Here is a 56,866-nt window from a genome sequence, read left to right on the forward strand (position 1 = left end):
CGGGCGGGGTGACGGTGCCGGTCGGGTCGTCCGCGACGGACAGCACGAGGAGCCGGGGATCGCCGCCCTCGGCGCGCACCCGTCGGACGGTCTCCAGCAGGGCGTACGAATCCGGTACACCCCCGCTCTCGGGCGGCACCGGCACAGGGAAGACGCGTCTGCCGAGCAGCCGGGCGCACGGCTCCCACCAGGCGGCGTGCGGGCGCGGTACGAGCACGTCGCCGCCGTCGGCCGCGAGCGCCGCGGTGATCGCGAGCAGCAGCGCGGGGGCGCCGGGGGCGGCGGCCACCCGGTCGGGAACGGTGGGCAGCGCGCGACGGGTCCAGTAGCCGCAGGCGGCCTCCAGCAGACCGGGGGCGCCCCCGACGGGCTGGGCCGGGGCGCGGTCGGCGGCGGCCAGGCGCGCGGCGAGCTCGGGCAGCACCGGCAGGCCGTCGCCGGGCAGGGACGGGCCGTAGCGGACGGGGCCGTGGCCCTCGGTCTCCGTCGGTCGCATCGTCGCCTCCGCGCGCTGGGTGTGCCGCTGCCGCTCACTCGCCTGGTGCCGTGTGACCCATGTGCCGGTAGTGCCCTCGGTTTGGTGTGTACCCGGTGATCGGCCCGGCATGGCTGCCGGCCCGGGTTGCTCTGGTCACAGCACCGGGCGTCAGACGTCGGACGCGCGCCGTCGCCTGCGGTGCGGATACGGCACGCCGATCCGGTGCAGGGCGGCGGCGCACGCGGCGGCGATGAGGGCGGCGCCCGCTGTCAGCAGGGGGACGGAGCCGGTGAGCGATCCGCCGGTGCCGGCGTCGACGCCGTGCTGGACGGTGGGCGGGCGGTCGCCGGTGTCGTGGCCGGTGCCGGGGTGGTCGCCCGTGCCGCTACCGGTGCCGGTGCCGGGCCGGTCCCCCGTGCCACTTCCGGTGCCGGTGCCGTCGCCGGAGTCGGGACGGTCGCCGGTGTCGCCACCGCTGTCCCGTCCCGGAGTCTGGCCGGTACCGGGAGCCGCCTTGCCGGGCGCCGGGGAGCGACCCACGCCGGTTCCGGGCACCTGGGAGCGGCCCGCACCGGCACCGCTGCCGGTCCCCGAGTCCGCCCCCGGCGTGTCCCGGGCCCGGTCAGGCACTCCGGGCGCGACCTGCTGGTCCACCGCGTCGGGCACGCCGGAAGCGTCGGGCACGTCGGAAGCGCCCTCACAGTCCCCGCCCCCGGCGCCATCCTCGGGGGCGCCCCCGAGAGCGTCGTCCGGGATGTCCCCGGGAACGTCCTCGGGGATCTCCGCACGAGGCACGGCAGGGGCGTCACAGGCGGCGGCCACCGCCACCGCCCGTGCGGCAGGCGCGTCCGCCCGTGCGGCAGGCGCGTCCGCGCCCCAGCCCGAGGCGAAAGCCGCGGTCGGGCCGGTTATGACGAGCGCGGTGGCGGCCGTGAGGGCGCGGGCTGTGCGGTGCATGGGGAGGGCTCCTCGGCAGGGCGGCGATGACGGCCGACGCCTGTCGGCAACCGGTACCGCGCCGGTCGTCGGCCCGTCTGCGGGACACGGCTCTCGTGCCCTCGCCTGCCATCACAGCCCGCCGCGCGCCGCACCGCGCGCGGCCGGACCCCATTCGCGGGACGCGGACGCCCACGCGGGTGATCCCGGCCGCCCGAAAGGGGCTCCCTCAGGTCCCGGACGCCCCCGGCGCGGCCGCATCGCCACAGCCCCGCTCGCGGGCCCCCTCGCGGGTGCGCCCCGCGCTGACCAGGCGGCGCGGGTTGCGGCGCAGGTACTCGCCCTCCAGCTGCGCCATGCGTTCGTTGTGGGCGCGCAGCGCGTCGTTCGAGCCGTACAGGAGCGTGTCGTGGCGTGTGCGGTGGATGGTCTCCAGCTCCTTCATGAGCTGCTGATCATCCAGCCGGTTGGGGTCGACTCCGGTCATGGTGGTACCCCGCTCGTCGTGTCCGGGTTCCCGAGGTGTGTCCGCTGTGCCGGGATTGTTCGCGTTCCCTGAGCTCCACTGTACGAACATCGGGGTCGACGGGCCTGCGGCGCGGGCTCAGCGGGCGCGCTCCACCCGCCGCTCGTCCCACACCGGCTCCGCGGTCTCCCGCACCCGGCCGTCCTCGCCGAAGACCAGGTAGCGGTCGAAGGAGCGGGCGAACCAGCGGTCGTGCGTGACCGCGAGGACCGTGCCCTCGAACGCCTCCAGGCCCTCCTGGAGTGCCTCGGCGGACTCCAGGTCGAGGTTGTCGGTGGGCTCGTCGAGGAGCAGGGCGGTGACTCCGGCGAGTTCGAGGAGCAGGATCTGGAAGCGCGCCTGCTGGCCGCCGGAGAGCCGGTCGAAGGGCTGCTCGGCCTGGGCGGTCAGCTCGTAGCGCCGCAGCCGGGACATCGCCGCGCCCCGGTCCTGGGCGTGCTCCTTCCAGAGGATGTCGAGGAGGGGGCGGCCCTGCAGCTCGGGGTGGGCGTGGGTCTGCGCGAAGTGGCCGGGTACGACGCGGGCGCCGAGCTTGAAGGCACCGGTGTGCGCCACGTCCTCGCCCGCGAGCAGGCGCAGGAAGTGGGACTTGCCGGAGCCGTTGGAGCCGAGCACCGCGACGCGTTCGCCGTAGAACACCTCCAGGTCGAACGGCCGCATCAGACCGGTGAGTTCGAGCCCCTCGCAGGTCACGGCGCGGACGCCGGTACGGCCACCGCGCAGCCGCATGGTGATGTTCTGCTCGCGCGGCGGCTCCGGGGGCGGTCCGGCCTCCTCGAACTTGCGCAGCCGGGTCTGCGCGGCCGCGTACCGCGACGCCATCTCATGGCTGACGGCGGCGGCTTGGCGGAGGTTGAGGACCAACTTCTTGAGCTGGGCGTGCTTCTCGTCCCAGCGGCGGCGCAACTCCTCGAAGCGGGCGAAGCGTTCACGCCGGGCCTCGTGGTAGGTGGCGAAGCCGGCGCCGTGCACCCAGGCGTCGGCCCCGGCGGGACCGGGCTCCACGGAGACGATCTTCTCGGCGGCGCGGGCGAGGAGTTCGCGGTCGTGGGAGACGAACAGGACGGTCTTGCGGGTCTCCCCCAGCTGCTGCTCCAGCCAGCGCTTGCCCGGCACGTCGAGATAGTTGTCCGGCTCGTCGAGCAGGAGCACCTCGTCGGGGCCGCGCAGCAGCGCCTCCAGGACGAGCCGCTTCTGCTCACCGCCGGAGAGGGTGCGCACCAGGCGCCACTGGGCCTGGTCGTACGGCACCCCGAGCGCGGCCATGGTGCACATGTCCCACATGGTCTCGGACTCGTACCCGCGCACCTCGGCCCAGTCGGCGAGCGCCTGCGCGTAGGCGAGCTGCGCGGCTTCGTCGTCGACCGTCATGATCGCGTGCTCGGCCTCGTCCACCGTCTTCGCGGCCGTGCGGATGCCGGGCGGGGCGACGGAGACCAGCAGGTCGCGCACGGTGGTCTCGTCCCGTACGGAGCCGACGAACTGGCGCATCACGCCGAGGCCGCCGCCGACGGTGACCGTGCCGCCGTGCGGCTTCAGCTCGCCGGAGATCAGCCGCAGCAGCGTGGTCTTGCCCGCGCCGTTCGGCCCGACCAGGGCCACCACGGCGCCCTCTCCGACCCGGAAGGAGACGTCGCCGAGCAGCGTCCTCCCGTCGGGGAGGTGGTACTCGAGATGCGCGGCTTCCAGGTGTCCCATGCGGCGCATTCTCCGGTGGCACGACAGGCGCGTGCAAACCCGTTTCCCGTGGCCGCCGACGGGGCCCGCGACCCCGACGGCCCACATCGCGCACAAGGAACCGCCGCTTCGGGGTAGTCGGACGCCATGAGCCCTGATGTCGACCTGACCGCCGTCCCCCTCCCCGGCCGCTCGGTGCTGCGGCGGCTGCTCGCCGCCGACGCCCGGCTGTTCGAGGTGGCCGCCGAGCGGAACTGGCCCGGCGCCGAGCGCGTCCTGCCGAGGCTGAGCCGGAGCGCGAACCACGGAGTCCTGTGGTTCGCCGCGGCCGCCGCCATCGCCGCGACGCGCACCCCGCGTGCCCGCCGGGCGGCGGTGCGCGGCATGGCCTCGCTCGGGCTGGCCTCGCTGACCATCAACACCCTCGGCAAGCGCTCGGTGCGCAGGCCGCGCCCGGTGCTCGCGCCGGTCCCGGCGGTCCGGCGGCTGAAGCGGCAGCCGATCACCACGTCGTTCCCCTCCGGCCACGCCGCCTCGGCCGCCGCCTTCGCGGCCGGTGTCGCGCTGGAGTCCCCGGCCTGGGGCGCGGCGGTGGCGCCGATCGCGTTCTCGGTGGCGATGTCCCGGGTGTACACGGGCGTCCACTTCCCGAGTGATGTGCTGGCCGGTGCGGCGCTCGGCGCGGGTGCCGCCTTCGCCGTACGGGCCCTGGTGCAGACCCGTGCCCAGGCGCGGCCCACCGCCCGGCCGTCCGCCGACGCCCCGGCGCTGCCGGAGGGCGAGGGCCTGGTGATGGTGGCCAACCAGGCGTCCGGTACCGCCGACCGGGTGAGCGTGCTGCGTACGGCGCTCCCGGCCGCCGAGATCGTCGAGTGCGCGCCGGAGGACGTGGTCGCGGAGCTGGAGAAGGCGGCGACCCGGGCCCGGGTGCTCGGGGTGTGCGGCGGCGACGGCACGGTGAACGCGGCGGCGGAGATCGCGCTGCGGCGCGGGCTGCCGCTCGCGGTGCTGCCCGGCGGCACCCTCAACCACTTCGCGTACGACCTCGGCGTGGAGGACGAGCGCGATCTCGCCGACGCCCTGCGTGGGGGCGAGGCGGTCCGGGTGGACGTGGGCCGCTTCACCACCGACACCGGCTCGGGCGTCTTCCTCAACACCCTCAGCCTCGGTGTCTACCCCGAGCTGGTGCGCGAGCGGGAGCACTGGTCGCCCCGGATCGGCGGCTGGGCCGCCGGGGTGCTGGCGGCGCTGCGGGTGCTGCGCGCCGACTTCCATCCGCTGGAGGTGGAGGCGGCCGGGAAGCGCCGCGCGCTGTGGATGCTGTTCGTCGGCAACGGCCTCTACCACCGCCGGGGCCTCGGGGCGGGCCGCCGTACGGACCTGTCGGACGGGCGCCTGGACGTGCGGGTGGTGAACGGCAGCGGTCACCCGGCGCTGCGGCTGCTCTCGGCGGCCGTCGCGGGCCCGCTCACCCGCTCCCCCGCCCACGCGGCCGTCCAGCTCGGCCGACTGCGCCTCTCCGGCATCGCGCCCGACACACCGCTGGCCTACGACGGCGAGGTGACCCCGGTCGGCGGCCGGATGACGCTGGAGGTGCTGCCCCGCGCCCTCACGGTCTACAGCCCGCGCGCCACTGTGAGTTGACGTATCGTCGGTCCACATAACGAAACGCTGGTCTCACGATGCGGCGCCCGGGCGTAGCGTTCGGTCCAGCACGGCCACGGTGTCCGCAGCGGCCCCGTGGCCGGACCGTCGAGCGGTGAGGGAGATCCGGCCATGCCGAAACCGCGGGAGACCGCCGTCTACACGCACGGACACCACGAGTCGGTGCTGCGCTCGCACACCTGGCGCACGGCCGCCAACTCGGCTGGATATCTGCTGAGTTCGCTCAAGCCGCACATGAAGGTCCTGGACATCGGCTGCGGTCCGGGCACCATCACCGCCGACCTGGCCGCACTGGTCCCGGACGGCCGGGTGACCGGCATCGACCGCGCACCCGGAATCCTGGACCAGGCCCGTACGACGGCGGCCGAACGCGGCCTCGGCAACACGGACTTCGCCGTGGGCGACGTCCACGCCCTGGACTTCCCGGACGACACCTTCTGCGTGGTCCACGCCCACCAGGTGCTCCAGCACGTGGGCGATCCGGTGCGGGCACTGCGCGAGATGGTCCGGGTGACCCGGCCGGGCGGGATCGTCGCGGTGCGCGACGCGGACTACGCGGCCATGACCTGGTACCCGGCGGTGGACGGCCTGGACGACTGGCTGGACCTGTACGAGCGGGTCGCCCGCGCCAACGGCGGCGAGCCGGACGCCGGGCGACGGCTGAAGAGCTGGGCGCTGAAGGCCGGGCTGCGGGACGTCACGGCGACCTCCAGCACCTGGACGTTCGCGACAGAAGAGGAACGTGCCTGGTGGAGCGGCCTGTGGGCGGACCGCACGCTGGCCTCGGCGTACGCGGACCGCGCCGTCGGGGGCGGGCACGCGAGCGCCGGGGAGCTGCGGGCGGTCTCGGAGGCGTGGCGGGAGTGGGGGCGGCGGGAGGACGGCTGGTTCGCGGTGCTGCACGGGGAGATCCTGTGCCGAAAGGACGACAGCCGGGACTGAAACCGGCCGTCCCCCGCGCTCGACGCCCTCCCCAGCCCTCAACGCCCTCAGCTCACCATCGCCTCCTCCACCAGCAGCTTCGCCGTGGCCATGATGTTCGCGGCGTCGATCCCGGCCGCGTGCAGTTGTTCGGCGGGCGTGGCGGAGCCCGGCATCGTGCGCACCGCGAGCCGTACCAGGCGGGGCACCGGGCGGCCGTCGGTGAACGCCTCCACGACGGCGTCCCCGATGCCGCCCTCCTCGTGGTGGTCCTCCACGGTCACCAGGCAGCCGGTGTCCTCGGCGGCCCGGCGCAGGGTCTCCACGTCGACCGGCTTGACCGAGTAGAGGTCGATGACGCGGACGCGGATGCCGTCCTGGGCGAGCCGGTCGGCGGCGGTGAGCGCCTCGGGGACGGTGACCCCGGCGGCGACGACGGTCAGCCGGTCCTCGGCGCCGGAGCGCAGGACCTTGCTGCCGCCGACGGGGAACTCCTCGTCGGGGCCGTAGATCACCGGGGTCTTGCCGCGCGAGGTGCGCAGATAGCGGATGTCCTTCAGGTCGGCCATGGCGGCGGTGAGCCTGGCGGTCTGGTTGGCGTCGCACGGGTACAGCACCGTGGAGCCGTGGACCGACCGGAACATCGCCAGGTCCTCCAGGCCCATCTGGGAGGGGCCGTCCTCGCCGATGGCGACGCCCGCGTGCGAGCCGACCAGGTTGATCCCGGAGCCGCTGATCGCGGCCATGCGGACGAAATCGTGGGCGCGGGTGAGGAAGGCCGCGAAGGTGGCCGCGTACGGCAGCCAGCCGCGTGAGGCGATGCCGACGGCGGAGGCGACCAGCTGCTGTTCCGCGATGTACGTCTCGAAGAAGCGGTCGGGGTGTTCCTTGCCGAACTGCTCGGTGCGGGTGGAGTCGCCCACCTCGCCGTCCAGGACGACCACGTCGCTCCGGGCCGTGCCGAGCGCGGCGAGGGCGCCGCCGAAGGCATCCCGGGTGGCGACCTCGTCGCCCACGTCCCAGCGCGGGAGGCTCAGCGGCTCGGTGGTGGTGCGGCGCGGGGTTCCGGTGGGCGGCTCGGCAACGTGGACGCGCGCGTCGCGGCGGCCGCCCAGCTCCTCGACGGCCTCGTCGGCGGCGGCCAGCGGCTTGCCGTGCTGGCCCTCGCGGTCCTCGACGGCGGCGACACCCTTGCCCTTGAGGGTGCGGGCGAGGATCGCGGTGGGCTGTCCGGTGGTCGACAGGGCCTCGCCGTAGGCGCGGTCGACGGCGTCCACGTCGTGGCCGTCGACCTCGATCGTGTGCCAGCCGAAGCCCTGGAAGCGGCGGGCGTAAGCGTCCAGGTCGTGGCCGTGCCGGGTCGGGCCGCGCTGGCCGAGCCGGTTCACGTCCACGATGACGGTGAGGTTGTCCAGGTTCTCGTACGCGGCGGTCTCGGCGGCCTCCCACACGGAGCCCTCGGCCATCTCGCTGTCCCCGCACAGCACCCACACGCGGCTGTCGGAGTGGTCCAGCCGCTTGGCCGCCAGCGCGATACCGACGCCGACGGGCAGCCCTTGGCCGAGCGATCCGGTGGCGGTCTCCACCCAGGGCAGCCGGCGCGGGGTCGGGTGCCCCTCCAGGCGGCTGCCGAGCCTGCGGAAGGTGAGCAGCTCGCCGTCGTCGACGACCCCGGCGGCCTTGTACGCGGAGTACAGCAGCGGCGAGGCGTGGCCCTTGGAGAGGACGAAGCGGTCGTTGGCGGGGTTGTCCGGGCGCTCGAAGTCGTAACGGAGGTGGTTCGCGAGCAGGACGGCCATCAGGTCCGCGGCCGACATGGAGGAGGTCGGGTGACCGGAGTTCGCGGCCTGCGCGGCCCGTACGCTGTCCACCCGCAACTGCTGTCCGAGTTCGGCGAGTTCGGCGGTGTTCATGAGTCTCCTTCCGTGGGGTCCGAGACGGCCGGACGGCGTCCGGGGCCAAGGCCGCCGCCCACGGTCACCGTGCGTGAGCGCAGGGTGCAGCGGCCCGTCCGACCTCCTCCGCGTATCCGGAGGGGCGCCGGGCAAACGCCCCGTGGGTCATCGGGGCGACGACCACTCCCCCGGCGTCGCCGGAGGAGACGGCCTGCGCGGGCCGGGTGGACGGCCTGTGCGGGCCCGGTCGCCCCAACTAGGCTCGCCCGTATGGAGATTCTGGGCGCCACACTGCGTATCTGCGTCGACGACCTCGAGACCGCGATCCCGTTCTACGAGCGGCTGACGGGCACCCCGGCGCACCGGTTCGGGCGGGGCGGGGTGCAGGCCGCGGCGATCGGCTCGTTCCTGCTGATGAGCGGGCCGGAGGCCGAGCTGGAGGTGCTGCGCAAGGTGACGGCGACGATCGCGGTGAAGGACGTGGACGAGGCCCACCGGCAGCTCACGGAGCTGGGCGCGCGCGTGGTGGCGGGTCCGCTGGCGACCCCGGCGGGCCGGAACCTGCTCGCGGTGCACCCGGACGGCACGGTCTTCGAGTACGTGGACCAGCCGGGCTGAACGGGATTCCCGGCCGAGGCGCGGGCGCCGGTGCCGGCCTCGGCCCGCATCCCGGCCGTCAGCCCCCGGCGCGCATCTCGGTCGTCAGCGCCCAGCGTTCGTGATCGCGCCACTCGCCGCCGACCTGGATCATCTTCGGCGAGAAGCCCTCCAGACGGAAGCCCGCGCCCCGCGCGAGCGCGATCGACGCGGTGTTCCCGGGCTGCACGTTGATCTCCAGCCGGTGCAGACCGAGCGGCCCGAAGGCGTACCCGATCACCACCTCCAGCGCCTCCCGCATCAGCCCGCGCCCGGCGGCGTGCGCGAAGGCGCCGTAGCCGAGGGCGCCGCACTGGAAGCCGCCCCGGACAATGTTGTTGATGTTGATGAACCCGGCGATGTCTCCGGAGTCCTTCTCGCAGACCAAGAATCCGGCCCGCGCCGGATTGCCGATCAGCCGGGCGGCGTACTCCGCGTAGGCCGCCTCGCTGTCGGGCATCGCCAGCCACGGCGCGTGCAGGTCCTTGCTCTCCCGCACCCGCCGGACGAACTCGTCGCCGTCCTCCATCCGGAACCGCCGGACGGCGACGCGGGGGCCTTCGGCTGCGTAGTGAATCGAAGTGTGCGGCATCGGCCCAGCCTAAGCCTCAACCGCCTTGCCCTTTGACCGGGTCGGCCGCGCGATCACGGGTGAGGGCGACGACCAGCGCGCGCGGGTCGTCCGCGTGGAACCTGAGGGTGCGCACCAGGCCCCGCGCGCCCAACGGGCGTACGTACGGCACCGGTTCGGCCAGTCCACCGTCACCGTGGTCTGGCCGCCCACCGAGAGGTCCAGCTCGCCGTCCGGACCGGCATGGCGGTCTCCGCGACCGACCCGAAGAGCAGCCCGTACATCATGGCCGCCTGGGGCTCGGCGTAGGGAACGACAGGGGCGCGCCGCGTCAAGGTCAACTCACCGCAGCGCCGGTTCCTCCAAGGTCAGAGTGCCCTGGTCCGCGTCGAGTTCGGCCGCCACCCCGAACGGGACCGTGAGCGCGTCCGCGCAGTGTCCGAAGCCGAACTCCTCGGCGACGGGCACCCCGAGGGTGCCGAGACGGTCGGCGAGCATGGGGCGGACCCGGTCGTAGGGGTCGCACTTCTCCCAGGAGCCGAGGAGCACTCCGCGTACCCCCTCCAGCCAGCCGGAGCGCAGGAGTTGGGTGAGATAGCGGTCGAGACGGTACGTCTCCTCGCCCACGTCCTCCAGGCAGAGCAGTCCGCCGTGTGCCGAGGGGCGGGCGTGCGGGGTGCCCAGTTCGGCGGCGAGCAGGGAGAGACAGCCGCCCAGGGTGACACCCCGGGCCCGGCCGGGCACCAGGGCGCCACCGCCCGAGGCGATGACCTGAACCTTCTCCGGGGCGAGCAGGGTGAGCCGCAGCTGCTCGCGGGCCCGCTCGCTGCCGATGAAGTCGATCCCGGCCGCCATCGGGCCGTGCAGGGTGACCAGGCCGAGCCGGGTGGCGATGGCCTCGTGCAGCACGGTGATGTCGCTGAAGCCGACGAACACCTTCGGCCCGGCCGCCCGCATCGCCTCCCAGTCGAGCAGGTCGACCATGCGCTGCACGCCGTATCCACCGCGCGCGCAGAACACCGCGTCCACGGACGGGTCGCACCAGGCCCGCTGGAAGTCGGCGGCGCGGTCGGCGTCGGTACCCGCGAGGTAGGCGAACTCGCCATGCCGGTCCAGGACATGGGGTGCGACGACCGGTTCCAGTCCCCAGTCGCGCAGTACGTCGAGGCCCGCGCGCAGCCGTTCGCCGGGCACCGGTCCGCTGGGCGCGACCACGGCGACCCGGGCTCCGGGGGCGAGCCGGGCGGGGCGTACCAGTTCTCTCATGCGTCCAGTTCTCTCATGCGTCCAGCTCCAGTGTCGGTACGTCCATCACGTCCAGCCCGAACACCTGGGCGTACAGGGAGAGTTCGGCCTCCAGCGCGCGGACGAGGGTGTCGGCACGTCGGAAGCCGTGCCCCTCGCCCTCGAAGGTGAGGTAGGCGTGCGGGACGCCCCGGCCCGCGAGTTCGGCAAGGAGGCGATCGCACTGGACGGGCGGGCAGATCACGTCGTCCAGGCCCTGGAGCAGCAGGAACGGCACGGTGAGCCGGTCGGCACGGGTGACCGGCGAGCGCTCGGCGTACCGCTCGGGCACCTCCTGGAGCGGTCCGACCAGCGACTCCAGGTAGCGCGACTCGAAGTCGTGGGTGTCGCCGGGGCCCCAGGTGGCGAGGTCGAGGATGGGGTAGCTGATCGTGCCGCACGCGTAGACGTCGGTGCCGGTCAGGGAGGCGGCCGCGGTCCAGCCGCCCGCGCTGCCGCCCCGGATCGCGAGCCGGTCCCGGTCGGCGGTGCCCTCGTCCGCGAGGCCGAGGGCGACGGCCGCGCAGTCCTCGACGTCGACCACGCCCCACTGCTCGCGCAGCCGCTCGCGGTAGGCGCGGCCGTAGCCGGTGGAGCCGCCGTAGTTGACCTCGGCGACACCGATGCCGCGCGAGGTGAAGTAGGCGATGTCGAGGTCGAGCACGAGCGGCACCCGGCTGGTGGGACCACCGTGCGCCCAGATCACATACGGCGGCAACTCGCCCTCGGGGGCGTCGCGTTCGGGGTGCTGCGGCGGATAGACGTGGGCGTGCACCTCGCGGCCGCCGGGTCCGGTGAAGAGGCGGACCTGCGGTTCGGGGTAGTAGGCGGGGTCCACGGCGTCCCGGTGACGGGCGCCCACGGCACGGGCCCGCCCGGTGACGGTGTCCAGTTCGACGACTTCGTACCCGCTGCGCGGACTCGCGCCGACGGCGACGACGCGAGCTCCGTGCGCGGTCAGCGTCGGGGCGTACTCGGTCCAGGGTCCGGCCGCGTCGGCCACCTCGCCGGACTCGGGATCGAGTATCCCGAGCACGGCGGCACCGCGCCCGTGCAGGACGGCGACCAGCCCGTTGTCCAGCGGCGCGAACCAGCGCAGGCCCAGCTTCCACAGCGGGCCGCCGAACTCCTCCGCGCGCGGGCACAGCGGGGTTCCGTCCCGGTAGAGATTCCACCAGCCGTCGCGGTCGCTGACGTACAACAGCCGTCCGTCGACGGACCATTCGACCTGGGTCACGGACTCCTCGGGCCCGCCCGCGACGACCGCGGACTCGCCGAGACGGCCGTCCTCCCCGACCTCGGCGACGAGGAGTTCGGTGCCCTCCCACGGCATCCGGGGATGGTCCCAGCCGAGCCACGCGGCCCGCCGCCCGTCCGGCGACAGACGCGGCCCGGTGACGAACCGGTACCGCTCCGGGGCGAGTTCGCGTACGGCCGTACGGTCCTCGGCGGCCGAGCCGTCCAGCGGTACGGCGGCCAGGACGCGGCGCAGATCGCCCGGCCCCTCACCGGTGAACTCCTCAAGGACGCACCAGACTTCACCCCGGGCGAGGTCGATGCGCGGCTCGGCCCAGCGCAGTCCGCCGCCGACCGGAGAGAGGGGGGTCAACGGGCGTGGCTCGGCGCCGGGTTCACGGACGTAGAGCCGCTGGTCCGCGAAGTGGGTGAAGACCAGCAGGGGTTGACCGTCCTGGGGCACGGCGTCCCAGGGGCGGCCGCCGTACTCGATGACGCGGTTGCGCACGTTCCACGGCGCGGGCAGCACCGTCTCCTCGGTGCCGTCGGCCGTGCGCCTGACGAGTGCGCGGCGACCCCCCTCGGCGGGCCGGGGCTCGGTCCACCACACCTCGTCGCCGACGAACCCGGCCCACTCCGGGTGCCCGTCGTGCGCGGCGGCCAGGGCCGCGTCGACGGGCGAGGGCCAACTGCCGTACGCCTGCTCGATCATGTCCTCCCCCATCCGTTCAGGCCGTTCGCAGGAAGTGGTCCAGGACGCGGACGCCGAAGTGCAGCGCGTCCACGGGCACCCGCTCGTCCACGCCGTGGAAGAGCGCCTGGTAGTCGAAGTCCTCGGGCAGCCGCAGCGGGGCGAAGCCGTAGCCCTTGATGCCGAGCCGGGAGAACTGCTTGGCGTCGGTGCCGCCGGACATGCAGTACGGCACGACGTGCGCGCCGGGCGCGAACTCCTCCACGGCGGCCCGCATCCGCGCGTAGATCGGCGCGTCCACCGGTGCCTGGAGGGCGACTTCGCGGTGGACGAAGTCCCAGTCCACGTCGGGGCCGGTGAGTTGGTCGAGGGTGGCGCGGAACTCGTCCTCGGTGCCGGGAAGGAAGCGGCCGTCGACGTGGGCGGACGCGTCGCCGGGGATGACGTTGACCTTGTAACCGGCGCCCAGCATGGTCGGGTTGGCGCTGTTGCGGACGGTCGCCTCGACCAGCTTGGCGGCCGGGCCGAGCTTGGTCAGGAGCAGATCGGCGTCGTCCGGGTCGTCCTCCAGGCCGTAGAGCGCGGCGAGTTCGGTGAGCGCGGCGCGGACCGTGGGGGTGATGCGGAGCGGCCACTCGTACTCGCCGATGCGGGTGACGGCGGCGGCCAGCCGGGTCACCGCGTTCTCCCGGTTCACCTTCGAGCCGTGCCCGGCGCGGCCGCGCGCGGTGAGCCGCAGCCAGCCGGTGCCGCGCTCCCCCGCCGCGACGGGGTAGATCTCGCGCCCGGTGCCGTCGTGGAAGGTGAAGGCACCGGACTCCCCGATGGCCTCCGTACAGCCCTCGAACAGCTCCGGGTGCGTGTCCGCGAGGAACCCGGCGCCGTCGACGGCACTGTCCTCCTCGTCGGCGGTGAACGCGATCACGATGTCCCGGCGCGGCCGTACGCCCTCCCGGGCCCAGGCGCGCGCGACCGCCAGGATCATCGCGTCCATGTTCTTCATGTCGACGGCGCCGCGCCCCCACACCACGCCGTCGCGGACCTCGCCCGAGAACGGGTCCACACTCCAGTCGGCGGCCTCGGCCGGCACCACGTCGAGGTGTCCGTGGACGAGGAGCGCGTCGGCGGACGGGTCGGTGCCCGCGATGCGGGCGACGACGTTGCCCCGCCCGGGCGTCCGCTCCAGCAGCACCGGTTCGAGCCCCGCCCCGGCCAGCCGCTCGGCCGCGTACTCCGCGGCGGGCCGCTCCCGGCAGTCCCCGCCGCCCCGGTTGGTGGTGTCGATCCGGATCAGCTCCGAGGTGAACGCGACCACCTCGTCCAGCGCCTGCTGGTCAGCCATACTGCTCCTCCACGGCGGACGAGGCGATCGTGGTGACCGCCTTGAACGTGCGAATGCCCTCGTACATGGTGTCGGCGGTGTACGCCACCTTGCGCTCCCCGATGCGGGTGACCCCGGGGACGACGGTGACGGCCAGCGCGAGATGCTCGGCGTCGAACTCGACGGCGACGGTGAACGGGCCCGCGTTCTGCGGCTCTTGACGCACCGCCAGCTCTGTCGCCTCCCTGGCGGCGGCCCGGATGTCGGCGGCGGTGCGGGCCGGGGTCCGGCAGACGGCCGCGTACCGCGACACGTGGTCCTTGACCGCCACCTTCAGCGCCTCGGGCGCATAGCCGAGCGCGTCCTCGCAGGCCAGGTCGTCTCCGGTGACGAGCACGACGGGGACGCCGTACTCGGCGGCGACGTGCGCGTTCAGCAGCCCCTCGCTCGCGCGGACGTCGTTCAGCCAGACGCCGGTGATCTGGTTGGCGAGGTAGGTGTGGGCGAGGACGCCCTCCATCCCCGCCCCCGTGTGGTACCCGACGAACGCGATCCCGTCCACGTCCCCGTGCTGCACGCCCTCCACCATGGACAGCGACTTGTGCCGCCCGGTGAGCATCTCCACCCGCTCGTCCAGGTCCTCGAGCAGCAGGTTCCGCATGGACCAATGGGCCTCGTTCACGAGCACCTCATCGGCACCCCCCTCGAAGAACCCCACCGCCGCCGCGTTCACGTCCGACGTGAACAACCCCCTGCACCGCTCCCACTGCGGCGTCCCCGGCAACACATCCCCCGGCCAGGTGACACCCGTCGCACCCTCCATGTCCGCACTGATGAGGATCTTCACCCGCAGTTCCGTCCTCTCCCACTCGCCACACCCGTCACAGCCCGTCTGCCCCCATTGTCGACAACGATCACGCCGCCGGGCGGCAGCACACGGGCGTGGCGGGTGTGCCGGAGGGCAGCGTGAGTGTATGCGGAGGTGGGGGGATTGATCACGGGGGTGGGCGGGGCGGATACGGAGAGCCCGCCAGGCGTGACGCCTGTGGTTGGTCTCCCCGTGCGGTGGGGCTTGAAAGGGGTGCCCCACCACATGGGGGACTGCTACGCCCCGGGTCGGCCCAACTGGTGGACGGTCCAGCCGGCCCTGCGCCAGGGGCCGGGATCCAGGACGGTGCGGCAGTCGACGAGGAGGGCGCCGGCCGGGAGGCCCACGAGAGCCTCGGGGCCGGCCTGCTGGTATTCGGGATCCTGGCCTCGATGTTGGTGCCGCTGTTCCTTGAGGCGCGTCCCGAACTGTCTGAACGCTCATGAGCCTCACGTTTCGAGGAGCCGAAGGCCGTTGAGCCAGACGGTGTACGGGTTGACTCGGCCGGGATAGCGGCGAAGCGTCTCGTCGAAGAAGGCTTGTCGGGTCGGCGCGGTCTGGAGCAGAGCCGTGATGTCGTCGAGGTACCGGCGGGTCTCGTCCATGTCCGAGGGTCGGTCGGGGCGGGTGTGGTCCTTGTGTCCGGCGACGACGGCGCCGGGCTTGAGGCCTGCCACGATGTCGAGAGCCTGGTGCCATGCCTCCGAGCCGCCGTTCGGGGTCTCGGCCAGGTACTGGTGGACGTTGTTGTAGACCACGTCACCGGCGACCACGAGGCCGAGCGAGGGGACGTGGAGAACCGTGGTGTCGTCCGTGTCGCTGTGGCCTGCCTCGACGGGGATCAGCTCGTGGCCCTCAAGGTCGAACCCGTCGGAGGGAGCGGCCTCGATCTGGATCTGGGCTGCGTTGTCGGCCAGCTCGTCGCCGAACAGTGCCGACCAGAGCGGATGGACTGATCCGTCGGCGACGGCGGCCCGAATCCGTTCGACCGTGGCGGGCGAGGAGAAGACCCGAGCCTCGGGGAACCGCTGGACCAGCTGGGTGGCGCCCAGCCAGTGATCGGCGTGCCAGTGGGTGATGCAGATGTGCGTGAGGGCGCGCCCGTGCGTCTCGATCCAGTCGCCGAGGGCGTCCGTCTGGGCGCGGGTGATGGGCGGATCGACGAGCGCCGCGGTCTGCCGGCCGTGGATGAGGGTGTGCGAGAGCGGCGACCAGTGGGGCGGATCGCCGTTCGGCAGGGCGTCGCCGCGAACCGGTGCGAGCCCGGAGACCAGGACGTCGTAGGAGAGTCCGCTGACGCTCATGCCTGGATCCCCAGGCTCGCGAGCGCCTCGATGGCGCCGGTGGTGAGAAAGAAGCGGGCGTACGGGGTGCCCGCGAAGTGATCGCCCATGAGCTGGGACCACAGCAATACCGAGCCGAGCGGCCGATGGCTGATGACGATGTGCTGGGCCTGTCCGGCGTCGTTGAACCGCACGGTCACCACGCTGCCGATCGGCCGGCCGTGCACGATCGAGGAATAGTCCTCGACGAAGCCGTTCTCGCCGTATGCCCCGACGTAGTTGAAGTCCTGGAAGTCGTAGAGGGTGCGCGCGAACGACAGGATCGTCCGGATCGCCTCGGCGCCCTCGACGATCCCGTTCAGGACCGATGCCTCCATCGTCGCGTCCTCGGCCAGATTGCCCAGCCAGGCGGGCGTGTAGTCGGTGCGGCGCTTCGTCTCGTCGCCGCTGCCCAAGTAGGTCGTCATGTTCGTCTCTCCTTGAGTCGTGGAACACGATGACAGAGGTAAAGACGCTATGCCTGCGTCAATCTATTCCCGTCCCGGGAGCCGCCGAGCATGCAGGTAGGCGGAGAGAAGCACCGGCGGCCCTGATTGCCGCGACAGAGGTTCGAATATGATGCCTCTGTGAATCAGTTGGCGCGTGCTCGTCTGCGACTGCCTGGCGCCACGGCACCGGGCGGGCTGGTTCTGGTGCAGGAGTTGATCAACACCTCGTCCCGCCCCGCTGCCGCGGATTCATCGATCGAGGATCTGCTCGCCTCCGAGGATGCGGCGAACCGATGGTTGCAGGCCGCGCTCGGCCAATGGTCGAGCGCCACCGGGCTTGAAGCTCCAGACCTCTCGCTCAGTCGGCGCGACCTGTCCGCACTACGACGCTTTCGGGAGTCGATCCGAACGCTGGCCGGGCATGGCGAAGCCGACACGGTCGTACTGGCGCCGGCACCAGTGGCCCTGGAGCTCGGCGCCGATGGCCGCATCGTCTACACGACCACAGCCGCCGGCTGGCGCGGGGTTGCGGCACTGGTGCTGACCGAGCTCCTCCTCGCCCAGCGCACGGGCGTTTGGCGGCGGCTGAAGGCCTGCGCCTACCCGAGTTGCGGCATCGCCTTCTACGACGCGAGCAACAACAACAGCCGGATCTGGCACGACGTCCGCACCTGCGGGAATCGGACCAATCTCGCCGCAGCCCGCCGACGGCGTCGGGGCGACACTCCCTAGGCTCGCCCCTGTGACGGGGGTGTCCGGGTATGGGCCAACGGCCCCTGTGTGCGGGGGCCATGACGCCCAGCGGATACGTGTGTGCCCCGCACATGGAGGGCGCCCCCATCGCTCCGCTGTCGGCGAACCCGGCTGGGCGTCGGCCTCCGGCACTGCTTGGCTGTCGGTATGGACATCTTGGTGCTGGGCGGAACAGCGTGGGTGGGCCGGGAGTTGTCGCGGCAGGCGATCGAGCGGGGCCATCGGGTGACCTGTCTCGCGCGCGGGGAGAGCGGCGAGGTCGCGGACGGGGCGGAGCTGGTGGTCGGCGACCGGCGCGACCCGGCGGCGTACGCACCGCTCCTGGACCGCGAGTGGGACGAGGTCGTGGAGGTCTCCTGGCAGCCGGGCTTCGTCCGGGAGTCGCTCGCCGCGCTGGGCGGCAGGGCCCGGCACTGGACCTACGTCTCCTCCGTCAGCGCGTACGCCTCCCACGACGTACCGGACGCGGACGAGTCCGCGCCCCTCCTGCCGCCGGCCGAGGGCGCCGAGGCCGACCGCGCGTCGTACGGCGAGGCGAAGGTCGCCTGCGAGCAGGCGTCGGCCGCCGCCGTGGGCGACCGCCTCCTGATCGCCCGCGCCGGTCTCATCGGCGGCCCCGGCGACCACACCGGACGCTCCGGCTACTGGGCCGCCCGCTCCGCCCGCGACCGGCAGGGCCCCCTGCTGATCCCCGACACCCCCACCATGCCGACCCAGGTGATCGACGTACGGGACCTCGTCGCATGGCTCCTCGACTCCGCCGAGTCCGGCGTCACCGGCACCTACAACGCCGTCGGCCCCGTCGTCCCCTTCACCGAGTGGCTGCATGTCGCCCGCACCGTCGCCGGGCACGTCGGCCCCCTGGTCCCCGCCGGTTCGGACTGGCTCCTCGCGAACGGCGTCGCGGAGTACATGGGCCCCGAGTCCCTCCCTCAGTGGCTGGCCTCCCCCGGGCACGACGGCTGGTCCACCCGGAACGGCAAAGCGGCGTACGCCACCGGTCTGCGCCACCGCACCCGCGCGGAACTCCTGCTCGACACCCTGGCCTGGGAACGCGAACAGGGCCTGGACCGCCCCAGGCGAGCGGGCCTCAGCGCGGAACGCGAGCGGGAGTTACTGGAGAAGCTGGGCGACGGGCTTGTCTGACTCCGGGAGGAGTGGCCTGAGTTGGCCCACGTGACCCCGCGCGGACGGGGCTACCGGTACGTGGGCCCTGCCGAGTTGAGGGCCGCGGTCCGGCCCGGCAGCGAAGGGCGCCGGATCGGCTCGGCCGCCGACTTCGGCGCCTGGGCCGCCGAGCAGTCCACGGCCGAACTCGCCGAGCCGTTCACCTTCGTGGTCGGGATGGACGGCGCGCTCCGCCTAGCGCCACGCCGGAGCGAGCATGTGGCGTGCGCGGGCGGAGATCCGGTGCTGGGCGCTGGAGAGATCGCGTTCGCCCAGGTGGCGGCGGCATGGGCCGCGACCTACGTCACCAACCACTCGACCGGCTACTGCCCGGACACCAGCTCCTGGCCGGCGGTGTCCGACGCCCTCGGCCGCGCGGGGCTCGCGCGCCCGGACGGCTTCACGCACGGGATCGTGTTCCGGCGCTGCCCCGGATGCCAGGAGCACAACATCGTGCGCGAGAACGACTTCGTCTGCGTCTTCTGCGGCGAAGACCTGCCCGAGACGTGGAACGTCGACCCGGTCGAGTCAGTCCGACCGCGTCACGAACGCACCAGCCACCAGGAGCCACCCGCCCCATGAACGGCCGCCCCGCCCGGCCGCTCGCGGACATCCGGGAGATCCATCCGCCCGAGAAGGAGGGCCTGGGCGTCCTCGCCATCGAGATCGTGCGGGCGGCCGCTGAACCCGGGTCGCTGACCCCGGGTCGCGCGTCTCCTCAGTCGGCCCCCACTCCGTACGCCGTCACCAGCGCCGCCACCCCCGTCGACATCGCCGCCGCCATGCAGAGAGCGGTGACGAGGAGCGCGCGGGGACGGGGCGGGGTGGGCAGGGGTGGGGTCGCGTGCAGTTCGGCCCAGTCGCGGGCGGCCTCCTTGGACTCACGGCGGCGGAGGACCACGGCACGGAACCGGACGGCTGTCGTCGTCACCGCGCCCGCCGCGAGGATCGCGGTGACCGGCCACCAGCCCTCCGTCAGGAGCAGCGTCACCGCCGATCCACCCAGCGTGGCCCAGCCCGTCAGGCACGCCGTCGCCGCCGTGCGGTGGGAGGTCGGGCGGTCGGCGCCCGCGCGGAGGGCGGCGTACGCGGGGACGTACCAGGCGGAGCCCGCCGCCGTCATGAGGGTGGCGCTCGCGCCCAGGACCAGGTGGGTCACGGCTCAGTGCACCGCCTCGATCGCGGCGATCTCCGGGTGGTGGAGGTCGAAGGCGGGGGATTCGCTGCGGATGCGAGGGAGGGAGGTGAAGTTGTGGCGCGGGGGCGGGCAGGAGGTCGCCCATTCCAGGGAGCGGCCGTAGCCCCAGGGGTCGTCGACGTCCACCGGCTCGCCGTACTTCGCGGTCTTCCAGACGTTGTAGAAGAAGGGCAGGACCGACAGGCCGAGGAGGAACGAGCCGATGGTCGAGAGGGTGTTCAGGGCGGTGAAGCCGTCGGCCGCGAGGTAGTCCGCGTAGCGGCGGGGCATGCCCTCGGCGCCCAGCCAGTGCTGGACCAGGAAGGTCGTGTGGAAGCCGACCGTGAGGGTCCAGAAGGTGATCCTGCCGAGGCGTTCGTCCAGCATCTTGCCGGTGAACTTGGGCCACCAGAAGTGGAAGCCGGCGAACATGGCGTACACGACCGTGCCGAAGACCGTGTAGTGGAAGTGGGCCACCACGAAGTACGAGTCGGAGAGGTGGAAGTCCATCGGGGGTGAGGCGAGGATGACACCGGTCAGGCCGCCGAAGACGAACGTGATCAGGAAGCCGGTGGTCCACAGCATCGGCGTCTCGAAGGACAGCGAGCCCTTCCACATGGTGCCGATCCAGTTGAAGAACTTGACCCCGGTGGGCACCGCGATCAGGAACGTCATGAAGGAGAAGAACGGGAGCAACACACCCCCGGTGACATACATGTGGTGCGCCCATACGGTCACCGAGAGGCCCGCGATGGCGATGGTGGCGGCCACCAGCCCCATGTAGCCGAACATGGGCTTGCGGGCGAACACCGGAATGATCTCCGAGACGATCCCGAAGAACGGCAGCGCCAGGATGTACACCTCGGGATGCCCGAAGAACCAGAACAGGTGCTGCCACAGCAGCGCCCCGCCGTTGGCCGCGTCGAAGACGTGTGAGCCGAACTTGCGGTCCATCTCCAGCGCGAAGAGCGCCGCCGCCAGCACCGGGAACACGATGAGGACCAGCAGCGCGGTCAGCAGCACGTTCCAGGTGAAGATCGGCATCCGGAACATCGTCATGCCGGGCGCACGCATGCAGATGATCGTGGTGATGAAGTTGACCGCGCCGAGGATGCTGCCGAACCCGGACAGGGCCACGCCCATGATCCACAGGTCGGCCCCCAGCCCCGGCGAGTGCACCGCGTCCGAGAGCGGGGCGTAGAGGAACCAGCCGAAGTCGGCCGCCCCGCCCGGGGTGAGGAAGCCGAACGCGGCGATGGAGGAGCCGAACAGGAACAGCCAGTAGGCCAGTATGTTCAGCCGGGGGAAGGCCACGTCCGGCGAGCCGATCTGCAATGGCATGAGCCAGTTCGCGAAGCCCGTGAACAGCGGCATCGCGAACATCAGCAGCATGATCGAGCCGTGCATCGTGAACGCCTGGTTGAACTGCTCGTTCGACATGATCTGGAGCCCGGGCCGGGCCAGTTCGGCCCGCATCAGCAGCGCCAGGACCCCGCCGACGATGAAGAACACGAGCGCGGAGACCAGATACAGCGTCCCGATCTTCTTGTGGTCGGTGGTCGTCAGCCACTCCACCCACGTCGGCCGCCCCGGCCTCCGCACGGCCACGCCGGACCCGCCGGACCCGCCGGCCTCCTCACGAACAGTCGGAGGTGTCCGCTCCGCGCTCGTCCCCTGATCGACCTGTGCCTCGTCCACCGGACGGTGCCTCCCCATCTGCTCTTGTGACGGTGGGGCCGGGGAGGCGCGTACGGGTGAGGGATGGGTACGGCGTCTCCCGGCCGCCGCCACATGATCGTCGCTGGGTACCCCCGGCCCGATAGGGGCGAACGGTCCCGGCCTCACCCAACGGCCGGGACCAACGGCACTGCGCCGATCGGCCCGGTCCTAACGCCCCGCCAGCACGAACCACCGCGCGGGCAGATCGATCCGCGTCCCGTCCGGGAAGTACTCCGTCTGCGGCAGGACCGTCTCCCCCGTGGCCAGAATCTCCAGCCCCGCTTCCCCCAGCAGCCGCGGGATCTCCTCGTCCGGCGCGTCGGCGGGCTTGAGGCGGTGGTGGAAGACGCGGCGCAGCTTGGGCGGCGGTCCGTCCGGACCGGCGGCCGCGCGCTGGAGCACCTCACGCGACTCCGAGGTCAGCTCGACCACGAACGCCCGCCCCGCGCTGCCGATCAGCTCGGCCACGGCGGCGGCGACGGCGGGCCGTGCCTCGGGCTCGCTCTGGTGGATGACGGCACGCATGTACACGTTGCTGTCCCCCAGCCGGGTGTGCAGTTCCCGCACCGCCGCCAAGTCCGTGAGGTCGAGCTGCTCGAACTCCACCGCGTCGTCCTTGGCGGCCCGGCGGGCGTGCTCGACGGCGGCGTGCGAGAGGTCGACGCCCACCGCGCGGGCGAACCGGGTGGCAAGATAGCGGGTCTGGGTGCCGTTGCCGCAGCCGAGGTCCACGATGACGCGGCCCAAGTCGGCGTGCGGCAGGAGGAGTTCGCTGTGCGGTCCGGCGGAGAGGGACGGGTCGGCGTCCCAGATGGCGGAGCCTCCCTCGTCGGGCGTCTCCTCCCAGTAACTCTCCCAATTGGAACGGTAGTTGTCGGACACGTTCATCGCGATCTCCCCAAGTCGGTGGCGTGCTCGGGATATCGCGCCCGCCGCCGCCCGGGCAAGAGGCCGGAAGACACCTTTACGGGATGCGCGACCGGTTTTACGGAATGTTACGAACGCCCGCCCAACCCCACCTCGAACCACACCGTCTTCCGGTGCCCGCTCCCGCTCGCGCCCCACTCCCGCGCCAGCCGGCTCACCACACGCAGCCCCCGCCCCTCCTCGTCCTCCGGCCCGGCGGCGAGCAGTCGGGGCAACTCCGGTTCCGCGTCGGTGACTTCGAAGAGCAGCGCGTCGGTGCGCACCACCCGCAGCCCGACCGAACCGCCCCCACCGTGCCGTACGGCGTTGGTGACGACCTCGCTGACGAGCAGCCGGGCCGTGTCGACGGCCTGCGGCAGCCCCCACTCCAGCAGCCGGTCGGCGACCAGCCGACGGGCGCGGGCCACCTCGCGCGGGTCGGCCTCCAGCTGCCACTCGGCCACATGGTCGTCGGGGATGCCGTTGAGCCGGGCCATCAGCAGAGCGACGTCGTCCTTGCGGCCGCCCCGGGTGTTGAGGGCGCGGATGATGGTGTCGCAGGCGGCGTCCATCGAGGCGGCGGGGTGCGCGGCGGACTCGCAGAGCGCGGCCAGGCCCTCCCCGATGTCGGTGCCGCGCACCTCGACCAGGCCGTCGGTGCACAGCACCAGCCGGTCGCCGGGCGCCACCCGGATCACATCGGCCTCGAAGGGCACCCCGCCCACGCCGATGGGCGCGCCGGTGGGCAGGTCGAGCAGGGTGCTGCTGCCGTCCTCCGCGCGGACCAGGACGGGCGGGATGTGTCCGGCGTTGGCGAGCTGGAGATCCCCGCGGATCGGGTCGTAGACGGCGTAGAGACAGGTGGCGAGGTAGTTCTCGCCGAGGCGCCGGGCCAAGTCGTCGAGGTTGCGCAGGAGTTGGGCGGGCGGGGTGGCCATCGCCGCCATGGTCTGGACGGCGGTGCGCAACTGGCCCATCATCGCGGCCGAGTTGAGGCCGTGGCCCATCACGTCGCCGACGACGAGGGCGGTGCGGGAGCCGGGCAGTTTGATGGTGTCGAACCAGTCGCCGCCGATCCGTCCGAGCCGGGTGCCCGGCAGATAGCGGGTGGCCACGTCGCACCCGGCCATGCGCGGGGTGACCTGCGGCAGCATGCTGTCCTGGAGGGTGTCGGCGACGTTCTCCTGGTAGGTGTACATGCGCGCGTTGTCGAGCACGAGCCCGGCGCGGGCGGCGAGTTCGGCGCCGGTGGTGCGGTCCATGTCGTCGAAGGCGGGCCGGTCCGGGCGGCGCATCAGCACCATGAACCCGAGGACGACGTTGCGGGCCTTGAGCGGGACGATCAGCAGGGAGCGGCCGCCGATGAGCGGCCTGAGGTCGCGCTTCTCGAACTCGCCGGAGATGCGCTCGGACAGTTCGTCGGTGACCCTCGGGATGAGCACCGGCTCGCCGGTGACCATGCACTTGTAGAACGGGGTGTGTTCGGGGAAGGCGAAGGACTCGCCGACCGGCACGGTGTCGTCCCAGCGGCCGGGTTCGTCGTTGTGCTCGACCCAGACGCGGTGCATGTCGGTGGTGGCGTCGGGCGGGCCGTCCGGGAAGCCCTCGCCCGCGAGCACGGCGGCGCGCAGATGCGTACCGGCGAAGTCCGCGAAGCGGGGTACGGCGGCGCTGGTGACCTCGCGGATGGTGGCGCCGAGGTCGAGGGAGGTGCCGATGGCCGAGCTGACCTCGTTGAGGAATTCCAGCCGCTCGCGTACGGCCGCGTACTCCAGGTCGTGTTCGGCTCCGGCGGGGATCACGGGTGCGCTGCGCCGGGCGGGGACAACGCTGTCAACGCGCACCCGGCCCGCCCTGCGCGGCACGCCCCAGTACGGGGTGACGGGCACCCGGTCCGACTGGCTGAACTCCAGGACGGGATAGCCGAGTTCGAGCACCTGGGAGACGATGCGGGCGCTGAGTCCCGGACCCATGCCGGGCAGGATCTCGGGGAGCCGGCGGGCCAGTTCGTCGGAGTCGGGGAGTTCGGTGTGGCGGGCGAAGCCGGGCGCGATGCGCTCGGTGGTCTCGTCCGCGTGGCCGCGCTCGGTGCGCAGCCGGGTCGCGTCGGCGGCGAGGACCAGCAGCCGGGAGGGGCCGGGGCCGACCAGCGGGTAGGCCCACCAGAGCACGTCGATCCGCCCGGCTTCGGCGGGGTCCCCGTTCTCCGCGTCCTTCGCGGGAGTCAGCCGCGCCCACCCCGACTTCGGATACCCCGTCCCGTCCCCGAGCAATACCTCCAGATCGGGTCCGAGCCCGTCGTACACCTCATCGATGTACGTGTCGTGGGCACCGGGGTCGCCGGGCGCCGGCGCCGCGTCCGGCAGATCGTCGGGCAGCGCCCCAGCGACCGGCAGGAGATCGGCCGCCGGACGGCCCACCGCCTCCTCGCGGCCGGGACCGAACAGTCGACGGGCCCCGCTGCTCCAGTGGGAGACCAGTCCGGCGCGGTCGACGACCACCACGGCCAGCGGGATCCGGCCCGGCGCGGTGTCATCGGCGCCGCGGCCGGGAGGTGTGTCCCGCTCGCTGGCACGGTCCATGACCCAGGCCCTTTCTCCCACGGCTGTCCGCAAACGATCTGTGCCGCCCGCCACTACCGTACGGGGGCGGCCGGTCGCGATGTGGGGAGATTCCTGGAATTGGTCGCCCCGCACCGGACCGGCCGGCCCCGCGCGCGCCCGGCGTGCGCTCCCCTCAGTCCTCGTGCCCCAGCTGGAGATCCCGCTCGGTACGCCCTCCGCCCGCGACCTGGAGGACCGTGGCGACCGGCGGATACCCGGCCGCGATCACCGTGTACTCCCCGGAGGACAGGTCCACGAACCGGAAGGTGCCGTCGGCGCCGGTCGTGAGCGTGTCGACCACGTTCCCGGCGGCGTCGAGGAGGGTCACCCGCGCGTCCTCCACGGCCCGTCCGCCGGTCGCCCGGACGGTGCCCTTGAGGACGGCGCCGCCCGCGAGTTCGACGTCCTGCCGGGTCTCGCGCGCGGCCTGGACGGAGACCGGGAGCGCGGCGGGGCGGAAGGCGGGGGCGCTCGCGGCGAGGGTGTACTCCCCCGCGACGAGTTCGGAGATGACGTAGCCCCCCTCGCGTCCGCTGCGGGTGGAGGCGACGACCTCGCCGTGGACGTTGGTGAGGGTGACGATGGCCTCGCGGACGGGGCTGCCGTCGGCGGTGACCACGCTTCCGGCGAGGCGTCCGGCGCCGCCGAGCACCACGTCGAGTTCGACGGGACGTTCGCCGACGGTGACGGAGACGGCCTGCGGCTGGTGGCCTCCGGCGGCGGCGATCAGGACGTACGGCCCGGGGCCCGGGGTGGCGAGCGCGTAGCGGCCGTCGTCGCCGCTCGCGCCCCGGCCGATCTGCTGTCCGGCGCCGTCGATCAGGGTGAGCGCCGCGCGCGGCACCACGGTCCCGTCGGGGTGCTGCACCGTGCCGCACACGGGGATTCCGGCGGCGTGCGGCGAACGCGCGTGCGGTACGGCGGAGTTGAGCGGCGCCGTCTCCGGCTCGGTGGCGGGGGCGTTGTGGGACACCAGCGGTTTCTCCTTGAGGAAGAAGGCGATGACGAGGCCGAGGACGAGCACCGGGACCAGGTAGAGGAAGATCCGGGGCATCGCGTCGGCGTAGGCGCGGATGTAGGCGTCGCGCAGGCCCGGGGGCAGCGCGTGGACGAGCTGCGGGGTGATGGACTGCGCGTCGGGGAGCCTGGCTCCGGCACCCGGCGGGAGGTCCTCGCGCAGGGCGTCGGTGAGCCGGTTGGCGAAGAGGGTGCCGAAGATGGCCGCGCCGACGCTGCCGCCGATCTGCCGGAAGTAGTTGTTGGCGCTGGTGGCGGTGCCGAGGTCGGCCGGGCGTACGGAGTTCTGGACGGCGAGGACGAGGACGGGCATGACCAGGCCGATGCCGGTGCCGAGGACGGCCATCCAGACGCTGTACTCCAGGCGGGAGGTGTCCACTTCGAGCAGCGAGAGCAGCCACATGCCGACCGCGGCGAGGGCGCTGCCGAGCAGCGGGTAGAGGCGGTAGCGGCCGGTGCGGCTGATGAGCTGGCCGCCGATGATGGAGGCGCCGACGATTCCGGCCATCATGGGCAGCATCAGCAGCCCGGACTCGGTGGCGCTGGCGCCGTCGACCATCTGGAGGAAGGTCGGCAGATAGCTGGCCGCGCCGAAGAGGGCGACGCCGATCACCAGGCCGACGAGTCCTGAGACGTTGAAGACGGAGTCCCTGAACAGCCGTAGCGGGATGAGGGGTTCGGCGGCGAAGCGCTCGGCGACGAGGAAGAGCGCGATCGAGGCGAGCGCGCCCGCGCCGAGTCCGAGGATCTGCCGGGAGCCCCAGGCGTACTCGGTTCCGCCCCAACTGGTCAGCAGCACCAGGCAGGTTGAGGCGGCGGCGAGCAGCAGGGCGCCGGGCACGTCGAGGCGGGCCCGTACGCGCGGGCGGGGCAGCTTCAGGACGACGGCGACGACGGCGAGGGTGACGAGGCCGAAGGGGATGTTGATGTAGAAGCACCAGCGCCACGAGAGGTGGTCGGTGAAGTAGCCGCCGAGCAGGGGGCCCGCGACGGAGGCGAGGCCGAACACGGCGCCGATCAGGCCCATGTAGCGGCCGCGCTGCCGGGGCGGCACGATGTCCGCGATGATCGCCTGCACGCCGATCATGAGGCCGCCCGCGCCGACGCCCTGGACGGCGCGGAAGGCGATCATCTGGTCCATGCTCTGGGCGCGTCCGGCGAGCGCGGAGCCGACGACGAAGACCACGATGGCGAAGAGGAAGACACCCTTGCGGCCGAAGAGGTCGCCGAGTTTGCCGTAGAGCGGCAGGCCGATGGTGGAGGTCAGCAGGTAGGCGGTGATCGCCCAGGACATCTTGTCCAGGCCGTGCAGCTCACCGACGATCTTCGGCAGCGCGGTGGCGACGATCATCTGGTCGAGTGCGGCGAGGAGCAGCGCGCACATCAGCCCGAGGAAGACCAGCCGCACCCGGCGCGGTCCGAGACCGAGGCCGGACCCGGGAGCCGGCGGTTCCGTGTCCGCCCGCTCGGCCGGGATCGGGATCGGGACCGTCGCGGCGACCCCCTCGTCCGGCTCGTCCCGCACCAGCGTCGTCCCGGCCACGTGACCGCTCCCCTCGTCGCACTTGTCGCACATTTCCCGCGTTACAGGACAACTGCGAACAAGTACGGCGAGTTACGGCCAAAGCTCGGGCGAAGCCGAGATCACCCGAACCGGTGAGGGGCACAACGCCCTTTCACCGGAAGGGGATTGAGGCGAGCGGGGTTACTTCTCCACCTGGGCGGCGAGGTTGTCGAGGATCGCGCCGTAGATCCGGCCGAGACCCTTGGGCGCGAAGGTGCGCTCGAAGAAGCCGCCGATGCCGCCGGCACCCTTCCAGGTGGTGGTCACGACGACGCGGGACTTGCCCTCGCCGGCCGGGGTGACCCGCCAGGTGGTGACCATGGTGGAGTTGCGGTCCTTCTCGACCAGTTCACCGTCGGTGGGCTCGCTGACCTCCATCAGGCAGTCGCGCACACGCTTGCTGGTGGCCTGGAGCTTCCAGTGCACGAGGCTGCCCTCGCCGTCGCCGCCCTCGCGCACCTCGTACTCGCTGAAGTGCTCGGGGAGCAGCTGGGGGCGGCCGTCGCGGTAGTCCGCGAGCGTGTCGAACACCGTCTCGGCGTCCGCCGCCACGATCCGTTCCGTAGTGGCCTCGACCTGCGCCATCGCTTTCCTCCACGACCTGGTTCCTGAGCTTCGGCCAAGCCAACCACCCGGGGGGCCGGGCACCCAAATCGGGGGCGGCCGAACCGGGCGCACGGGGGCTCACGCACCGGCTCACCCGATCATGGGAACACATGTTCTATTCTGGGTGCCGAGCTACCGAGGAGGCGTCATGCGCTGGGAGAACCTGACCGACGAGTCCGGTGGTCACGGCCGGACCCCCGACGGCGCGCTGTTCGAAGCGGGCGCCGTCGTGACCCGCACCTTCGACACACCGGAATTCGCGGGCATCACCTTCCACGAGGTGCGTGCCCGTTCGGTGCTGAACCGGGTGCCGGGGGCCTCGCGGATGCCGTTCGAGTGGACGGTGAACCCGTATCGGGGCTGCTCGCACGCGTGCGTGTACTGCTTCGCCCGCAAGACGCACAGCTATCTGGACCTCGACACCGGCCTCGGGTTCGACAGCCAGATCGTCGTCAAGGTCAACGCCCCCGAGGTGCTGCGCCGCCAGCTCGCCGCGCGCACCTGGCACGGCGAGCACGTGGCGATGGGCACCAACGTGGACTGCTACCAGCGTGCCGAGGGCCGGTACCGGCTGATGCCGGGCATCATCGACGCCCTCACCGAGTACGCGAACCCCTTCTCGATCCTCACCAAGGGCACCCTGATCCTGCGCGACCTGGACCGGCTGGCCCGCGCCGCCGAGGTGACCGACGTCGGCGTCTCGGTCTCCGTCGGCTTCACGGACCCCACGCTGTGGCGCACGGTGGAGCCGGGCACCCCCGCCCCCGAACGGCGCCTGGACGTCGTACGCGCCCTGGCCGAGCGGGGCATCGGCTGCGGGGTGCTGATGGCCCCGGTCATCCCGTTCCTCAGCGACGAACCGGAGCAACTGCGCGCCACGGTACGGTCGATCGCCGCCTCCGGCGCCACCTCCGTGACCCCGCTGGTGCTGCATCTGCGCCCCGGCGCCCGCGAGTGGTTCATGGCCTGGCTCGCCCGGCACCACCCCCACCTGGTCCCGCGCTACGAGCGCATGTACGGCCGCGGGTCCTACGCCCCCACCTGGTACCAGCGCCGTGTCACCCGCCAGGTCCACGAACTGGCCCGCGAGTACGGCATCGGCCCGGCCCGCGCGAGCGCGACGCGGGGCGTGCGCCGGGAGCCGGAACACCGCGGAGAGCAGGAGCACACCGAGCCGACCCAGCTCACCCTCATGTAGGCCACCCGGCGCGCTCACGCAGACCACCCGGCGCGTTCGAGCGCATCACGCGACCCGATCGGGTCAAGTCCGGCGAAGACACGTTCGCGGGGAGGCTCCGTCCGGGACGATGCGGCGTGGACCGCGGCCGACGCGGTTCGCGCCGCACGCCGTACCCGGGAGGACTCCTTGAGAACACGCGCAGCCGTGCTGTGCGCGGCCACCGCCGTGCTGGCGACCTCGCTCACGAGCGCCCACGCCCAGGCCGCGCCCGCCAGGGGCAAGGCGGCGATCACCTGGAAAAACTGCGGCACCGGCGCGTCCCCGACCCTCCAGTGCGGCTCCCTGAAGGTCCCCCTGGACCGGACCCGCCCGGACGGACCGCAGGTCACCCTCGCCCTCTCGCGCGTCCCGCACACCGCGAAGACCTCCCAGGGCCCGCTGCTGGTCAACCCCGGCGGCCCCGGCGGCAGCGGCCTCTCGCTCGCCGGGTTCGTCGCGTCCTCGCTGCCGAAGAAGGTCGCCGCGCGGTACGACGTGATCGGCTTCGACCCGCGCGGCGTCGGCAAGAGCACCCCCGCCCTGAACTGCGCGCCCGGCCACTTCGACCCCGTACGCCCCGACAGCGTGCCGAGCACCCCCGCGCTGGAGCGGAGGAACGTGGAGCGGGCCCGCGCCTTCGCCACCGCCTGCGCCCGCGCCCACGCGGACGTGCTGCCGTACATCAACACCGTGGACACCGTGCGGGACATGGACGCGGTCCGCGCGGCCCTCGGCGCGCCCCGGATCAGCTACTTCGGCTACTCCTACGGCACGTACCTCGGCGCGGTCTACGCCAAGCTCTTCCCGCGGCGGGTGCACCGTCTGGTCCTCGACTCGATCGTGGACCCGACCGGCGTCTGGTACGAGGACAACCTCGCCCAGGACCTCGCCTTCGACGACCGCCACCGCGCCCTGATGGCCTGGATCGCCAGGAACGACACGGCGTACCGGCTCGGCACCGACCCGGCGAAGGTCGAGGCGAAGTGGTACGCGATGCGCGCCGCCCTCGCGAAGAAGCCCGCCGGGGGCAAGGTGGGCGCCTCCGAGTTGGAGGACACCTTCATGCCGGGCGGCTACTACGACGGCTACTGGCCCACGCTGGCCGAGGCGTTCTCCGCCTACGTCCGCGACAGGAAGACCGCCCCGCTGGTGGCCGCGTACGAGAAGCTCGCCGCGGTGGACCCCTCGGGCGACAACGGGTACAGCGTCTACACGGCGGTGCAGTGCCGGGACGCGGGCTGGCCCCGGGACTGGTCGCGCTGGGAGCGGGACACCTGGCGGACGCACGCGAAGGCACCGTTCATGACCTGGAACAACACCTGGTACAACGCGCCCTGTGCCTTCTGGCCGGCCGGTCCGCGGCAGCCGGTGAACGTCGCCAACGGCACGCTGCCCTCCGCGCTGCTCTTCCAGGCGACGGGCGACGCGGCGACCCCGTACGCCGGGGGCGTCATGGCGCACCGGCTGCTGGCCCACTCCAGCCTGGTGGTCGAGGAGGGCGGCGGAAACCACGGTGTCACGCTGAGCGGCAACGACTGCCTGGACAAGTACCTCGCGGACTATCTGACCGACGGCACGGTCCCGCGCGGCCGGGGGCTCGTCGACGCCACCTGCGCGAAGTCCCCGGAACCGGAACCCGCACCCCGCACGGCGAAGCGCGCCGCCACGGTGGCCCGGGGCTCCACCCTGCACGGGCTGCTGGGCTTCCGCCGCTGACCCGCACAGGCGAAAACCGCACGCGGCACCCCGGGGATCTTCCCTAGGGTGCCGCCATGACCCACTCCCCGCGCTCCCCGCTCGACATCCGCCCCATGCAACTCACCGACTGCCACCGCGTCTCGGAGATCCGGGTACGCGGCTGGCAGCAGGCGTACCGGGACATCGTGTCGGACGCCTATCTGGACAAGCTGAGCGTCGAGGAGGACGCGGAGCTGCGGCGGGCTCGGTTCGGGCGCGGCGAGGGTGTGAACCTGGTCGCCGAGCGGGACGGCGAGGTGCTCGGCTGGGCGGCGTACGGGCCCGGGCGAGAGGGTGAAGTGCCCGACGGAAACGGCGAGTTGTACGCCCTCTACATCGACCCGGCGCACCTCGGCGGCGGGATCGGGCGGGCGCTGCTCGCCGAGGTGGCCGACCGGTGCGCGGCCTATCCGCGCGTGTATCTCTGGGTGTTGACGGGAAACTCCCGCGCCCGCCGCTTCTACGAGCGCGCCGGTTTCCGCCCCGACGGCACCGAGCAGTCCTTCGAGGCCGGCGGCGCGCGGGTCTTCGAGGTCCGCTACGTGAAGTGACGCGTCGTCAACTCGACTTCTTCTGGCGGGGGATGCGCGCCAGCGCCCCCACCGCCGCCTCCGCGAGCACCGGATGCGCGAGGGCCTCGTTGAGCACCCGCCTGGCGCGCGGGTCGGCCAGCTTCCCCAGCCCTTCCACGCAGGCCAGGGCCACGCGCCGGTAGGGGTCGTGCGGGCGCAGCCTGCGTTCCAGGGTGGTGATGAGCGCGGGCACGGACTCGGGGGCGCGCAGTTCGACCAGGAGCCGGACCGGGTGGAGGGCGTAGGCGACGCGGAGTTCGTTGGTGGCGAGGGCGGCGGCCGCGCGGGCGGTGCGCGGGTCGCCGAGGCGGGCCAGCGCGGTCGCGGCGGCGGCGCAGCGGGGCGGGTCGCGGTGGTTGAGGAGCAGGACCAGGGACTCGAAGGCCCGGCGGTCCCCGGCACTGCCGAGCCGGAAGGCGGCCAACTCCCTTGCCCACAGGGGCTGTCCGGGCGCGGTGAGGACCTGTGCCAGCTCGTCGTGGTCCTCGGTCTCCAGCAGGCGTTCGCAGGCCGCCGCGCCGCGCGACTCCTGCCGTAAGCGCTCCGTGAGCAGTCGCAACTCTTCGTCCACGGATTCAGATTAGGCACGTCACACGGCCTTGGGGAGGTACATCACAAAGTCCCGCCCTCGCACAGGTCTGGCGCGCTCGTTACTCACTGGTTAAGCTCAGACGAGCGAGTTACCCACTCGCGCTCCGCTTGCGGCGGTCTGGTGACGCGGCCGTCGTGGGCGATCGGCATGTCAGGTACCTCGGTACCCGCTGTACGACCCGGCTCCGGGACAGGGCCGGTCGGCACACCGCCGTTCGCGGGTCTGTGCGTGACCCGCGAGGACGGCACCGGGCGTGTGCGCTCGCAGCCCGGAACACCCGCATCGACCGGAACATCCGCATCGACTCGGCTCCGGCGTGCGCCCCTCGGCGCACCCGGCGCGTTCCCTCGTCGTCACCCTTTCTGGAGTCCCGTGATGGCCACTCCCCTGTCCCACCCCTCCCCTTCCCCGCTGCGTACGGTCGCCGTGGTCGGCCTCGGCACCATGGGCACCGGCATCGCCGAGGTGCTCGCCCGGGCCGGCCGCGAGGTGATCGGCGTCGACATCAGCGCGGCCCAGGCCGCCCGGTCCGTCTCCGCCCTGGAGGCCTCCACCGCCCGTGCCGTGGCGCGTGGCCGGCTGTCCGAGGAGGAGCGTGCCGGCCTTCTCGCCCGGGTGCGCACCTCGACGGACCTCTCGGCGGTCGCCGACGCCGACCTCGTGATCGAGGTGGCGCCGGAGTCGTACGAGATCAAGCAGCAGATCTTCCGTGAACTGGACGCCGTGGTGCGCCCGGAGACGATCCTGGCGACCGGGACCAACGCCCTGTCGGTGACCCGGCTCGCCGCCGGTTCGGCCCGTCCGGAACGCGTGCTCGGGCTGCACTTCTTCAACCCGGCCCCGGCGATGAAGCTGGTCGAGGTGGTCTCCTCGGTGCTGACCGCGCCGCAGGCGGTGGCCGCCGTGACCGACCTCGCGGTGGAGCTGGGCAAGGAGCCCGTCGCGGTGGGTGACCGGCCCGGCTTCGTCGCGGACGGCCTGCTGTTCGGCTACCTCAACCAGGCCGCCGCGATGTACGAGGCCCGGTACGCCTCCCGCGAGGACATCGACGCGGCGATGCGGCTCGGCTGCGGGCTGCCGATGGGCCCGCTCGCGCTGCTCGACCTGATCGGCGTGGACACCGCGCGCACCGTCCTGGACGCCATGTACGCCGAGTCCCGCGACCGGCTGCACGCCCCCGCGCCCATCCTGAAGCAGCTCAGCGAGGCGGGCCTGACCGGCCGCAAGGCGGGCCGCGGCTTCTACACCTACGCGGCGCCGGGCAGCGCCGAGGTGGTCCCCGACGCCCTGACCCCGGCCGCCGGGAGCACCGGTGCGCAGGGCCGTACCGTGCGCTCCGTCGGTGTCGCCGGGTCGGGCACGATGGCGTCCGGCATCGCGGAGGTCTTCGCCAAGGCGGGGTACGACGTGGTCCTCGCGGCTCGTACCGAGGAGAAGGCGGAGTCCGCCAAGTCCCGTATCGGCAAGTCGCTTTCGCGCTCGGTGGCCAAGGGCCGGCTGACCGAGGAGGCGGCCGCCGGAATCCTGGACCGGATCGTCCCGGCGGGTTCGTACGAGGCGTTCGCGGACGTCGACCTGGCCGTCGAGGCGATCGCGGAGGACCTGGACGTCAAGCGGCAGCTGTTCCAGGCGCTGGACAAGGTCTGCAAGCCGGGCGCGGTCCTCGCCACCACCACCTCCTCGCTGCCCGTGGTCGCCTGTGCCCGCGCGACCTCGCGGCCGCAGGACGTGATCGGGATGCACTTCTTCAACCCGGCCCCGGCGATGAAGCTGGTCGAGGTCGTGCGCACGGTGCTGACCGGCGAGGACGTCCACGCGACGGTCCGCGAGGTCTGCGCGCGGATCGGCAAGCACCCGGTGGACTGCGGCGACCGCGCCGGGTTCATCGTGAACGCGCTGCTGTTCCCGTACCTCAACAACGCGGTGAAGATGGTCGAGGAGCACTACGCGACCCTCGACGACATCGACGCGGCGATGAAGCTCGGCGGCGGCTACCCGATGGGCCCGTTCGAACTCCTCGACGTGGTGGGCCTGGACGTGTCCCTGGCCATCGAGAAGGTGCTGCACCGCGAGTTCCGCGACCCGGGTCTCGCCCCGGCCCCGCTGCTCGAGCACCTGGTGGCGGCGGGCTGCCTCGGCCGCAAGACCGGCCGCGGTTTCCGCGAGTATGCCCGCCGCTGACGGAGCACGGGGCCGCGGCCGCACGGAGCCGGAGTGGGGCGGACTGCTCGATCCCGGCGGCTTCTCCCCCACCGCCGGGCGGCCTGCCGCTCCGGCGGGCGGGGGCGGGCGCGCACCGGGCAGGCGCGGCCGCCCGGCGGGCAGGGGCGGTCGCGCACAGCGCGGGAGCGGGCGTCCCCCGGCACCGGACTCGGCGGCCGACTCCGCACCCGGCACGACGCCGGCCTCCCCGGAGGCGCCCACCGCGGGCTCCGCTCCAACCCCCGGGCCCGCGCGTGAAAGTGGCTCCATGCAGTACGTTCGGGGCATGTCCCAGCCCGCCAGGTCCTCACGTACACCCGCCACGCCCGACACTCCGGAGAGTGCCGCGGGCGGCCGCGCGGCCGCCCAGCGGCTCAGGATGCGCCGGGAGCTGGCGGCCGCCGCGATGGAGCTCTTCGCGACGAAGGGGTACGAGGCGACCACCGTCGACGAGATCGCGGCCGCGGCCGGGGTCGCCCGTCGTACCTTCTTCCGCCACTTCCGTTCCAAGGAGGAGGCGATCTTCCCGGACCACGACGACACCCTGGTACGGGCCGAGGCGGTCCTCAACGCGGCGCCCGCGCACGAGCATCCGCTCGACACGGTGTGCCGGGGCATCAAGGAAGTCATGAAGATGTACGCGGCGCAGCCGGAGATCTCGGTGGCCCGCTACCGGCTGACGCGCGAGGTGCCCACGCTGCGCGAGGCCGAGATCGCCTCCGTGGCGCGCTACGAGCGGCTGTTCACCCGCTATCTGCTCGGCCACTTCGACGAGCACGCGCACGCCGACGACGCCAACGACGACCCGCTGCTCGCCGAGGTCGCCGCGTCCGCCGTGGTCACCGCGCACAACCATGTGCTGCGGCGTTGGCTGCGGGCCGACGGCCAGGGCGACGTGGAGGCTCAGCTCGACCACGCCTTCGCGATCGTCCGCAAGACGTTCGGCACGGGCATCGGCGCCGGGCGGGGCACCTCGCCCGGGACGGCCGCCGGAACCCCCGCCGGGACGGCCACCGCGCCGGCCGCGGTCTCGGCGCAGGGCGAGGTCCTGGTGACGGTCGCGCGTACCGACGCCCCGCTGGACGAGGTGATGCGGACCATCGAGGAGGCGCTGAAGGCCCGCTGAGCCCCCGCCCCACCCGCGCGACGACGGCCACCCTCCGGGGTGGCCGTTTTGCGTGCCCGGATTGGTTCCCCACGGCCGTTTCCATCGGTTTTCGGACCCCCGTTCGATCGATCATCGCTCATTTGTTAAGTGAAGATTTCATTTGAGTCCGTTTTTTGGCACTCAGTGCCTTGCCGACTGACACGCGGTGTCATACGTTGAGAGTGTCCGGGCGGCCGGCGCGCAGAGTCCCTTCGTGCGTCGGCTGTCCCCGCAAGCCTCACGCGGCTTGTGCGCCCGGACGCCTGCGTCACAGGCACCCTCCCGCGCCACCCAGCGCTGCCGAAGCACCCCGCCGGAACCCCGGCCCACCTCTCGCACCCTCAGCAGCACTCCCGCACCACCGACGAACCGCCAGTGCCCTTCCCTCGGGGCACTCACCGCCGGAGGCACTACCGTGACCGTGAAGGACATCCTGGCCGCGATCCAGTCGCAGGACGCCACGTCCGAGGACTTCGCCGCCCTGCCGCTCCCCGACTCGTACCGCGCGATCACCGTGCACAAGGACGAGACCGAGATGTTCGCGGGCCTCGAGACCCGCGACAAGGACCCCCGCAAGTCGATCCACCTCGACGACGTCCCGCTCCCGGAACTCGGCCCGGGCGAGGCGCTGGTGGCCGTGATGGCCTCCTCCGTCAACTACAACTCCGTGTGGACCTCGATCTTCGAGCCGCTGTCCACGTTCGGGTTCCTGGAGCGCTACGGCCGCACCAACGAGCTGGCCAAGCGGCACGACCTGCCGTACCACATCATCGGCTCCGACCTCGCGGGCGTCGTCCTGCGCACCGGCCCCGGCGTCAATGCCTGGAAGCCCGGTGACGAGGTCGTCGCGCACTGTCTCTCCGTCGAGATGGAGTCCTCGGACGGCCACAACGACACGATGCTCGACCCCGAGCAGCGCATCTGGGGCTTCGAGACCAACTTCGGCGGCCTGGCGGAGATCGCGCTCGTCAAGTCCAACCAGCTGATGCCGAAGCCGGACCACCTCAGCTGGGAGGAGGCCGCCGCCCCCGGCCTGGTCAACTCCACCGCCTACCGCCAGCTCGTCTCGCGCAACGGCGCGGCGATGAAGCAGGGCGACAACGTGCTGATCTGGGGCGCGAGCGGTGGACTCGGCTCGTACGCCACCCAGTTCGCGCTGGCCGGCGGCGCCAACCCGATCTGTGTCGTCTCCAGCGACCAGAAGGCGGACATCTGCCGCTCGATGGGCGCCGAGGCGATCATCGACCGCAATGCCGAGGGCTACAAGTTCTGGAAGGACGAGCGGACCCAGGACCCGAAGGAGTGGAAGCGCTTCGGCAAGCGCATCCGTGAGCTGACCGGCGGCGAGGACATCGACATCGTCTTCGAGCACCCCGGCCGCGAGACCTTCGGCGCGAGCGTCTTCGTCACGCGCAAGGGCGGCACCATCACCACGTGCGCCTCGACCTCGGGCTACATGCACGAGTACGACAACCGCTACCTGTGGATGTCGCTCAAGCGCATCATCGGCTCCCACTTCGCCAACTACCGCGAGGCGTGGGAGGCCAACCGCCTGATCGCCAAGGGCAAGATCCACCCCACCCTGTCGAAGGTGTACTCCCTGGAGGACACCGGGCAGGCCGCGCACGACGTGCACCGCAACGCCCACCAGGGCAAGGTCGGCGTGCTGTGCCTGGCCCCCGAGGAGGGTCTGGGCGTGCGCGACCCGGAGATGCGCGCCGAGCACATCGACGCCATCAACCGCTTCCGGAACGTCTGAGAGCGGCGGAGGCCACAGATGACACAGCGCCAGAAGGACCGGCCGTGGCTCATGCGCACCTACGCCGGCCACTCCACGGCGGAGGCGTCCAACGAGTTGTACCGGCGCAACCTCGCCAAGGGCCAGACCGGTCTGTCGGTCGCCTTCGACCTGCCCACCCAGACCGGCTACGACGCCGACCACATCCTCGCCCGCGGCGAGGTCGGCCGGGTCGGCGTGCCCGTCTCGCACGTGGGTGACATGCGCAGGCTGTTCCAGGACATCCCGCTGGAGCAGATGAACACCTCGATGACGATCAACGCCACCGCCATGTGGCTGCTGGCGCTCTACCAGGTCGTCGCCGAGGAGCAGGGCGCGGACATCACCCAGCTCCAGGGCACCACCCAGAACGACATCGTCAAGGAGTACCTCTCGCGCGGGACGCACGTCTTCCCGCCGGGACCCTCGCTCCGGCTGACGACGGACATGATCGCGTACACGGTGTCCCACCTCCCCAGGTGGAACCCGATCAACATCTGCAGCTACCACCTCCAGGAGGCCGGCGCCACGCCGGTCCAGGAGATCGCGTACGCCATGTCCACCGCGATCGCGGTCCTGGACGCCGTGCGCGACTCGGGCCAGGTGCCCCAGGAGCGCATGGGCGACGTGGTCGCGCGCATCTCCTTCTTCGTCAACGCGGGCGTCCGCTTCGTCGAGGAGATGTGCAAGATGCGCGCCTTCGGCCGCATCTGGGACCAGGTCACCCGCGAGCGGTACGGCATCGAGAACCCCAAGCAGCGCCGCTTCCGCTACGGCGTCCAGGTCAACTCCCTGGGCCTGACGGAGGCGCAGCCGGAGAACAACGTCCAGCGGATCGTCCTGGAGATGCTGGCGGTGACGCTGTCGAAGGACGCCCGCGCGCGTGCCGTGCAGCTGCCCGCCTGGAACGAGGCGCTCGGCCTGCCCCGGCCCTGGGACCAGCAGTGGTCGCTGCGCATCCAGCAGGTCCTGGCGCACGAGAGCGATCTGCTGGAGTACGAGGACATCTTCGCGGGCTCGCACGTCATCGAGGCGAAGGTGGCCGCGCTGGTCGACGAGTCCTTCGCCGAGATGGCCCGGATCGAGGAGATGGGCGGCGCGATGGCCGCCGTCGAATCCGGTTACCTCAAGGCCCAGTTGGTGGCCTCGCACGCCGAGCGGCGGGCGCGGATCGAGTCGGGCGACGAGAAGATCATCGGCGTCAACATCTTCGAGACGACCGAACCGAACCCGCTCACCGCCGACCTGGACACCGCGATCCAGACGGTCGACCCGGCCGTCGAGAACCGGGTGATCAGCGCGCTCCGGAACTGGCGCGACACCCGCTACCAGCCGCCCTTCAACCACCCGCGCCCCTGCAAGGCGCTGGAGCGGCTGAAGGAGGCCGCCAAGGGCACCGAGAACCTGATGGAGGCCACGCTGGAGTGCGCCCGCGCCGGGGTCACCACCGGCGAGTGGGCGGGGGCGCTGCGCGAGGTGTTCGGGGAGTACCGGGCGCCCACCGGCGTCTCCTCCGCCCCGGTGGCCGTACCGGCCGAGGCGGGCTCCCCGATGGCCGAGGTGCGCGCCCGAGTGGACGCCACCGCACGCGACCTGGGCGTGGGCAAGCTGCGCTTCCTGGTCGGCAAGCCGGGCCTGGACGGGCACTCCAACGGCGCCGAGCAGATCGCCGTACGCGCCCGTGACGCCGGGTTCGAGGTGGTCTACCAGGGCATCCGGCTGACCCCGGAACAGATCGTGGACGCGGCCCTCGCGGAGGACGTGCACGCGGTCGGCCTGTCCATCCTGTCCGGCTCGCACGCCCAGCTGGTGCCGGACGTCCTGGAGCGGCTGCGCGAGGCCGGCGCGCACGACATCCCCGTGATCGCGGGCGGCATCATCCCGAACGCCGACGCCGAACAGCTGAAGTCCGCCGGTGTGGCCGCCGTGTTCACCCCGAAGGACTTCGACATCACGGGAATCATCGGCCGTATCGTCGACGAGATCCGCACAGCGAACAAGCTCGACCCCCTGGAGGTCCCCGCATGACGTCCCCTGTCAACCGCCTGCGTCCGCGCCGCTCCTGTCTCGCGGTGCCGGGAAGCAACCCGCGCTTCCTGGAGAAGGCGCAGGGTCTCCCGGCCGACCAGGTCTTCCTGGACCTGGAGGACGCGTGCGCGCCGCTCGCGAAGCCCGAGGCGCGGCACACCATCGTCAAGTTCCTCAACGAGGGCGACTGGACGGGCAAGACGAGGGTCGTGCGGGTCAACGACTGGACGACCGAGTGGACGTACCGGGACGTCGTGACGGTGGTCGAGGGCGCGGGCCCGAACCTCGACTGCATCATGCTGCCGAAGGTGCAGAACGCCGAGCAGGTGGTCGCGCTCGACCTGCTGCTCACCCAGATCGAGAAGACGATGGGCTTCGAGGTCGGCCGGATCGGTATCGAGGCGCAGATCGAGAACGCGCAGGGCCTGAACAACGTCAACGCGATCGCGCAGGCCAGCCCCCGCCTGGAGACGATCATCTTCGGCCCCGCCGACTTCATGGCGTCGATCAACATGAAGTCGCTGGTCGTGGGCGAACAGCCGCCCGGCTACCCGGCGGACGCCTACCACTTCATCCTGATGAAGATCCTGATGGCCGCCCGCGCCAACGACCTCCAGGCGATCGACGGCCCCTACCTCCAGATCCGCAACGTCGAGGGCTACCGCGAGGTCGCCCGGCGCGCCGCCGCGCTCGGCTTCGACGGCAAGTGGGTGCTGCACCCGGGCCAGGTCGAGGCGTCCAACGAGATCTTCTCGCCCTCGCAGGAGGACTACGACCACGCCGAGCTGATCCTCGACGCGTACGAGTACTGCACCTCCGAGGCCGGCGGCAGGAAGGGCTCGGCGATGCTCGGCGACGAGATGATCGACGAGGCCAGCCGCAAGATGGCCCTGGTCATCGCGGGCAAGGGCCGCGCGGCCGGAATGCGGCGGACGTCCAAGTTCGAGATTCCGGAGGCGTGAGATGCAGTTCGGGCGCACCTACGAGGAGTTCGAGGTCGGGGCCGTCTACAAGCACTGGCCCGGCAAGACGGTCACCGAGTACGACGACCACCTCTTCTGCCTGCTCACCATGAACCACCACCCGCTCCACATGGACGCCAACTACGCCGAAAGCACGACCGACTTCGGCAAGAACGTGGTGGTCGGGAACTACATCTACTCCCTGCTGCTGGGCATGTCCGTGCCGGACGTCTCCGGCAAGGCGATCGCCAACCTGGAGATCGAGTCGCTCAAGCACGTGGCGCCGACCTTCCACGGGGACACGATCTACGGCGAGACGACCGTGCTCGACAAGTGGCCGTCGAAGTCGAAGAACGACCGCGGGATCGTGCACGTGGAGACCAAGGGCTACAAGCAGGACGGCACCCTGGTGTGCGTCTTCCGCCGCAAGGTCATGGTGCCGACCGAGACGTACATCAAGGAGCGCGGCGGCGAACAGCCGGGCCGTCCGGAACTCAAGGAGCAGGTGAAGTAGGCCATGGCCCGACTCGCCCAGACCGCAGGTCTGACGGACATCCAGCAGGAGATCCTCTCCACCGTCCGCGACTTCGTGGACAAGGAGATCATCCCGGTCGCCACGGAGCTGGAGCACCGCGACGAGTACCCGCAAGCGATCGTCGACGGCCTGAAGGAACTCGGCCTGTTCGGCCTGATGATCCCCGAGGAGTATGGCGGTCTGGGCGAGTCCCTCCTCACCTACGCCCTGTGCGTGGAGGAGATCGCCCGGGGCTGGATGTCGGTGTCCGGCATCATCAACACGCACTTCATCGTGGCGTACATGCTCAAGCAGCACGGCACGGAGGAGCAGAAGTCCTACTTCCTGCCGAAGATGGCCCTCGGCGACATCCGGGGCGCCTTCTCGATGTCGGAGCCGGCGCTGGGCTCGGACGTGTCGGCCATCACGTCGAAGGCGGTGAAGGACGGCGAGGAGTACGTCCTGAACGGCCAGAAGATGTGGCTGACGAACGGCGGCACGTCGTCCCTGGTGGCCGTTCTGGTCCGCAGTGACGAAGGCCACCCCGAGGGCACCGCGCCCCACAAGTCGATGACGACCTTCCTCGTGGAGAAGGAGCCCGGCTTCGGCGAGGTCCGTCCCGGCCTCACGATCCCCGGCAAGATCGACAAGATGGGCTACAAGGGCGTCGACACCACCGAGCTGATCATGGACGGCCTGCGCATCCCGGCCGACCGCGTGCTCGGCGGCGTCACCGGCCGGGGTTTTTACCAAATGATGGACGGCGTGGAGGTCGGCCGCGTCAACGTGGCGGCGCGTGGCTGCGGTGTCGCGCAGCGCGCCTTCGAGCTGGGCGTCCAGTACGCGCAGCAGCGGCACACCTTCGGCAAGCCGATCGCCCAGCACCAGGCCATCCAGTTCAAGCTGGCCGAGATGGCCACCAAGGTCGAGGCCGCCCATGCGATGATGGTGAACGCCGCACGCAAAAAGGACTCCGGGGAGCGAAACGACCTGGAAGCCGGGATGGCGAAGTACCTCGCCTCGGAGTACTGCAAGGAAGTGGTGGAGGACGCCTTCCGCATCCACGGCGGCTACGGCTTCTCCAAGGAGTACGAGATCGAGCGCCTGTACCGCGAAGCGCCCATGCTGCTCATCGGCGAAGGCACCGCCGAGATCCAGAAAATGATCATCGGTCGCAGACTGCTCGAAGAGTACCGATTCCAGGGCTGATTGTCCCGGGACGGGGTGTTTTCTTCGTAGGGAAGATCACACCCCGTCGACGGCCTTCGGCCGTCGACTCGGCTTCCTGGCTTGCCCAGTTGCGGCCCGCTCCCGGTACGATCCCGGAAAGCCGCCGTCCCCCGTCAAGCGCGGCATCATCCGCTACGAAGGTCATCCATGCCCCACAGCCAAACCTCTGCACCTCGCGACAGCCGGGCCGGCGTACGCCTCGCGCGCGGAGCATCGCCGTGGCTCCTCCCGACCGTCGCCACCGCAGCCCTCAGCCTGGCCCGCGCCCGCCGCTCGGGCGTCGCCAAGGCCGTCGCCGTTCCCGCCACCGCGCTCGCGGCGGGAATGCTGTGGTTCTTCCGCGACCCCGAGCGCGAGATCGCCACGGGCCGGGTCATCTCTCCCGCCGACGGTGTGGTGCAGAGCATCATGCCGTGGAAGGACGGCCGCACCCGCGTCGCGATCTTCATGAGCCCGCTCAACGTCCACGTCAACCGGGCGCCCCTGGCGGGCACCGTGACGTCGGTCGAGCACATCCCCGGCGGCTTTGTTCCGGCTTTCAACAAGGAGAGCGAGAACAACGAGCGCGTAGTCTGGCATTTCGACACCGAACTCGGCGACATCGAGATGATCCAGATCGCGGGCGCGGTGGCTCGTCGTATCGTGCCGTACCTCCCCGAGGGGACGAAGGTCGAGCAGGGCGAGCGCATCGGTCTGATCCGCTTCGGCTCGCGTGTCGACCTCTACCTGCCCGAGGGCGTGGAGGTCGCGGTCGAGGTCGGGCAGAAGACCGTGGCAGGGGTGACTCGCATTGACCGTGATTGATCCGGAGACACAAGCGGGCTGGGTGCCCGAGGCCGACGCGGCCGACGACGAGGAGGAGATGCCTCTCTCTCTTCGCCTGTCGATAGCGGACACGCTCACGCTCGGCAACGCGACCTGCGGGTTCATGGCGGTGTACTTCACCACCACCGGCATCCTCATCCCGCACCTCACCGGCAGCCAGGAATCCGGCATGGCCCGCCACAGCGCGGCCACGGCGGTCATCCTCATGCTCTGCGCGGCGATCTTCGACCTCTTCGACGGCCTGGTGGCGCGCAAGCTGCGCTCCTCGCCGATGGGCGCGGAGCTGGACAACCTCTCCGACCTCATCAGCTTCGGCCTGGCACCGGCGTACTTCGTCCTCGTCTACGGCATGGTCGCGGACGACGCCCACCAGCGCGTGGCCGCCCTGGGCGCGATCGTCGTCCTGCTCGCGGTCGTCCTACGCCTCGCACGCTTCTCCTGCGTGACGATGAAGGACGGCATGTTCCAGGGAATGCCGTCACCGTTCGGCGCCCTGACCGTCGTCTCGATCGTGCTCCTGGAGCTGCCCTTCGTGGCGACGCTCCTGGCCATCGTGGGCACCGCCTGGCTGATGGTGAGCCGGGTCGAGTACCCGAAGCCGCGCGGCCGCCTCGCCGGGGCCGTGCTCGGCTGGATCGTCCTCTCGATGGGCCTCCTGGCCGCCTGGGCCTTCGACGCCCCGGGCGGACAGCTCCTCCTCCAGACGGGCTGCGCGCTCCAGCTGGTGATGGGCGCGGTGATCCCCCTGTTCGCCACGGCCCGCCGGGTGAACAACTTCCGCGACAACCGGCGGGAGGCGCGGGCGGCGCAGCTGCCGTAGCGCTCCGCTGGGTTCAGCAGTATGTGATTCGAGGGCCCCGACCTGTGACAGGTCGGGGCCCTCGGCGTTTCCCTGCCGGGGGCGGGGTCGGGGTCGGGGCGGAGTCCGGCCGGGGGCGGGGCTGCGATGGCCAGGGGGTGAGCGAATCTCCGGTGGACCGGACCCGGCGGACGGCTTGCGCCTGGGGCCGAGCGCAGGGTTCGAGGTGGCCTGGTTGGGAGGGGGCGGCCTCCGGGGATCTGGGGTGGTCCGGACGGGCGGGGGGAGGGCGTCGCTGGACGGGCTCGGGGGCTGGGCTGGGCTGGGCTGGGCTGGGCGAGGGTGAGCGCGGCCGGGGCTGGGTGAGCCGGAGCAGCAGGTCGGGCGGCCGGGCCCGGGCGAGGTGGCCCGCTCGTGCGAGCTGCCAGAGCCGCGTGTGCCGGGCGCGCCAGACCAGGAACCAGGTTCGCCGCGAGGGTGGCCCCGGGCCGGGCCGGGCGAGGGTGAGCGCGGCCGGGGCTGGGTGAGGTGGACCCCTGGCGCGAGCTGCCAGAGCCGCGTGTGCCGGGCGCGCCAGACCGGGAACCAGGACCGCGCGAGGTGGCCCCGGCTGAACCGAGCGGCGAGCTGTCAGGGCCGCCTGAGCCGGGTACGGCAGACCGGGCGCGGGCTCGGGCGGGTCGGCCCTCGGCCGGGCAGGCGGCGAAGGGCTCCGACAGGGGATCACGCCAGCCGGACGGCACGGCACGGCATGTCCTCGGCCAGGTGGCTCGCGAGGCGCGCCCCGAGCGGCAGACGCGACGGCAGGCTCAGGTCAGGTGGTCCTCGGCCAGGTGGGCGGCCAGGCGTTCCAGGAGGGGGCCTGCCTGGGCCCGGCACGTCGCCTCGTCCGGCTCCAGGGACGTCAGGGGGTAGGCGTGGGTGATGCCCGCGTTCCGGAGGGCGGCGGGGGACAGCGTCAGGCGGCCGCAGACCGCTACCACCTGCTTGCCGGCGGCTCGGGCCGCTGCGGCGACTCCGGCCGGGGCCTTGCCGTGGAGGGTCTGGTCGTCCAGGGAGCCCTCGCCGGTGATCACGAGGTCGGCGCGTTCCAGGGCGGCGGCGAAGCCGAGGGTTTCCAGGACGACCTCGATGCCGGGCCGGAAGCGGGCGCCGAGGAGGAGGGCGGCGTAGCCGAGGCCACCGGCCGCACCGGCGCCGGGGAACGTCGCGAGGTCGGCCGCGCGCGGGACAGTGGCGGCCAGGACGGTCACGTAGTGGGCGAGGGCGGCGTCGAGGAGGGTCACGTCCTCCGGGGAGGCGCCCTTCTGCGGGCCGTACACGGCGGCGGCGCCGTGCGGCCCGGTCAGCGGGTTGTCGACGTCACCGGCGAGCACCAGATCCACGGAGGCGAGACGGGGGTCGAGCCCGGACAGGTCGGCGCGGGCGAGGTCCGCGAGCGCGCCGCCACCGGGGGCCACCGGCTTCCCGTCGCCGTCCAGGAGCCGCGCCCCGAGCGCCGTCAGCATCCCGGCGCCGCCGTCCGTCGTGGCGCTGCCGCCGACGCCGAACACGACGGTCCGCGCCCCCGCGTCCAGCGCGGCCCGCAGCAGCTCCCCCGAGCCGTACGTGGAGGCGGTGAGCGGCGCCCGTACCCCCTCCGGCAGTCGCCGCAGCCCGCTCGCCTCGGCCATCTCCACGACAACGGTGTGACCGCGCGCCGCGAAGGCCGCCGTCACCGGCTCCCCCAGCGGACCGGCGACCCGTACCTCCCGCCGCTCGAACCCGGCGGCAAGCGCCGCGTCCACGGTGCCGTCCCCGCCGTCGGCGACGGGCAGCGCCTCGACCACCACGTCCGGTACGACCTTTCGCAGCCCGGCCGCGACCCGCACGGCGACCTCGGCGGCCGTCAGCGACCCCTTGAACTTGTCGGCGGCGACCAGCACCCGCCGCCCCTGCCCCGTACCGTCCGTCACCACATGCCCCTCACCATCCGAACCAGCGTTCGCCGGTGCGACCCTAAGGGTTGCCGCCGGACTCCCGCCCGCGGTGCGACGCCGGACACGCCCCGCGCCCGGGGGCGCCGTCCGCGCGCCGCGCCGAGTGCGCATCGCGTCCATGCGCCCCGTCGGCACGACACCGGACACGTCCCTGAGCCATGCGGGCAGGGATGCTCTCGGCGGCCCGCGCCAGGCGTGGAATCCCCAAATGCCCCCGCATACGGACCCGCGCACAGGGATCTCCTCCCCGGCGCCGAGCCGCCCGTCCGCGCGCCGGGGATGCGACGGCGCCCCCTGTGCCCACCGCCCCGTGCCTGGCTACCCTGCCAGGATGACCACCTCGAACGACTTCGCCACGTACATCGCCGGTCTCCCCCGCGTCCTCGCCGCAGCCGCGTGTCTCTTCCGGGACGCGGAGGGGCGGGTGCTGCTCGTCGAGCCGAACTACCGGCCGGGGTGGGGGCTGCCGGGCGGGACGATCGAGTCGGACCACGGCGAGACGCCCCGGCAGGGGGCCCGGCGCGAGACGCTGGAGGAGATCGGGCTGGACCGGGAGCCGGGCCGTCTGCTCACGGTTGACTGGGTGCCGGGGCCGGACCGGCCGCCGCTGGTGGCGTACCTGTACGACGGTGGCGTGCTCAGCGAGGCCGAGCTGAAGTCGATCCGCCTCCAGGAGGAGGAGCTGCTCTCCTGGCGCCTGGTTCCGCGCGCCGACCTCCCGGACTACCTCCCCCCGCCCCTCTCCGACCGCATCCTGACCGCCCTGGACGTCCTGGCGGAGGGGACGGGGCCGGCGGAGCTGGAGAACGGTCTCCGGGTGATCTGAAGGGCCTGGGCGCCCGCCGATTATCCGCTCGCCGCGCCGCCCCGGCCCGCCCTACCCTCGGCCCCATGAGCAAGCCCCTCGTAGCCATCCTCAGCGGCGCAGGCATCTCCACCGACTCCGGCATCCCCGACTACCGGGGCCCCAACGGGCTGTGGCGGCGGGACCCGGCGGCCGAGAAGCTGGTGACGTACGAGTACTACATGGCGGACCCGGAGATCCGGCGCCGCTCGTGGCAGATGCGGCGCAAGAACCGCACGCTGAAGGCGGAGCCGAACGCCGCGCACCGGGCGGTGGCCGAGCTGGAGCGTTCCGGCGTCCCGGTGCGGGTGCTGACGCAGAACGTGGACGGGCTGCATCAGCGGGCCGGGATGCCCGCCCGGAAGGTGCTCGAACTGCACGGCAGCGCAAGGGAGTTCGTGTGCACCAAGTGTCACGCGCGCGGCCCGATGGAGGGCGCCCTCGCCCGGGTGGAGGCCGGTGAGGAGGATCCGCCGTGCCTGGAGTGCGGCGGGATTCTGAAGTCCGCGACGGTGATGTTCGGGCAGAGCCTCGACCCCGTGGTCCTGGGTGAGGCCCTGTCCATCAGCAAGGCGTGCACGGTGTTCATCGCCGTCGGCAGCACGCTCCAGGTACAGCCCGCCGCCGGTCTCGCCGGGGTGGCCGCCGATCACGGCGCCCGGCTGACCATCGTCAACGCCGAGCCGACCCCGTACGACGATCGAGCCGAGGAGGTCATCCGCGAGCCGATCGGCACGGCACTGCCCGGCCTGCTGAGCGCGCTGGCCGGGCGGTACGGCGGCTGAACCACCCTCGGTCAGAAGAGGCTCTCCCCCTTTTCGGCCTTCTCGAACTCCAGGAGCCGCTGCTTGCGGGCCAGGCCGCCGCCGTAGCCGGTGAGGCTGCCGGTGGAGCCGATGACGCGGTGGCAGGGGACGATGATGCCGATGGGGTTGCGGCCGTTGGCGAGGCCGACGGCGCGGGAGGCGGTGGGGTTGCCGAGGGCGGCGGCGAGCTGGCCGTAGCTGCGGGTCTCCCCGTAGGGGATGAGAGTGAGCTGTTCCCAGACGCGCTGCTGGAACGGGGTGCCGGCGAGGTTCAGGCGGAGGGTGAAGTCGGTCAGGTCGCCCGCGAAGTAGGCCGACAGCTGCTCGCGGGCCTCGGTGAAGGCGCTCAGGGTGTCGTCGCGCGGGCCGAAGGTCTCCTCGGCGGGGCGGTGGCGCTGGTCCTCCATGTAGAGGCCGCACAGCGTGTCGTCGGCGTCCGCGACGAGGGTGAGGGGCCCGTAGGGGCTGTCGATGACGGTGTGGTGCTTGCTGGCACTCATGGCAACTTCCTCAGTCCGGAAGGACGTTGATCGGGTGGCTGTCGGTCGCCCACAGGTACTGCACGGCGTACGCCCGCCAGGGCCGCCAGGCCTCGGCGCGGCCGGTGAGCGCGGCCGGGGTGGCGGGGAGTCCGAGGCGTTCGGCGGCCTTCCGGACTCCCAGGTCGGTGACGGGGAAGGCGTCGGGGTCGCCGAGGGCCCGCATGGCGATGACGTCGGCGGTCCAGGGCCCGAAGCCGGGCAGGTCGAGCAGGCGGGCGCGGGTCTCGGCCCGGTCGGACTCGGCGCCGAGCCGCAGCGTGCCGTCCGCGAGATGCCGGACGAGCGTCGTCAGCGTGGTGCGCCGGGTGCGCGGCATCGCCAGGGTCTCGGGGTCCACCGCGGCCAGCGCCTCGGGGCTCGGGAAAAGGTGGGTGAGTCCGCCCTCGGGGTCGTCCAGCGGCTTGCCGTGCGCGGTGACCAGGCGGCCCGCGTGGGTGCGGGCGGCGGCCGTGGACACCTGCTGCCCGAGCACCGCCCGTACGGCGAACTCGGCCTCGTCCACCGTGCGCGGCACCCGCCGCCCCGGCGCGCGGTCCACCAGCGGGGCGAGCGACGGATCGGCGCGCAGCCGTTCGTCGACGGCGGCCGGGTCCGCGTCCAGGTCGAGCAGGGCGCGGCAGCGGCTGATCGCCACGGTGAGGTCGCGCGGGTCGCTGAGCGTCAGACGGCAGGCGATGTGCCCGGCCGCCGGGGAGAGCGCCACGATCCCGTGCCCGTACGGCAGGGAGAGCGTGCGCCGGTAGGCGCCGTCCCGCCACTCCTCCACGCCGGGTACGGCGGTGGCGGCCAGGTGTCCGAAGAGGTTGCCCGGCTCCAGCGGGGCGCGGTACGGCAGCCGGAGCGCGATCGTGCCCGGCGTGGCGGCCGGACCGGCGGCGGGTACGCGGGCGCGCAGCTCGGTCGGGGTGAGCGCGTACACCTCGCGGACGGTGTCGTTGAAGGTGCGCAGGGAGGCGAAGCCCGCGGCGAAGGCGATCTCCGCCATGGGCAGGGCGGTCGTCTCGATCAGCAGCCGGGCGGTCTGCGCGCGCTGGGCGCGGGCCAGGGCGAGCGGTCCGGCGCCCAGCTCGGCGAGGAGCTGGCGCTCGATCTGCCGGGCGGAGTAGCCGAGCCGGGAGGCGAGTCCGGGGACGCCCTCGCGGTCCACGACGCCGTCGGCGATGAGCCGCATGGCGCGGGCCACCAGGTCGGCGCGCTGGTTCCACTCCGGGGAACCGGGGCTCGCGTCCGGGCGGCAGCGCTTGCAGGCCCGGAAACCGGCCCGCTGGCAGGCGGCGGCGCTCGGGTAGAAGGTCATGTTCCGCGGCTTGGGCGGGACGACCGGGCAGCTCGGCCGGCAGTAGATGCCGGTGGTGAGCACCGCCGTGAAGAACCACCCGTCGAACCGCGCGTCCTTGGACTGCACGGCGTGCACGCAGTGTTCCCGGTCCAGGTGTGCCGCCGAGGCGGCCGGGGTCGCCCCCGTCCCTGCTCCTGCCCCTGTCGTCCCGCTCGTCACTGTCCGCATGAGTACAAGGATGGCCACCGGGAGGGCGGGGCGCTGGCGAGAATCCGACATGTACCTGGGGGTGACCAGGGGCCGACCCGAATCAAGTTCAGACGGCCGTGCGATATCCGCCGACCCACTCCGAGGTCGTCCGCAGCCCCCCGAACGTGTAGAAGTGCACCTTCACCACCCCGTGCCGCTCCGGGTCGTACCGCAGCGCCAGCTCGTCCAGGAAGCGGTCCGGGCCCGCCGTGCCCATGAGGTTGGTCAGCGAGAAGCCGTACTTGCGGGCGACGGAGGCGCTGGTGGCGACGCCGAAGCGGGACGCGTAGCCGAGCAGTCTGCGCACTCCGGCCGGGCCGGGGACGCCGACGCGCACCGGCAGCCGTACCCCGCGTGCCCGGACCGCCTCCAGCCAGGTCAGCACGGGGTCCACGGCGAAGCCGAACTGGGTGATCACCTCGCCGCCGAACCCCTCGTCGCCGAGCGCGGCCGCCTTGTCGGTGAGCGCGGACCACAGGACGGGCCCGGTGAGGTCCGGGTGGCCCTCGGGGTAGCCGCTGATGCCGATGTGCCGTACGCCGTGGCGCTGGAGCAGTCCGGTGCGGATGACGGAGAGCGCGTCCTCGTACGGGCCCTCGGGGCGGGCGGGGTCGCCGCCGACCACGAAGACGTGTTCGCCGGTGCCGTCGGCGGCCAGTCCGGCGAGGAACTCCTCCAGCCGCGCCCGGGACGGCAGCCTGCGGGCGGAGATGTGCGGTACGGGGACGAAACCGAGCCGCTTGACCGCGCGGGCGGCGGCCAGCCGGGTACCGAGGTCCTCGCCCGCGAGGTAGGTCACGTTGATCCGGGTGCCCGGGGGTATGCCGGGGGCGGCCTCCTCCAGGCGGGGCACGTCCTTGCCGGTCATCTCCAGCGAGAAGCCGTCCAGCAGCACGGCACCCGCGCCTCCGGCTTCCGTCGCACGGGCGGCCGGGGCGACCGGGACGGAGGGGACGGGGTTCATCGTGCTCCTTGTGCGCGGGACTGCGGGATCGCGGTCCGGCGGCTCAGTGGTTCGGCGGATCGGCCTCGGCCGATGATGTCACGGGCGCGCACGGGCGCGTAAAACGGGGAAAGGGCGCGGAATTCGCCCGCCCGCGCGTGGCGCGCAGGAGCGGAGAGCACCGCCGTAAATCCACAAATATTCCGGATGTCGTTTCTCCTGGCGCTGTCATTCGTTACGTCAGGCATGACGGATCTGTTGCGTGCGTGGGAAGAGTCGCGGGGCCTGTGCCGACGGGCGATACCGGCGGCGGACGTCATATCCGCGCACGGCGATGGGCGACCTCACCCACGACAGCCTCGGCCTCAGACCGTCCGCGCGGCGTTCCGCGCGTCGCACCACCCGCAGGAGCCCAGCCCGTGCCCTCCGCCGGACTCGTCACCCGTCGCCTCGCGCAGCTGTCCGCGGTGTCGGCGCTCTTCGCGCTCTTCACGGCGCAGCTGATCGGCGCGCTGCTGCCGGTCGTCCCGCTCTTCGTCGCCGCGACGGCGGCGGGCGCCGCGTTCGAGACGTACCTCCAGTACCGGCGGCCCGCGACGCTGGCGCAGCTGAACAAGATCCGCCTGGACGTGACCGTGCGACAGCTGCTGCGCGACATGCTGATCATGGTGGCGCTGCTGCGGATCGACGGGATGGACCCCGAGCGCGGGCAGGCACCCCTGCTCGTCGCCCTGGGCGCCTTCTACAGCCTGCACTTCCTGTGCCAGGCGATCGCCGTGATGGTGCGGCGGGCCCGCTCGCTGCCGATCGTCACGCGCAACATCGACGCCTCCGCACTGAACCTGAGCGCCGCGCCGCCGCGCATTCTGCTGCGCCGCCCGGCGCACCGGCTGCTGGCCTTCGCCGCCCCGGGGACCGTCGGCCTGCTCGTCACCGCCGTCACCGCGCAGGCGCGCTGGGGCGCGGTCGGCCTGGCCGTCTCCGTCGCACTGATGGGCGCCGGGACCCTGCACCTGGCCCGCTGGCTGACCGGGAAGAAGCGCGCCAGGAGCGACGCCGAGGTGCTGGAGTGGGTGGACAGGTGGCTCGCCGGCTACCGGCCGACCGTCGCCATGTACTTCTCCGGCGGCACCTCCTCCGCCTACCAGGCGAACATGTGGCTGTCCACGCTCTCCCGGCTGGAGCGCCCGCTGATCGTGCTGCGCGAGCGGTTCATGGTGCAGCGGATCGACGCCACCGACGTGCCGGTCATCTGCTTCCCCCGGGTCTCCACCCTGTTCGCGCTGGAGAACTCGACGCTGAAGATGATGCTGCACCCGGCGAACTCCGGTAAGACCTCGCAGGTGCTGCGCATCCCCTCCATCAAACACGCGTTCATCAACCACGGCGAGAGCGACAAGCTGTCCTCCTGCAACCCGTACGCCAAGGCGTACGACGAGGTGTGGGTGGCCGGTCCGGCGGCGCGCGAGCGGTACGCGCTCGCGGAGGTCGGGGTCGAGGACAAGGACGTCGTCGAGGTCGGCCGCCCGCAGCTGGCCCCGATCCTGCCGTACGCCGGTCCGCCCGCCGGTGAGTACACCACCGTGCTGTACGCCCCCACCTGGGAGGGCTGGGACGGCAACCCCGGCAACACCTCCGTGGTGCTCGCGGGCGAGAACATCGTGCGCGAGCTGCTGGCCGACCCCGGTGTGCGCCTGGTCTACAAGCCGCACCCGATGACCGGCTCCGTCGACCCGCGCGCGGGCGCCGCCAACGAGCGGATCAAGGCGATGATCCGCGAGGCCGCCGCCCGGCGTTCCGGTCCCCGCCCCGGCCCCGGGGCCGCCGCCGAGCTGGCCCGCCGCACCGCCGAGCTGGACGAGCTGACCTCGGTCTCCTTCCGGCCCGGCGCCGACGAACTGGAGCGCATGCTGCTCCAGGGCGCCCCGCCGGGTGACCGCGAGGCCGGGATCAAGCGGGCGACGGCCGCCTGGGAGGCCGCCTACTGGGCGTCCTTCCCGCAGGGGGAGCATCTGATCGTGACCGACGCGCGGCCCGCTATCTTCGCCTGCTTCAACGCGGCGGACGTGCTGGTCAGCGATGTCTCCAGCGTGGTCTCCGACTGGCTGACCAGCGAGAAGCCGTACGCCGTCGTCAACACCTCGGGCATGGGCGAGGAGGCGTTCCGGACCGCCTTCCCGACCGTGGCGGCGGCCGTCGTGCTGGCGCCGTCCGCGAAGGGTGTCGGGGGTCTGCTGGAGTCGGTCCGCCACCCCGGGAAGGACCGCTGCGCCGGGCTGCGCGCCGCGCTGAAGGAGCACCTGCTCGGCCCGTCCGACCCGCCCTCCCTGGAGCGCTTCCGCTCCGCCGCCGAGGCGCTGTGCGCCAGGGCCGACGAGCGCCGCGAGCGGATGGCCGCCCGGCTCGCCGCCCCGGGAATCCCGGCGCCGCGCGGCGCGGGCGACGACGACGCGGCACGCGAGGCGGCCGTGGAGGGGGGCGCGGAGGGGGGCGCGGAGGACACGGTCACCGCGTAGTCGCGGGTACGCGAAGGCCGTCGTGCGGGACCACTGATCCGGTCCCGCACGACGGCCCTTCTCTCCAGCCTTTTCCCTGTCCCGCGTCTCAGCCCAGGCGGCTGTCCAGCCACTCCAGGACGTCCGGCGTCACCTCGTCGGTGATGTCGGCGAACTCCGCGTGCCGCTCAAGGAACTTCGCGACATACGGGCAGACCGGCACGATCCGCTTGCCCGCGGCGCGCACGTCGGTCAGCGCCTCCTGGACCAGACGGGACGCGAGGCCCTGTCCGGCGTAGGCGTCGTCGACCTCGGTGTGGTGGAAGACGCGCTGGTCCTCGCGGTCGAGGTAGGCGGTGAGCCCGGCGCGCTCGCCGTCCACCAGGATCTCGTAGCGGTGCCTGGCGTCGTTGCGCTCGACGGTGGGGGTGGGCTGGGTCATGGGGGTGCCTTTCGGGAGGGTGTTCGCGCGTCGGCCGGCGGGGTTCAGTGGCGCGCCGGGTTCTTGCGTGGTCTGAGGGCGGCGTTCGGGAGTTCGGGTGCCGGGAGCCGCTCCCCCGGGTATCCCTCGACGGCGCCGAAGCGGCCGGACGCGCTCTGCCATTCCTCGCGGGCCTTGACGATGTCCTCGTGGCTGCGCCCGATGAAGTTCCACCACATGACGATCTCCTCCTCGAACGGGGTGCCGCCGAGCAGGACGGCCCGTGCGACGCCGTCGGTGTCGTTCGTGAGCGTGAGGGTGTCGCCGCCCGGGGGCAGGTGGCCCAGTTCGGCCCGGCCCAGCGTCGTGCCGTCCAGCCGTACCTCCCCCTCGTCGACCAGGAGGCCGTGCTCGAAGGCGGGGTCGACGGCGAGGGTCAGGGTGGCGTGCGGCTGGAGGACGATCTCGGCGCCGAGCAGGGGCGTGAAGGTCCGCACGGGTGAACTTCCGACTCCGGGGAGGTCCCCCAGGAAGACCCTGATCTCGGCGCCGTCGACCCGTACGGGCTCGGGGACGTGGTGCTGGAAGTCCCGTTCCGTGTCGCGGTGCTCCTCCGGCAGGGCGACCCAGAGCTGGACGCCGTGCAGGACGGTGGTGCCCGGGGTGGAGACCTCCGAGTGGCAGATGCCGTGGCCGCCGGTCATGAGGTTCAGCTCGCCGGGCCGTACGAAGGCGTGGCTGCCCAGGCTGTCGCGGTGCTCGATCTCCCCGCTGAACAGCCAGCTCACGGTCTGGAGACCGGTGTGCGGATGCGGGGGGACGTCCATGCCGCCGCTCGCGGAGACGTCGTCGGGCCCGTAGTGGTCGGCGAAGCACCAGGCACCGATGGTGGTCCGTCCGCGCTGCGGCAGGGTCCGGCGGACGGTCATGGCGCGGGGGCCGCCGAGGGGTACGTCGCGCGGGGTCAGTACGTCGACCCGCCTGTCTTCGCCGTTGCTCACGCCGGGCGCCTCCCGCCAAGTTTTGTTCTACGTTCAACTACATTGGTCATCATAGGGCGCCCGCCCCAGCGGGTACACCCCACTAGGGGGGATCCATGACACCCCGGCTCCACGCACTTCCGAAAGGCCCCCTCGCATGACTTCCCCCCACCGTCCCACCTCTTCCCAGCCCGCCTACGACGTGGGGCTGCTGGTCATCCGGCTGGCAGCGGGCGTGATCCTCTTCACGCACGGCACGCAGAAGCTGTTCGGCTGGTTCGGCGGCGGCGGTCTGGACGCCACCGGCCACTTCTTCACCCTCAGCGGCTATCCCGCCGGCTCGGCCTTCGCCCTGCTCGCTGGCCTCACCGAGACCCTCGGCGGCATCGGCCTCGCCCTCGGCCTCCTCACCCCGCTTGCGGGCGCCGCCGCCCTCGGCACGATGATCAACGCCCTGGCCGTCACCTGGAACAACGGCTTCTTCGCCCCCACCGGCTTCGAGTTCACCCTCCTCCTGGCCGTCGTCGCCCTCGGTCTGACCCTGACCGGCCCCGGCCGCATCGCCCTGGACCACTTCGTACCGGTCCTGCGGAACCACCGGCTGGCGTACGGCGTAGCGGCCGTGATCCTCGCGGCGGCGGCGTCGGTGGTGGTGCTGATCATCCGGGGCTGACGAACCCGGGACGGCCCTGAACGCCGGGGGGAGGAGGCCCTCGCGGACCTCCTCCCCCGTAGCGCGTGTCCGGCTCAGTGCTGTTCGGTCCACTTCCGGTACAGGCCGATCCGGTCCTCGCCGATCCTCGCGCGCCGCTCGGGGGCGTCGATGCCCAGGTTCTCGGACGGCGCCGCGCACAGCACCGCGACCTTGCCGACGTGCTGGTTGGTCTGGACGGCGCGGGTCGCCTCACCGGCGGCGTCGAGGGAGTAGACCCGCGACAGGGTCGGGTGGATCATGCCCCGGTCGATCAGCCGGTTGGTCTGGACGGCCTCGTGGTAGTTGAAGCCGTGGGAGCCGATGATCTGCTTCAGCCGCATCCACAGGAACCGGTTGTCGTACTCGTGCCGGTAGCCCGTCGACGAGCCGCAGGTGACGATCTTGCCGCCGCGCTTGGCGACGTACACCGACGTGCCGAAGGTCTCGGCGCCCAGGTACTCGAAGACGATCTGCGGGTCCTCGCCGACCAGTGAGCGCACGGCCTCGCCGAGGACGCGGCCCGCCTTGGGGTGGCGGAAGCTCCCTTCCGGGAGGTCGAGTTCGGACCGGTTGATCACGTGCTCGCAGCCCTGCGCGCGGACCAGCGCGGCCTTCTCGGCGGAGCCGACCACCGCCACGGGTATCCCGCCGCCGTTCTTGACGAACTGCACGGCGTAGGAGCCCAGGCCGCCGGTTCCGCCCCAGACGAGGACGACGTCGCCCTGCCGCATCCGCGCGCCGTGCCCGCCGACCAGCATGCGGTAGGCGGTCCCGGCGCACAGGGTGCTGGCGGCGGCTTCCTCCCAGGACAGATGCGCGGGCTTGGCGACCAGCTGGTTGGCCTTGACCAGGCAGAACTCGCCGAGCGAGCCGAAGTTCGTCTCGAAGCCCCAGGCGAGCTGGGTCTCGGTGAGCATCCCGTCGTCGTAGGAGGCGTGGTCCTCCTCGTCGACGTAGGACGGCGAGATGACGACCTTGTCGCCGACCTTCCAGTTCTTCACCCCGGACCCGACGCGGACGATCACGCCGGAGCCGTCCGAGCCGAGCTGGTGGTACGGCAGGTCGTGACGGCCGCCGTGCCAGCCCTGCTTGCCCAGCTTCTCCAGGAAGGCGAACGTGGGGACCGGTTCGAAGATCGCGGACCATACGGTGTTGAAGTTGATGGCGGCCGACATGACGGCGACGATGCACTCGTCCGGGGCCGGTTCCGGCATGGCGATCTCGCCGACATGCAGGGACTTGCGCACGTCCTTGTCGGTCTCGCCCTCGAACATGCCGACCTCGTCCTTGAGCAGATACGCCGCCCGGTAGGACGACGGGAGGTCGATGGCGAGCAGTTCCTCGGGGTCGGCACCGGCGATGACGGCCTGGAGCAGATCAGACACTGAGCAGTCCTCTCAAAGGGGTGCGTGTGATGTGGGCGGTGGGCGGCCGGTGGGCGCCGCCGGTCAGGCGAGCGTCTCCCGCACGGCGTCCGCGACCCCGTCCAGCTGCCTGACGAGGTAGAAGTGGCCGCCGTCGAAGACCCGCAGGTCGAAGGCGCCGGTGGTGTACCGCGACCACCGGCCGGCGTCCTCGGGGGTCACCTTGGGGTCCCGGTCGCCGGTCAGGGCGACCACGGGGGTCGTGAGCGGTGGGCCCGGACGGTGCCGGTAGCTCTCGATCGCCTTGTGGTCGCTGCGCAGCGAGGGCAGCGTGAGTCTGAGCAACTCCTCGTCCGGTACCTCCAGTTCGGTGCCCGCGAGCAGCGTCATGGTCGTGACGAGGGCGTCGTCGTCGAGGAGGTGCACCTGCTCGCCGCGCCGGCCGTCGGGCTCGCCCCGGCCGGAGACGTACAGCTTCAGCGGCACGGTGCCGCGCTCCTCCAGCCGACGGGCCACCTCGTAGGCGAGCACGGCGCCGAGGCTGTGCCCGAACAGGGCGAGGGGGCGGTCGGTCCAGGGGAGCAGCTCGGCGGTGACCAGGTCGGCGAGGGTGCCCAGGTCGTCGACGCACGCCTCGTTGCGCCGGTCCTGCCGCCCCGGGTACTGGACCGCGAGCAC

49 protein-coding genes and 1 pseudogene (2 of these 50 only partly in view) are annotated in these 56,866 nt (G+C 72.3%); 22 read left to right on the plus strand and 28 right to left on the minus strand.

The features are described 5' to 3' along the window. The 4 genes from AB0E91_RS02350 to AB0E91_RS02365 form a co-directional block, all read right to left on the minus strand. Positions 1-496, minus strand: the 5' end (the start) of a protein-coding gene (locus AB0E91_RS02350; RefSeq protein ID WP_361773857.1) for an aminotransferase class I/II-fold pyridoxal phosphate-dependent enzyme. The gene continues 758 nt to the left of window position 1, outside the view; only the first 496 of its 1,254 coding nucleotides appear in the window; it begins with the start codon at positions 494-496; the stop codon falls past the left edge of the window. 150 nt (positions 497-646) lie between these two features. Beyond that, positions 647-1,435: a hypothetical protein gene (locus AB0E91_RS02355; protein WP_361773860.1), complete on the minus strand. Its 789-nt coding sequence runs from the start codon at positions 1,433-1,435 to the stop codon at positions 647-649. Positions 1,436-1,643: 208 nt separating this feature from the next. Then, a complete protein-coding gene (locus tag AB0E91_RS02360; protein WP_361773863.1) occupies positions 1,644-1,901 on the minus strand; it encodes a DUF6158 family protein in 258 nt (85 codons plus the stop codon). A 117-nt stretch (positions 1,902-2,018) separates the two neighbouring features. After that, positions 2,019-3,638: an ATP-binding cassette domain-containing protein gene (locus tag AB0E91_RS02365; protein WP_361773866.1), complete on the minus strand. Its 1,620-nt coding sequence runs from the start codon at positions 3,636-3,638 to the stop codon at positions 2,019-2,021. A gap of 126 nt (positions 3,639-3,764) precedes the next feature. Between AB0E91_RS02365 and AB0E91_RS02370 the strand changes: the two genes are divergently transcribed. Together AB0E91_RS02370 and AB0E91_RS02375 are read left to right on the plus strand one after the other, a co-directional pair. Then, positions 3,765-5,261 (plus strand): phosphatase PAP2 family protein, encoded by a 1,497-nt coding sequence (locus AB0E91_RS02370; protein WP_361773868.1) that lies wholly within the window; start codon positions 3,765-3,767, stop codon positions 5,259-5,261. A 132-nt stretch (positions 5,262-5,393) separates the two neighbouring features. Continuing rightward, the gene (locus AB0E91_RS02375) at positions 5,394-6,224 is read left to right on the plus strand and encodes a methyltransferase domain-containing protein (protein WP_361773871.1); all 831 of its coding nucleotides are present in this window, start codon (positions 5,394-5,396) and stop codon (positions 6,222-6,224) included. Positions 6,225-6,271: 47 nt separating this feature from the next. Here AB0E91_RS02375 and AB0E91_RS02380 read toward each other — a convergent pair whose 3' ends face one another. Then, positions 6,272-8,116, minus strand: a complete 1,845-nt coding sequence (locus tag AB0E91_RS02380) for a transketolase (RefSeq protein ID WP_361773874.1) — start codon at positions 8,114-8,116, stop codon at positions 6,272-6,274. Between the two features lie 252 nt (positions 8,117-8,368). Here AB0E91_RS02380 and AB0E91_RS02385 point away from each other — a divergent pair, with 252 nt between their 5' ends. Beyond that, positions 8,369-8,716, plus strand: a complete 348-nt coding sequence (locus AB0E91_RS02385; protein WP_361113672.1) for a VOC family protein — start codon at positions 8,369-8,371, stop codon at positions 8,714-8,716. A 58-nt stretch (positions 8,717-8,774) separates the two neighbouring features. Here the strand turns inward: AB0E91_RS02385 and AB0E91_RS02390 are convergent, their stop codons facing one another. The 8 genes and pseudogenes from AB0E91_RS02390 to AB0E91_RS02425 form a co-directional block, all read right to left on the minus strand. Further along, on the minus strand, positions 8,775-9,326 hold the full coding sequence (locus AB0E91_RS02390; protein ID WP_361773877.1) for a GNAT family protein: 552 nt from the start codon (positions 9,324-9,326) through the stop codon (positions 8,775-8,777). A 16-nt stretch (positions 9,327-9,342) separates the two neighbouring features. After that, positions 9,343-9,539, minus strand: a pseudogene (locus tag AB0E91_RS02395) (hypothetical protein); the annotation flags it as partial. 108 nt (positions 9,540-9,647) lie between these two features. Next, complete coding sequence (locus AB0E91_RS02400; protein ID WP_361773880.1) at positions 9,648-10,571, minus strand: LD-carboxypeptidase; 924 nt, start codon at positions 10,569-10,571, stop codon at positions 9,648-9,650. Between the two features lie 13 nt (positions 10,572-10,584). Continuing rightward, the gene (locus AB0E91_RS02405; RefSeq protein WP_361773883.1) at positions 10,585-12,549 is read right to left on the minus strand and encodes an LpqB family beta-propeller domain-containing protein; all 1,965 of its coding nucleotides are present in this window, start codon (positions 12,547-12,549) and stop codon (positions 10,585-10,587) included. Between the two features lie 4 nt (positions 12,550-12,553). Further along, on the minus strand, positions 12,554-13,858 hold the full coding sequence (locus tag AB0E91_RS02410) for a M20/M25/M40 family metallo-hydrolase (protein WP_361773886.1): 1,305 nt from the start codon (positions 13,856-13,858) through the stop codon (positions 12,554-12,556). Beyond that, entirely contained in the window at positions 13,851-14,684 is an 834-nt protein-coding gene (locus tag AB0E91_RS02415) for a M55 family metallopeptidase (protein WP_361773889.1), read from the minus strand. The genes AB0E91_RS02410 and AB0E91_RS02415 overlap by 8 nt, the downstream gene beginning before the upstream one ends. A 470-nt stretch (positions 14,685-15,154) precedes the next feature. After that, complete coding sequence (locus AB0E91_RS02420; RefSeq protein ID WP_361773892.1) at positions 15,155-16,009, minus strand: MBL fold metallo-hydrolase; 855 nt, start codon at positions 16,007-16,009, stop codon at positions 15,155-15,157. Continuing rightward, positions 16,006-16,455, minus strand: a complete 450-nt coding sequence (locus AB0E91_RS02425; RefSeq protein ID WP_361773895.1) for a hypothetical protein — start codon at positions 16,453-16,455, stop codon at positions 16,006-16,008. Before AB0E91_RS02425 ends, AB0E91_RS02420 begins: the two co-directional genes overlap by 4 nt. Before the next feature lie 159 nt (positions 16,456-16,614). Between AB0E91_RS02425 and AB0E91_RS02430 the strand changes: the two genes are divergently transcribed. From AB0E91_RS02430 to AB0E91_RS02440, 3 genes are all read left to right on the plus strand, one after another. After that, positions 16,615-17,208 (plus strand): CGNR zinc finger domain-containing protein, encoded by a 594-nt coding sequence (locus AB0E91_RS02430; RefSeq protein ID WP_361773898.1) that lies wholly within the window; start codon positions 16,615-16,617, stop codon positions 17,206-17,208. Positions 17,209-17,376: 168 nt separating this feature from the next. Beyond that, positions 17,377-18,375, plus strand: coding sequence for an NAD-dependent epimerase/dehydratase family protein (locus AB0E91_RS02435; protein ID WP_361773901.1), 999 nt, complete (start codon positions 17,377-17,379; stop codon positions 18,373-18,375). 30 nt (positions 18,376-18,405) lie between these two features. After that, positions 18,406-18,978, plus strand: a complete 573-nt coding sequence (locus AB0E91_RS02440; protein WP_361775132.1) for a hypothetical protein — start codon at positions 18,406-18,408, stop codon at positions 18,976-18,978. Between the two features lie 136 nt (positions 18,979-19,114). Here the strand turns inward: AB0E91_RS02440 and AB0E91_RS02445 are convergent, their stop codons facing one another. The 6 genes from AB0E91_RS02445 to AB0E91_RS02470 all read right to left on the minus strand — a co-directional run bounded on the left by AB0E91_RS02445 (position 19,115) and on the right by AB0E91_RS02470 (position 27,967). Then, positions 19,115-19,555 carry a hypothetical protein gene (locus tag AB0E91_RS02445; protein WP_361773904.1) on the minus strand — a complete coding sequence of 147 codons (441 nt, stop codon included), beginning with the start codon at positions 19,553-19,555 and terminating at the stop codon, positions 19,115-19,117. A gap of 3 nt (positions 19,556-19,558) precedes the next feature. Further along, positions 19,559-21,289: a cytochrome c oxidase subunit I gene (gene ctaD / locus AB0E91_RS02450; RefSeq protein ID WP_361773907.1), complete on the minus strand. Its 1,731-nt coding sequence runs from the start codon at positions 21,287-21,289 to the stop codon at positions 19,559-19,561. Positions 21,290-21,460: 171 nt separating this feature from the next. Next, positions 21,461-22,180: a class I SAM-dependent methyltransferase gene (locus AB0E91_RS02455; RefSeq protein ID WP_361773910.1), complete on the minus strand. Its 720-nt coding sequence runs from the start codon at positions 22,178-22,180 to the stop codon at positions 21,461-21,463. Positions 22,181-22,287: 107 nt separating this feature from the next. Beyond that, positions 22,288-24,780: a SpoIIE family protein phosphatase gene (locus AB0E91_RS02460; RefSeq protein ID WP_361773913.1), complete on the minus strand. Its 2,493-nt coding sequence runs from the start codon at positions 24,778-24,780 to the stop codon at positions 22,288-22,290. Between the two features lie 154 nt (positions 24,781-24,934). After that, positions 24,935-27,295 carry an MFS transporter gene (locus AB0E91_RS02465; protein ID WP_361775135.1) on the minus strand — a complete coding sequence of 787 codons (2,361 nt, stop codon included), beginning with the start codon at positions 27,293-27,295 and terminating at the stop codon, positions 24,935-24,937. A 228-nt stretch (positions 27,296-27,523) separates the two neighbouring features. After that, positions 27,524-27,967, minus strand: a complete 444-nt coding sequence (locus tag AB0E91_RS02470) for an SRPBCC family protein (protein WP_361773916.1) — start codon at positions 27,965-27,967, stop codon at positions 27,524-27,526. A gap of 169 nt (positions 27,968-28,136) precedes the next feature. Here AB0E91_RS02470 and AB0E91_RS02475 point away from each other — a divergent pair, with 169 nt between their 5' ends. The 3 genes from AB0E91_RS02475 (at position 28,137) to AB0E91_RS02485 (ending at position 31,495) form a co-directional block, all read left to right on the plus strand. Then, complete coding sequence (locus AB0E91_RS02475; RefSeq protein WP_361773919.1) at positions 28,137-29,186, plus strand: Rv2578c family radical SAM protein; 1,050 nt, start codon at positions 28,137-28,139, stop codon at positions 29,184-29,186. 168 nt (positions 29,187-29,354) lie between these two features. Further along, on the plus strand, positions 29,355-30,923 hold the full coding sequence (locus AB0E91_RS02480) for an alpha/beta hydrolase (protein ID WP_361773922.1): 1,569 nt from the start codon (positions 29,355-29,357) through the stop codon (positions 30,921-30,923). Positions 30,924-30,979: 56 nt separating this feature from the next. Further along, a complete protein-coding gene (locus AB0E91_RS02485) occupies positions 30,980-31,495 on the plus strand; it encodes a GNAT family N-acetyltransferase (protein ID WP_361773925.1) in 516 nt (171 codons plus the stop codon). A gap of 7 nt (positions 31,496-31,502) precedes the next feature. Here AB0E91_RS02485 and AB0E91_RS02490 read toward each other — a convergent pair whose 3' ends face one another. Beyond that, positions 31,503-32,087 (minus strand): adenylosuccinate lyase, encoded by a 585-nt coding sequence (locus AB0E91_RS02490; protein WP_361773929.1) that lies wholly within the window; start codon positions 32,085-32,087, stop codon positions 31,503-31,505. 396 nt (positions 32,088-32,483) lie between these two features. Between AB0E91_RS02490 and AB0E91_RS02495 the strand changes: the two genes are divergently transcribed. From AB0E91_RS02495 to pssA, 9 genes are all read left to right on the plus strand, one after another. After that, entirely contained in the window at positions 32,484-34,289 is a 1,806-nt protein-coding gene (locus tag AB0E91_RS02495; RefSeq protein WP_361773932.1) for a 3-hydroxyacyl-CoA dehydrogenase family protein, read from the plus strand. A 307-nt stretch (positions 34,290-34,596) separates the two neighbouring features. After that, entirely contained in the window at positions 34,597-35,436 is an 840-nt protein-coding gene (locus AB0E91_RS02500) for a TetR family transcriptional regulator (RefSeq protein ID WP_361773935.1), read from the plus strand. A 436-nt stretch (positions 35,437-35,872) separates the two neighbouring features. After that, positions 35,873-37,216 (plus strand): crotonyl-CoA carboxylase/reductase, encoded by a 1,344-nt coding sequence (gene ccrA / locus AB0E91_RS02505; protein WP_361773938.1) that lies wholly within the window; start codon positions 35,873-35,875, stop codon positions 37,214-37,216. Between the two features lie 18 nt (positions 37,217-37,234). Further along, a complete protein-coding gene (locus tag AB0E91_RS02510; RefSeq protein ID WP_361773940.1) occupies positions 37,235-39,262 on the plus strand; it encodes a protein meaA in 2,028 nt (675 codons plus the stop codon). Next, a complete protein-coding gene (locus AB0E91_RS02515) occupies positions 39,259-40,224 on the plus strand; it encodes a CoA ester lyase (RefSeq protein WP_361773943.1) in 966 nt (321 codons plus the stop codon). The genes AB0E91_RS02510 and AB0E91_RS02515 overlap by 4 nt, the downstream gene beginning before the upstream one ends. Position 40,225: 1 nt before the next feature. Beyond that, entirely contained in the window at positions 40,226-40,738 is a 513-nt protein-coding gene (locus tag AB0E91_RS02520; protein WP_030809541.1) for a MaoC family dehydratase, read from the plus strand. A 3-nt stretch (positions 40,739-40,741) separates the two neighbouring features. After that, positions 40,742-41,947: an acyl-CoA dehydrogenase family protein gene (locus tag AB0E91_RS02525; protein WP_361773946.1), complete on the plus strand. Its 1,206-nt coding sequence runs from the start codon at positions 40,742-40,744 to the stop codon at positions 41,945-41,947. Positions 41,948-42,115: 168 nt separating this feature from the next. After that, complete coding sequence (locus AB0E91_RS02530) at positions 42,116-42,772, plus strand: phosphatidylserine decarboxylase (protein ID WP_018546998.1); 657 nt, start codon at positions 42,116-42,118, stop codon at positions 42,770-42,772. A 22-nt stretch (positions 42,773-42,794) separates the two neighbouring features. Beyond that, positions 42,795-43,613 carry a CDP-diacylglycerol--serine O-phosphatidyltransferase gene (gene pssA, locus AB0E91_RS02535; RefSeq protein WP_199584909.1) on the plus strand — a complete coding sequence of 273 codons (819 nt, stop codon included), beginning with the start codon at positions 42,795-42,797 and terminating at the stop codon, positions 43,611-43,613. 788 nt (positions 43,614-44,401) lie between these two features. Here pssA and AB0E91_RS02540 read toward each other — a convergent pair. Next, positions 44,402-45,550: a glycerate kinase gene (locus tag AB0E91_RS02540; protein ID WP_361773950.1), complete on the minus strand. Its 1,149-nt coding sequence runs from the start codon at positions 45,548-45,550 to the stop codon at positions 44,402-44,404. A gap of 352 nt (positions 45,551-45,902) precedes the next feature. Here AB0E91_RS02540 and AB0E91_RS02545 point away from each other — a divergent pair, with 352 nt between their 5' ends. Together AB0E91_RS02545 and AB0E91_RS02550 are read left to right on the plus strand one after the other, a co-directional pair. After that, positions 45,903-46,397, plus strand: coding sequence for an NUDIX hydrolase (locus AB0E91_RS02545; protein WP_361773952.1), 495 nt, complete (start codon positions 45,903-45,905; stop codon positions 46,395-46,397). A gap of 65 nt (positions 46,398-46,462) precedes the next feature. Beyond that, complete coding sequence (locus tag AB0E91_RS02550; protein ID WP_361773955.1) at positions 46,463-47,200, plus strand: Sir2 family NAD-dependent protein deacetylase; 738 nt, start codon at positions 46,463-46,465, stop codon at positions 47,198-47,200. Positions 47,201-47,211: 11 nt separating this feature from the next. Here the strand turns inward: AB0E91_RS02550 and AB0E91_RS02555 are convergent, their stop codons facing one another. From AB0E91_RS02555 to AB0E91_RS02565, 3 genes are all read right to left on the minus strand, one after another. Beyond that, positions 47,212-47,721 (minus strand): methylated-DNA--[protein]-cysteine S-methyltransferase, encoded by a 510-nt coding sequence (locus AB0E91_RS02555; protein WP_361773957.1) that lies wholly within the window; start codon positions 47,719-47,721, stop codon positions 47,212-47,214. A 10-nt stretch (positions 47,722-47,731) separates the two neighbouring features. Then, positions 47,732-49,270 (minus strand): DNA-3-methyladenine glycosylase 2 family protein, encoded by a 1,539-nt coding sequence (locus AB0E91_RS02560; RefSeq protein ID WP_361773959.1) that lies wholly within the window; start codon positions 49,268-49,270, stop codon positions 47,732-47,734. Between the two features lie 88 nt (positions 49,271-49,358). Further along, positions 49,359-50,255, minus strand: a complete 897-nt coding sequence (locus tag AB0E91_RS02565) for a methylenetetrahydrofolate reductase (RefSeq protein WP_361773961.1) — start codon at positions 50,253-50,255, stop codon at positions 49,359-49,361. Between the two features lie 398 nt (positions 50,256-50,653). On the opposite strand from AB0E91_RS02565, the gene AB0E91_RS02570 reads away from it, so the two are divergent. Continuing rightward, positions 50,654-52,750, plus strand: a complete 2,097-nt coding sequence (locus tag AB0E91_RS02570) for a hypothetical protein (protein WP_361773963.1) — start codon at positions 50,654-50,656, stop codon at positions 52,748-52,750. An 88-nt stretch (positions 52,751-52,838) separates the two neighbouring features. On the opposite strand, the gene AB0E91_RS02575 is transcribed toward AB0E91_RS02570, so the two are convergent. After that, on the minus strand, positions 52,839-53,171 hold the full coding sequence (locus AB0E91_RS02575) for a GNAT family N-acetyltransferase (protein WP_361773966.1): 333 nt from the start codon (positions 53,169-53,171) through the stop codon (positions 52,839-52,841). A gap of 44 nt (positions 53,172-53,215) precedes the next feature. Further along, positions 53,216-54,151, minus strand: coding sequence for a pirin family protein (locus AB0E91_RS02580; RefSeq protein WP_361773969.1), 936 nt, complete (start codon positions 54,149-54,151; stop codon positions 53,216-53,218). A 136-nt stretch (positions 54,152-54,287) separates the two neighbouring features. On the opposite strand from AB0E91_RS02580, the gene AB0E91_RS02585 reads away from it, so the two are divergent. Then, positions 54,288-54,803, plus strand: coding sequence for a DoxX family protein (locus AB0E91_RS02585; RefSeq protein WP_361773972.1), 516 nt, complete (start codon positions 54,288-54,290; stop codon positions 54,801-54,803). A 74-nt stretch (positions 54,804-54,877) separates the two neighbouring features. On the opposite strand, the gene ccrA (AB0E91_RS02590) is transcribed toward AB0E91_RS02585, so the two are convergent. Further along, complete coding sequence (gene ccrA, locus AB0E91_RS02590; protein ID WP_361773975.1) at positions 54,878-56,209, minus strand: crotonyl-CoA carboxylase/reductase; 1,332 nt, start codon at positions 56,207-56,209, stop codon at positions 54,878-54,880. Between the two features lie 63 nt (positions 56,210-56,272). Next, positions 56,273-56,866, minus strand: the 3' portion of a protein-coding gene (locus AB0E91_RS02595; RefSeq protein ID WP_361773978.1) for an alpha/beta fold hydrolase. 147 nt of this gene lie beyond the right edge of the window; 594 of the gene's 741 nt are visible here — the last part of the coding sequence; its start codon lies beyond the right edge, outside the window — the gene reads right to left on this strand; it ends in the stop codon at positions 56,273-56,275.

It is taken from the genome of Streptomyces sp. NPDC026659 (assembly GCF_040638245.1).
Classification (GTDB): domain Bacteria; phylum Actinomycetota; class Actinomycetes; order Streptomycetales; family Streptomycetaceae; genus Streptomyces.

Coding starts and splice junctions, on each gene's coding strand:
- AB0E91_RS02355 (WP_361773860.1), bottom strand. CDS start 1,435: ATGCACCGCACAGCCCGCGCCCTCACGGCCGCCACCGCGCTCGTCATA.
- AB0E91_RS02360 (WP_361773863.1), bottom strand. CDS start 1,901: ATGACCGGAGTCGACCCCAACCGGCTGGATGATCAGCAGCTCATGAAG.
- AB0E91_RS02365 (WP_361773866.1), bottom strand. CDS start 3,638: ATGGGACACCTGGAAGCCGCGCATCTCGAGTACCACCTCCCCGACGGG.
- AB0E91_RS02370 (WP_361773868.1), top strand. CDS start 3,765: ATGAGCCCTGATGTCGACCTGACCGCCGTCCCCCTCCCCGGCCGCTCG.
- AB0E91_RS02375 (WP_361773871.1), top strand. CDS start 5,394: ATGCCGAAACCGCGGGAGACCGCCGTCTACACGCACGGACACCACGAG.
- AB0E91_RS02380 (WP_361773874.1), bottom strand. CDS start 8,116: ATGAACACCGCCGAACTCGCCGAACTCGGACAGCAGTTGCGGGTGGAC.
- AB0E91_RS02385 (WP_361113672.1), top strand. CDS start 8,369: ATGGAGATTCTGGGCGCCACACTGCGTATCTGCGTCGACGACCTCGAG.
- AB0E91_RS02390 (WP_361773877.1), bottom strand. CDS start 9,326: ATGCCGCACACTTCGATTCACTACGCAGCCGAAGGCCCCCGCGTCGCC.
- AB0E91_RS02400 (WP_361773880.1), bottom strand. CDS start 10,571: ATGAGAGAACTGGTACGCCCCGCCCGGCTCGCCCCCGGAGCCCGGGTC.
- AB0E91_RS02405 (WP_361773883.1), bottom strand. CDS start 12,549: ATGGGGGAGGACATGATCGAGCAGGCGTACGGCAGTTGGCCCTCGCCC.
- AB0E91_RS02410 (WP_361773886.1), bottom strand. CDS start 13,858: ATGGCTGACCAGCAGGCGCTGGACGAGGTGGTCGCGTTCACCTCGGAG.
- AB0E91_RS02420 (WP_361773892.1), bottom strand. CDS start 16,009: ATGAGCGTCAGCGGACTCTCCTACGACGTCCTGGTCTCCGGGCTCGCA.
- AB0E91_RS02425 (WP_361773895.1), bottom strand. CDS start 16,455: ATGACGACCTACTTGGGCAGCGGCGACGAGACGAAGCGCCGCACCGAC.
- AB0E91_RS02435 (WP_361773901.1), top strand. CDS start 17,377: ATGGACATCTTGGTGCTGGGCGGAACAGCGTGGGTGGGCCGGGAGTTG.
- ctaD (WP_361773907.1), bottom strand. CDS start 21,289: ATGGGGAGGCACCGTCCGGTGGACGAGGCACAGGTCGATCAGGGGACG.
- AB0E91_RS02455 (WP_361773910.1), bottom strand. CDS start 22,180: ATGAACGTGTCCGACAACTACCGTTCCAATTGGGAGAGTTACTGGGAG.
- AB0E91_RS02460 (WP_361773913.1), bottom strand. CDS start 24,780: ATGGACCGTGCCAGCGAGCGGGACACACCTCCCGGCCGCGGCGCCGAT.
- AB0E91_RS02470 (WP_361773916.1), bottom strand. CDS start 27,967: ATGGCGCAGGTCGAGGCCACTACGGAACGGATCGTGGCGGCGGACGCC.
- AB0E91_RS02475 (WP_361773919.1), top strand. CDS start 28,137: ATGCGCTGGGAGAACCTGACCGACGAGTCCGGTGGTCACGGCCGGACC.
- AB0E91_RS02485 (WP_361773925.1), top strand. CDS start 30,980: ATGACCCACTCCCCGCGCTCCCCGCTCGACATCCGCCCCATGCAACTC.
- AB0E91_RS02495 (WP_361773932.1), top strand. CDS start 32,484: ATGGCCACTCCCCTGTCCCACCCCTCCCCTTCCCCGCTGCGTACGGTC.
- AB0E91_RS02500 (WP_361773935.1), top strand. CDS start 34,597: ATGTCCCAGCCCGCCAGGTCCTCACGTACACCCGCCACGCCCGACACT.
- AB0E91_RS02510 (WP_361773940.1), top strand. CDS start 37,235: ATGACACAGCGCCAGAAGGACCGGCCGTGGCTCATGCGCACCTACGCC.
- AB0E91_RS02515 (WP_361773943.1), top strand. CDS start 39,259: ATGACGTCCCCTGTCAACCGCCTGCGTCCGCGCCGCTCCTGTCTCGCG.
- AB0E91_RS02520 (WP_030809541.1), top strand. CDS start 40,226: ATGCAGTTCGGGCGCACCTACGAGGAGTTCGAGGTCGGGGCCGTCTAC.
- AB0E91_RS02525 (WP_361773946.1), top strand. CDS start 40,742: ATGGCCCGACTCGCCCAGACCGCAGGTCTGACGGACATCCAGCAGGAG.
- AB0E91_RS02530 (WP_018546998.1), top strand. CDS start 42,116: ATGCCCCACAGCCAAACCTCTGCACCTCGCGACAGCCGGGCCGGCGTA.
- AB0E91_RS02545 (WP_361773952.1), top strand. CDS start 45,903: ATGACCACCTCGAACGACTTCGCCACGTACATCGCCGGTCTCCCCCGC.
- AB0E91_RS02550 (WP_361773955.1), top strand. CDS start 46,463: ATGAGCAAGCCCCTCGTAGCCATCCTCAGCGGCGCAGGCATCTCCACC.
- AB0E91_RS02555 (WP_361773957.1), bottom strand. CDS start 47,721: ATGAGTGCCAGCAAGCACCACACCGTCATCGACAGCCCCTACGGGCCC.
- AB0E91_RS02560 (WP_361773959.1), bottom strand. CDS start 49,270: ATGCGGACAGTGACGAGCGGGACGACAGGGGCAGGAGCAGGGACGGGG.
- AB0E91_RS02565 (WP_361773961.1), bottom strand. CDS start 50,255: ATGAACCCCGTCCCCTCCGTCCCGGTCGCCCCGGCCGCCCGTGCGACG.
- AB0E91_RS02575 (WP_361773966.1), bottom strand. CDS start 53,171: ATGACCCAGCCCACCCCCACCGTCGAGCGCAACGACGCCAGGCACCGC.
- AB0E91_RS02585 (WP_361773972.1), top strand. CDS start 54,288: ATGACTTCCCCCCACCGTCCCACCTCTTCCCAGCCCGCCTACGACGTG.